The sequence below is a fragment of the Agarivorans sp. MS3-6 genome, from assembly GCF_054112545.1.
In genome coordinates, this window is record NZ_CM134202.1 from 3085344 (window position 1) to 3141903 (window position 56560).

Below are 56560 nucleotides of genomic sequence, written 5' to 3' on the forward strand. Positions count from 1 at the left end.
GTGCTGGTTAGGGTTTAACTCCATCTCTTCTGGCATAAGTGTTCCCTACTGTGATGAGTAGCAAGCTTTGCAGCGTGCTTAGTGTGCGGCTATTTATGCCTTAACTTATTCTTCGTCGAAATTGGCTTCAATCAAACCTTGAATAGCATTCATCGCGGCGGCGGCATCTTTTCCTTCCGAGATAATTGTCAAAGTATTACCCTGCGCACTGGCTAATACGAGCAAGCCCATTACGCTGGCAGCTGACGCCGTTTTCTCTCCGTCTATAATACTTACCTCAGCCTCAAACTGCTGAGCGAGTTCTACAAGCTTAGTCGCAGGGCGAGCGTGTAAGCCGAGTTTGTTTTTTACGATGACTTGTCTAGTGAGCTTCAAGCTTATGTTCCAAAGTGCGATGACGACGTTGTACTTTACGTTTACTACAAAAGTTTGCGGCAAGCTGCTCTGCTACGTAAACGCTACGATGTTGGCCACCAGTACAGCCGATGGCGATGGTTAGGTATGCTCGATTATTAGCTTCTAAGTGGGGCAACCAAGAATTTAACAGATCGGTGATCTGCTGAATGTATTCTCCGACTAAGGCTTGGCTAGACAGATAGTCCTGAACGGGTTTATCTAAACCATTTAGGGGGCGAAGCTCTTCTTGCCAGTGCGGGTTAGGCAAAAAACGCGCGTCAAACATGTAATCCGCATCACTGGGTACGCCATTTTTAAAACCAAAGGACTCAAACACTAAAATTAGTTGTTGTTGTTGATCACCCGTCACTCTCGAGCGGATCAGGCCGCTAAGTTCATGCACCGACAAGCGAGAGGTATCGATACGTAAGTCAGCATTGCGTGAAATAGGGGCTAATAGCTCTGTTTCTGCCTCAATAGCTTCGGCTAACGACAAGTTGTTTTGGCTGAGCGGGTGAACTCTGCGGGTTTCACTGTAACGACGAATTAGCGCTTCGTCTTTAGCGTCGAGAAAGAGGCTGAGGAGCTTTACGTCAGGGCCAATCGAACGAATCAATTGCCCAATCGGTGAGGGCTCATCGGGCAGGTTACGAATATCGATACTAATCGCCACTTTAGGATAACTACTTAAGTTATCTATTAAGGGTTGCCAGAGTAAAACGGGTAGATTATCTACACAGTAATAGCCTAAATCTTCTAATACCCTTAAGGCGACCGTTTTGCCAGAGCCTGAACGTCCGCTAACGATAATCAATTCCATGATAACCTCTAACTACAATTAGAGTATTAGGCTACCATGATGTCGTACAATTCGTCATCACTTTGTGCGTTACGAAGTTGTTTACATACTAATTTATCGTTGAGTTTCTCAGCCACTTGAGAAAGGGTATTAAGGTGTTGTTTACATTGGTCTTCTGGAACCAACAGCGCAAACACAAGATCAACCGGTTTATTATCAATAGCATCGAAGGAAATAGCAGGGTCACAGCGTAAAAAAACCGCTGTAGCTTGGTGCTGATTGTCGATTCTGCCGTGAGGAATAGCGATACCTTGGCCAATTCCGGTGCTGCCCATTTTTTCCCTGTTTAACAGGCTTTCAAAAATAGTTTGAGCACTGGTATCAAGTTGTTTAGCGACGAGTTCACTTATCAGTTCCAATGCGCGCTTCTTAGAGGAACATTGGACTGTACTAAGCGTACAGTCCAAATTTAGTACTTTATTTATTTGCATTACTTTGGCTAATGTCTGTTTAATTTTTCTTTGTGTTTAATAACTTGGCGGTCAAGTTTATCAATGAGGCTATCAATGGCGGCATACATATCAGAGTGCTCTGCAGTGGCAAACAGCTCTCCGCCATTAAGGTGCAAGGTAGCTTCGGCAATTTGATTGAGCTTTTCTACGTTGAGGATGACGTGAACATTGTTGATTTGTTCAAAACGTCGTTGCAGTTTGGCAAACTTAGTGTGGACATATTCTTTTAGTGATTCAGTAATTTCTACGTGGTGTCCAGTAAGATTAATTTGCATATATCTTGTCCCCTTTTGTGGCCGTTATATAAGGCTTTTACGTTGGTTAGAAGGTGGAATCGCTAAAGACTCACGATATTTTGCTATCGTGCGCCTCGCCACCTTGATCCCCTGATCTGCCAAAATGTCAGCTATCTTGCTATCACTGAGTGGTTTGTTGGTATTTTCGGCAGCAACCAGTTTCTTAATGAGTGCGCGAATCGCGGTAGATGAGCATTCCCCACCTCCGTCTGTAGCCACGTGGCTAGAGAAAAAATACTTTAATTCGAAAATTCCGCGGGGAGTATGCATAAATTTTTGGGTTGTCACCCGAGAAATGGTCGATTCATGCATTTCTACTGCTTCAGCCACATCGTTCAACACCATTGGTTTCATTGCTTCAGCACCATATTCAAAAAATGCTTGTTGGTGGTGAACGATACAGTTGGATACTTTTAATAAGGTTTCGTTACGGCTCTCAATACTTTTTATGAACCATTTTGCCTCTTGTAGGTGGCTGCGAATGAATTGAGTATCGGTAGCATTTGACGTTTTGCTCAAAGACGCATAGTGAGAATTGACACGTAGTTTAGGCATGGCATCCGGGTTTAATTCTACTACCCAGCGGCCCTGGCGTTTTATAACGGATACGTCGGGAATAACATACTGCGCTTGATTCGGTTCTACCGCATTGCCGGGGCGTGGCTCAAGGGTGTGGATTAAGCGCATTACTTCGCGTAGCTGTTCTTCTTTGAGTTTGGTTTTGCGAGCTAATAAACGAAAATCGCGGTTGGCCAATACGTCGATATGATTTGATACGACCTCTCTGGCTTCTTTCAACCAAGGTGTTTCTTCAGCAAAACGACTTAATTGAATCATTAAACACTCTTGTAAGGAGCGAGCAGCAATGCCGACGGGGTCAAAATGTTGAATACGTTTTAGCACCGCTTCTACTTCGTCTAATTCTACATCTAGTGCGTTATTATCACTGGAGCGTAAGCCTTCAAGTAGTTGGTCACAGTCTTGAGTGAGGTAACCTGAGTTATCAACCGCATCAATAATCGCTAATGCGATGGCTTGATCTACTTCACTAAAGGGAGTTAAACGCATTTGCCACAATAGATGGTCTTGTAAGGAGTCGACGGTTTCGCCTTGAAACAACATGTCGTTGTCTTCGCCGCCACTAGCAGAGCCTGAACTCGCAGGGCCTGAACTGGCGCTATATATATCATCCCATGTTGAATCAACGGGTAGGTCTTCAGCAACCGTGTCTTGGGAAATGGCATCACCGGCTTCAATTTGGCTAGAGTCAACTTCAGGCTGGCTGTTTTCCGCCTCATCACTTCTTTCATTGGCCGACTTTTCAACTGAGTCACTGTCGCTTGGCTGCGACTCATCCGCCTCAAGAAGTGGGTTACTTTCCAGTGCCTCTTGAATCTCTTGCTGTAAATCCAGCGTTGATAGCTGAAGTAAGCGTATGGCCTGTTGTAACTGAGGTGTCATGGTTAATTGCTGACCAAGACGCAACTGCAAAGATGCTTTCATTAATTACCGCTGTTCCTTCTTCTTATTATATTTTTCTAGATACACTTTAACTATAGCTTGAATTGCTCGCCGAGATAAACTCGTTTCACATGTTCATTTTCAAGTATCTCTTTGGGCTTCCCTGAGGCTATCAATTCGCCTTGGCTAACGATATAGGCATGTTCACAAACATCGAGGGTTTCTCTCACATTGTGATCGGTAATCAGTACTCCAAGGCCTCTATCGCGCAGGTGTTCGATAATTTTTTTTATATCAATCACTGAAATAGGATCTACTCCAGCGAAGGGTTCGTCAAGCAAAATAAACTTTGGTGCAGCTGCCAAGGCTCGTGCTATTTCTACTCGGCGACGTTCTCCACCCGACAAACTCATACCCAAATTTTTGCGAATATGGCCAATATGGAACTCTTCTAATAAGTCGTCAAGCGCTCCATTTTGTTGCTCTTTATCAAGGTCTTTACGTGTTTCGAGAACCGCGAGAATATTCTTTTCTACAGATAAACGACGAAAAATCGATGCTTCTTGTGGTAAGTAACCAATGCCTTTACGGGCTCGAGTATGCATCGCCGTGCTAGACAGGTCATCGTCATCAATTAGTATGCGGCCTTGGTCGCGAGGTACTAAGCCAACAACCATATAAAAAGTAGTGGTTTTACCCGCACCATTTGGGCCGAGTAAGCCGACGATTTTACCCGTTTCAACGTGTAAGCTTACATTCTTGACAACCTTGCGACCTTTATAGCTTTTCGCTAGGTTTTCAGCAATTAGGGTACTCATTCTTGCGGTTTACTCTTCGGTGAAATCTCTTCAAGTTGTTTCGGCAGAAATATGGTAGTGACACGACTATTTTCATCGCCTTGGGCTACCATTTCTTGCTTATCGATGCTGTATTTGATCATTTGCCCTTTCACTAAGCTCTCTTCTTGTTTTAACTGAGCATTTTGCGTGAGGGTCAGTGTTTGGGTTTTAAGATCATAGCGAACCTCGTTCGCTTCCGCCTCGATAGGTTTACCGCTATCTAGCAGTTGATAAAAAGTAGCCGGTTCGCCCTTGGCGATCATGACTTCGCTGCCTTTGTCTTCACTGCCGATCACGCTTAATTCTGCAGCATGCATTTTAATCGAGCCCTGAGTGACGATCACATTGCTGTAAAACGTGACTCGGTTTTCTTTAATATTGACCTGTTGGCGGTCGGCATCAACAATAATCTGCTTATTGAAGTCGTCTTCAAGTGCTTGAACTCCCCAAGACAGAAATAACAAACTGGCCAATAGGCCTAATTTACTCTTGTGGGTTATGGTAAACCGCTTCGATATCATCTAATAAAGTCACTATTTCGTTGGCTAAATCACCATCCATGCCAACACCATACAATTCGTATGAGGGGCCATAAACGGTAACAGGTTGATCGCTGCTCATGGTTTCACTTTGCAGATCGATTTCCAATCTTTCGGTAATAAGGTCGCGAACATACTCGCCACGACTCAAATTTTTGATCACTACATTGTCATTTAAGGTGACAGTTTGCTGCTGCAGTACTGTAGCGTGATCGGCTACAATTTGCCATATGGGTTGTGCTGGGTCTGGGTAAACCAAAATTTTCGGTTTAGAGAAGGTGGTATGTTTTAGTTGCTCAAAAAACTCCATCTGTTCAGCGTAGATGCGATAACGTGGCGCACCATCTTCACCAAAGCTAATGCTGTATAGCTGCTCGGCAACAAAATTAGGTTTACTGGCTTCTCGCTTGGCGGCTACTTGCTCGTCCTCTGAGGGGCTGAGTTGCCAAAGCACGATGGCAACAACAAATAGCAGTCCGAAAAACCAAGTAGGCTTGTTCATACACTCATGCCTTGGGCATTCTCTAGCTGACCTTTTGCCTGCAAAATTAGATCACAAAGCTCACGAACTGCGCCATATCCGCCCGGTGTCACGGTAATATAGTCGGCCGCTTGCTTGCACAAAGGGTGAGCATCTTGAACTGCCACGCCTAAGGCGCATGCGAGCATCACTGGAGTATCAACCACGTCGTCGCCGATATAGGCAACTTCGTTAGCACTTATCTTTAGTTGCTCAAGCATTTGCTGATAAGCCACCATCTTGTCTTGCTGGCCTTGGTAAATATGGCGAATACCTAGCGCTTGCATACGCTGCTCGACAATTTTGGATTGGCGGCCTGTGATAATGGCAATCTCAACCCCAATATTGAGTAAGGCTTTTATGCCAAAACCGTCGTGAGTATGAAAAGCTTTTAGCTCTTCACCGTCATTGCCCATATAAATTCTGCCATCTGAAAATACCCCATCAACATCGCAAATTAGCAAGGTTATGGTTTTGGCGCGGTCAAAATTTTGTTGGCTCACTGAACCGTAAGGTGTGGTTTCGCTCACTAATAAACTCCTGCCTGTAATAAAGTATGCATGTTAAATGCACCCACTACTTTTTGTTGTTTAAGCACGAACAAGCCATTAATAGAGGTTTGTTTCATTAATTTTAGTGCATCAAATGCCAACCAATCACTTTCAATGACTTTGGGGTTGTGGGTCATGACTTGACCAATTTGCGTGTCGTGAATATCAACCCGTTGATCTAAGATACGGCGCAAGTCCCCGTCGGTGAAAATACCGACTAAGTGTTGCTGTTGGTCAACCACGCCTACCATACCTAAGCCTTTCGCGGTGATCTCAAATAAGGCTTCGCGAATAGTTTGTTCGACTGTCACTGAGGGAATTTGTTCCCCTCTTAGCATTAAGTCGCTGACACTGAGCAATAATTTTTTACCAAGAGTGCCCCCTGGGTGAGACAAGGCGAAATCTTCTGCAGTAAAGCCTCTGGCTTCTAACAAGGCTACCGCCAATGCATCGCCCATTACTAAGGTTGCGGTGGAACTAGCTGTGGGGGCTAAGCCTAGCGGGCAAGCTTCACGAGGCACCGAGATACATAGGTGGAAGTTGGCAAGTTTTGCCATTGTTGACTGCGGGTTACTGGTCATGGCAATGGAGCGAACACCAATACGATTAAAGACGGGATAAAGTGCCAATATCTCTGCTGATTCGCCAGAGTTAGATAGCGCTATAACAATATCGTCAGCCGAAATCATTCCTAAGTCGCCGTGGCACGCTTCTCCAGGATGAACAAAAAAGGCTGGGGTGCCAGTAGACGCTAACGTCGCGGCTATCTTATTGGCAATATGTCCAGATTTTCCCATGCCCGTCAAAATCACTTTTCCCTTACAAGCTAAAATGAGCTCACAAGCTTGGCTAAAATCCTGTTCAAGGTACTGGTGAAGGTTTTGAATACCCAAAATTTCTATATCAAGAACTTGTTTAGCTGAAGCAATATAATCAAATGACACGCCATTCCCCTATAAGTAAGGCTTAAGTGATAAAAAAGGTAGGGTTTACCCTAAGAATAATAGCATTTGGTAGCCTATGAAGCCGCTACACAATAAGCCGCCTTCCCAGCGTGATATACGGCGACTTTTGCCAAACCCCATGGCCATGATAAATAACACTACGGTTACGCCCATCATCACGTAGAAGTCTCGGCCAGCAGCGTGAGCATCTACTTCACCAGGCGCTAGCATCGCGGGTACTGCCAACACGGCTAAAATGTTAAACAAGTTAGAACCAATGATATTGCCAAGAACGAGGTCGTCTTCTTTCTTCATGACACCTGCAATACAGGCTGCCAGTTCAGGCAGGCTAGTACCTACAGCGATAATCGTTAAGCCGATTACCAGATCGCTCATACCAAAATAACGGGCAATTTCTGAAGCCGAATTAACTAAAAGATCAGCGCTGAGCGGCAGTAATACCATACCGACAATTAACCACATTAGGGCTTTTTTGGTTGGCACGTCACTGGGCACTTCCGATTCAGCTTCCTCAATTATAGGGTCTACTTTGGCGCCTTTGCGTTGGCGCAGTGCAGAGATAATCAAAAAAGCCATCATTGCGATAAAGAAGCCCAGTAGCACGGTACCTTCTGCATAACCTAAATATAGGTCATTGAGTACCCACCCCGCGATGGCGGTAGCGGCTAATACCAGCGGCAACTCTCTGAATAAAATAGAGGACGACACCATGAGTGGTTTTAATAAGGCGGTAATTCCTAATACTAACGTAATGTTGGTAATATTAGAGCCGATAACATTACCCACCGCTGTATTCATCTTGCCTTCAAGAGCCGCTGTCGCCGACACCATTATCTCCGGCGCAGACGAGCCTAAAGCAACAATGGTAAGGCCAATGATCATTGGTGGTAGGCCAAAGTTATTGGCAATGGCTGCAGCGCCAAAAACAAAACGGTCGGCACTCCATACCAAGATAACGAGGCCAACAATCAATAATAAAAATTCAATAAGCATGTGCTTCCTTTGCGCGATAATTACGACGAAACAGACAAAACCGTGGCATTGTCGGCATTTTCCTAGCAAATTGGAAGAGTTTAACCTTGAGTGTCACCAATTATCTCAATAATATGTCCCCCTTAGCCGATCAAGATTGCTCACGGAGTGGCGGATAGTTTGATTGAAGTAAAACAACTGGCCTTTCAGCGCGGCGACAAAGTTATCTTTGATGGCTTAAACTTGCGTATCCAAGCCGGCAAAATCACCGCCATCATGGGGCCTAGTGGTATAGGTAAAACAACCCTGCTCAAGCTTATTGGCGGGCAGCTGCAACCTAGCGCAGGCGAAGTGTTAATTGACAATCAAAATGTCCATCAACTTAGTCGCGGTGGATTGTTCAAATTACGTAAACGGATCGGCATGCTATTTCAAAGTGGCGCGTTATTTAGCGATCTGACGGTGTTTGAAAATGTCGCTTTTCCGTTACGCGAGCACACTCAGTTACCAGAAGCTGTATTGCGTAATTTGGTGTTGATGAAGCTGCAAACCGTGGGTTTGCGTGGTACAGCGCAATTGATGCCTAGTGACTTATCTGGAGGCATGGCTCGACGGGTTGCTTTGGCTCGGGCGATAGCCTTAGAACCGGAAATTATCCTCTATGATGAACCCTTTGTTGGCCAAGACCCTATTTCGATGGGGGTGCTGATCAACTTAATTAAAGGCCTAAATCAAAGCTTAAACCTTACCTCAGTAATTGTATCTCATGATGTTAACGAAGTATTAAGCATCGCCGACTATGTGTTTATCGTAGATGGCCATCGTGTGCTAGCCGAGGGTAGCGTAGAGCAAATCGCAGCCAACCCTAATCCTCGTTTAGCTCAATTCTTAAAGGGACAAGCGGATGGGCCCGTGGCATTTCACTATCCCGCCGAAGACTATGCTCAAGCGCTAAGGCATCATAATGATTGAACTGATTGCTTTGTTAGGCCGAAATACTCTATTGCGCTTGTCGGCAATTGGCCGAGCTAGCTTAATGCTGTGGCATGCTTTGGTCGCTTGGCCAAGCAAACAGTTGCTGAAAGATACGATTCGTCAAACTTATGTGGTTGGCGTTCAATCATTACCGATAATTTTAGTTTCTGGTTTATTCATCGGCATGGTTTTAGCCCTGCAGGGCTATCATATACTGGTCGATTTCGGGGCTGAAACTAGCCTTGGCCCCATGGTGGCTTTGTCTCTACTCAGAGAGCTGGGACCGGTAGTTACAGCATTGTTATTTGCTGGCAGGGCTGGGTCAGCGCTAACGGCTGAAATTGGCTTGATGAAAACTACAGAACAACTGTCTAGCATGGAAATGATGGCGGTTGACCCTCTTAAAAGGGTTATTGCTCCTCGCTTATGGGCAGGGTTTATCGCTATGCCACTATTAACCTTGATGTTTAATTTAGTGGGGATATGGGGAGGCTTTCTGGTTGGGGTTGAATGGCTAGGGGTTGATAACGGTAGTTTCTGGTCGATTACCGCGGCATCCATTGAATTTGGCCAGGATATCGGCAATGGCATGATTAAGAGTGCTGTTTTTGCCATTACCGTGGTCTGGGTCGCTTTGTTTAATGGCTATGATGCGGTACCTAGCGCACAAGGCATTAGTCAAGCCACTACCCGCAGCGTAGTACATGCCTCCTTATTGGTATTGGCTTTAGATTTTATATTAACCGCATTGATGTTCGGCAATTAGGTTTAGGGATTAACATGAAAGTAAATAAAATAGAATTGTCGGTAGGGCTGTTTGTATTGTTGGGCATTGTGGCCTTATTGGTATTGTCGTTGAAAATTGCTGATAGTCAGTTTGGAAACAATACTGATAGTTATACCTTGTATGCCAAGTTCGACAATATCGGCGGTTTAAAAGCGCGTTCTCCAGTCAAAGTGGGCGGAGTAGTTGTAGGAAGGGTTGAAGCGATTAACCTTGATGTTGAGGATTACATGCCGAAGGTCACTTTAAGCATGAATCGAAAATACGGGTATTACCCAGAAACCAGTTCATTATCGATTCTTACTGCTGGCTTATTAGGAGAGCAATACATTGGGCTTACTCCTGGATTTGTCATGGAAGATATTGAAAATTTGAACGATGGTGACCTGATCGAAGATACAAAATCTGCGTTAGTACTAGAAGAGTTGATAGGACAATTTCTATTTTCAGTAACGGAGAAATGATGATGCGAGCAATAAGTGGTGTATTGGTCGGCTTACTCGGTTTATTTGTCGTGGCAGTAGCCGTGGCCGACGAAACTACTGAGATAAACCAAAATCCCTATCGCTTAATGAGCTATGTTGCTGAGCAAACATTCAGTCGCTTAGCCAAAGTAGACAGAGACGCTGAAGACGCGGCGAGCCAGATTGAAGATGTGGTTCGTCAGCAATTAATGCCACATATTGACTATCGTTATGCCGCCTTTGTTGTGCTGGGTAAACAAATCAAAAAAACCAATAAACAACAACGCGCACGATTTGTCGATGCTTTTCAAGAGTATTTAGTAAGCACTTATACTCAAGCTTTGAGTCAGTACAAACAGCAAGAAGTTACTATAGAGCCTGTAAAGTCGATTGAAGGCAGAACGAAAATTGGCGTAAAGGCGCAGTTTATTGATGGAGAACGCCCGCCCATCAAGTTGGAGTTTAAGTTTAGAAAGCTGAAAAATGAAGACCGTTGGCTGGCTTATGATCTCGTTGCCGAGGGCGTCAGTTTGCTATCGACTAAGCAATCCGAATTCGATAGTTTGATTCGCGCCAACGGAATAGATGGGGTTATTACTCTACTAGAAGAAAAAAACATTAGCCTTGCCGAGAGCAATTCATGAGTCAGACCATTCAATTTGACCAGCAAACTTTACGACTCAATGGTGATTGGACGGCGGTTCAAGTCGCCGCCAATTGGGAGCAGTTAAGTACTTGTGAAGCCGATTGCCTCGACCTAGTAAATTTAAAGCGGATTGACTCTGCAGGAATAGCCGCTATCATCACCGCCTTAAAACCTGAACCTAGCAATCCTTTAGCGATTAAGCATTGCACGGATCAAGCCAAGCAATTGTTTAAGCTCTATGAGCTTGAGCCCTTGCTGACATTTGAAGAATAAAGCACTTTGCCGGAGCGTAATCATGCAACCAGAACAAATTGAACAATTATTAATGCAAGCGCTTGAGCTAGAGCATGTGCAAGTAACGGGCGAAGGTAATCACTTTCAGGTTGTTGCTGTTGGTGCAATGTTTACGGATCTGTCGCGCGTTAAGAAACAGCAAGCGGTATATGCACCATTAAAAGAATACATTGCGAGTAATGAAATTCACGCTTTAGGGATCAAGGCTTTCACTCCTGATGAATGGCAAAAACAACAAAAATTTGGCCAACTGTAGTAGGAGTTGTTGTGGATAAGTTTAGAATTGAAGGCGGCTGTCGTCTAGAAGGCGAAGTGGTGATCTCTGGAGCGAAAAATGCGGCCCTGCCGATCTTATTCGCGACTTTGTTATGTGAAGAACAGGTCACCCTGCATAACGTGCCTCAACTAAGAGATATTGGTACTACTTGCAAAATGTTGGAGCATCTAGGCCGAGAAGTTGAAGTAAACGGTGAAACGGTGATCGTTAAAGCGGGTAAAGCCAATGACTTTGTTGCCCCTTACGAGCTAGTAAAAACCATGCGTGCGTCTATCATGGCGCTTGGTCCCTTGGTTGCTCGCTACGGCGAAGCCGACGTATCGTTACCTGGTGGTTGTGCCATTGGCGCACGACCTGTAAACCTACACATTCATGGTTTAGAGTTGATGCAAGCCAATATGAGTGTGGAAGATGGTTATGTTAAAGCCCGCGTAGACGGACGCCTTAAAGGCGCGCGTATCTTTATGGATATGGTCAGCGTAACCGGCACCGAAAACTTAATGATGGCGGCAGCCTTAGCTGAAGGTGAAACCATCATTGAAAATGCTGCCCGTGAACCTGAAGTGGTCGATTTAGCCGACTTCCTAAATACCTTGGGCGCAGATATTCAAGGAGCTGGTAGTGATACTATCGTCATCAAGGGTGTAGAAAACTTACACAGTGGCGAATATAGTGTTTTACCAGACCGCATTGAAACGGGCACTTATCTGGTCGGCGCTGCGGCAACGGGTGGTAAAGTGCGTTGTACTCATACTGACCCTAAGCTCATGGAGTCGGTATTGTCTAAACTTGAAGAAGCTGGCGCCAAGGTGAATACGGGTGTCGACTGGATTGAAGTAGACATGCAAGGTTGCCAACTAAAAGCGGTGAATGTTAAAACGGCACCGCATCCAGCTTTCCCTACTGATATGCAGGCCCAGTTCACGGTATTAAACATCGTGGCAGAAGGCACTGGGCACGTAACAGAGACGATTTTTGAAAACCGTTTTATGCATGTGCCTGAATTGATGCGTATGGGCGCAGAAATAGAACTAGAGGGCAATACAGCCATTTGTAAGCATTCAGAGCACTTAACTGGTGCACAGGTAATGGCAACGGATTTAAGAGCCTCTGCCAGCTTGGTGATTGCAGCTTTAGTCGCTGAGGGTGAAACCGTGGTAGACCGGATTTACCATATCGACCGAGGCTATCAAAACATTGAAACTAAATTTGCTCAGCTAGGCGCAAAAATCACTCGCTTTAACGACCACTCGTAGGTCGAGTGGGTAATTTTAGTTCGGTAACGGTAACGGGTAGCTGAAGTAGCTGCCCGTTTCTATATAAACTCACCATTATTTCACTGCCTGGACGCGTTTCTGCAACAATATCCATGGCTTCCTTAATCGATGAAATTTCTTCCCCTGCAATGCTTACCAATATGTCGTTAGCTTTAATCCCAGCTTTGCCGGCTGGCCCATTTGGATCCAAGCCACTGACGATCACACCATGGGTTTCGTTCAATTTAAGCCGAGAAGCCAAGATAGGGGTAATTTTTTGTCCGTCTAACCCCAAGTAACCCCGAACGATGGTTCCATCCTTGATTAAACTCAGCATAATTTTCTTGGCTAATACAAAAGGGATAGCGAAACTAATGCCATAGGTATCAGTGGCATCATTTAGATGATAGGCCGAGGTATTGATTCCGACTAACTCACCGCGAGTATTGACTAAAGCCCCCCCTGAGTTTCCGCGATTAATCGCCGCGTCGGTTTGTAGAAAATCTTGTCGCCCTGTCGAACTCATGCCACTACGCCCAGCGGCACTAATAATCCCTTGGGTAATGGTTTGGCCAACGTTATAAGGGTTACCGATAGCCAGAACCACGTCACCGACTTGAGTGCTTAGTTGGTCATTTTGTGGAATCACTGGTAGATCAGGTGAGCTATCGATTTTGAGTACCGCTAAATCAGTGATCATGTCTCCACCGACTAATTCAGCATTAAAGATACGACCATCTTGTAAAGCGATAACGATTTGGTCTGAGTTGGCAATAACGTGCAGGTTAGTCAGCACAAAGCCTTGATTGGACATGATCACCCCAGAACCCAAGCCCTGAGATTCTAATTGGGTATCTACGTTAACATAGGATTGTAGAAAGCTGCGGGTATAGATGTTTACTACGGCAGGAGCTGCCCGCCTTGACGCTTGCGCATAGCTAACCAGAGGCGTCTCAGTATAGTCGTCTAATAGTTGCTTACTGTTTTCCCTAAATTCGGGGAAAGCAAATAATATCCCAATTGCCATCGCTAAACCGAAGATAGCGGGCTTGAGTAAATACTTGATTATAGATAACAATTATTCTTCTCCAGCTAGGCTATCAGCATAACACGGGCATTCTGGAGACAAAAGAAAAGGCGACTATATAAGTCGCCTTTGTGGTTCAAAACCTCGTTTACTGAATAATGCGGTAGAGGTTTTCGTCGCCGCGTTGAATATTGACAGCTAAAACGCGGGGTTTGGTTTCTAGCAGCTCACGTAAATCGGCGATGCTAGCAATTCTCACTTTGTTGATACCAATAATGATGTCACCCTCTTCGAAACCATTATTTGCCGCTTTCGAGTTTCGTTGAACCTTGTTGACAATTACGCCGGCTAGTTCAGCGCCTTTGGCTGTTGAGCTCAAGCTTGCCCCCTCTAACGCTGGGTGCATTACCTTGGCATTAATATTTTGCTCTTCTGCTTGCTGTAAGGTCACCTTAAAGCTGATTGGTTTGCCATCTCGAATGGCGCCCAACTTAATGGTTTTACCTGCCCCCATGGTGCCTATTTTGGCGCGTAATTCAGCAAAGCTCTTCACCGGCTTATCATCAACCGAGACAATAATATCACCCGGTTTTATGCCTGCTTGATCGGCTGCCGATTTTTGCATGACTTGATTAACAAACGCGCCGTGTTGTGAGTCGGTGCCGAAGGCTTTAGCTAAATCGCTATTTAGTTCGCCACCTGTCACGCCCAATACGCCGCGGCGTACTTCACCAAACTCGATAATTTGCTCGGCTAAGTTGCGCACCATGTTGCTAGGAATCGCAAAACCAATACCAATATTACCGCCATTTGGCGCAATGATAGCGGTGTTGATGCCGATGAGTTCCCCGTTCAAATTGATCAAGGCACCGCCAGAGTTTCCGCTGTTAATCGCCGCATCAGTTTGAATGAAGTTTTCTAAGTTCTCGATATTTAAACCGCTACGGCCTAAGGCGCTGACAATGCCTGACGTCACTGTTTGGCCTAGGCCAAATGGGTTACCAATGGCAATCGCGAAGTCGCCTACACGTAAGTTATCTGAGTCTGATAGTTTGATATCAACCAAGTCTTCGGCTTCTATTTGTAATAAGGCGATGTCGGTATGGCGGTCACTTCCTAGTACTTCAGCTTCAAACGTTCGGCCATCTTTTAGAGTTACCACTATCTCATCGGCTTCATGAATCACGTGATAGTTAGTGATGACGTAGCCTTTGTTAGCGTCAACTACCACCCCAGAACCTAAACCTTGGAAAGGTCTTTCCTGAGAGGAGCCATCGGGTGCGCCTTCTTGGCCGAAAAAGTACTTAAATAATTCTGGTATTTGTTGTTGTGACACTTTGGTTCCTGCCACTGAAATATTCACCACCGCAGGAGTAGCTCGTTCAAGTACTGGTGCCAATGTAGGCAAATCTTCGCCAGCGACAGACATTGGTAGTGCGGCATGGGCCTGAAAGGTGTTAATGCCAAGGAAAAATGAAAACAACAAAATAACAAATTTGTTAGCAGAAATGCTCATTTAGATACCCTCAATAAACAAATATCAATATAAAAACAGGATCTTAAAGACCCTGTTTAGGTAAAATAGTTCAATGATTTAGCTAGCTTTACGCTGGGCTTCGGTAAATAAACCAGAAGGTTCGTTAGAGTAGTCCTTTGGCTGGGCATCTTTAGATTCAACCGTTTCGTCTAACTCTAGTTTCTCTTGGTAGTCAGCAAACAGCTGAGGCTGAGCGGTGTCATCACTGATTAGAGATTTCGATTGGCTAGCCATATGCTCATAAATACCTTGGTACTGCTTGGCCATATCTTCGAGTAATTGTGCGCTGGTGGCAAAGTGCTCTTGAACTTGTTCTTTGTAGCTATCTAATTCGGCTTTGTTTTGTTGTAACTCTTGCTTCATATTTGCATCGCTGCCAACTGGCTTTGATGCCATGCGGCTAAGAAAAAAGCCAATGGCGACACCAATAAGAAGAAAAATCATACTGCTAATTGCGCTCATATTAATCCTTTGTTGGTCTTGATGAACTTTCAATATACTTGAGAAAGCGTTCACATGGTACTATCAATTTTGGTGTTATTTTAGCGGGTTTTGGGAATAGGGAAAGGATGAATCCACAGCAACAATATCAGCAAGATCTTCAAAAAAGTGATTTTGTACACGACAGTGCCCAAGCTTTCGCTGTAAGCCAGCTACAAGTCGTGTTTGAACAACTGTCGCAAAAGCCGCTGCCTCCTGTAGCTGAAACGTCATTTTTTTCTGCATTAAAACAGCGTTTTGGCAAAACAACGCCACCTTCAACTCAGTCCGTTCAAGGCTTGTATATGTGGGGCGGAGTGGGGCGTGGAAAAACGTATCTTATGGATACGTTTTTTAGCTGTTTAACTGGTGAACGAAAAATGCGCGTGCATTTTCATCGATTTATGCAGCGAGTTCATTCAGAGTTAAAAACTCTTGATGGGCAAAGTGACCCCTTATTGATCGTTGCTGAGCGCTTGTTTGCCGAAGCCGAAGTTATTTGCTTCGATGAATTCTTTGTGTCGGACATCACCGATGCGATGTTATTAGGTAGGTTATTTGAAGCCTTGTTTGAGCGAGGGGTAACATTGGTCGCCACTTCAAATATTCCTCCTGAAGATCTTTATCGAAATGGCTTACAGCGACAACGTTTTCTACCTACCATTAAACTGATTCAACAGCATTGTCAGGTTATTAATGTTGATGGTGGTAATGATTATCGGATGCGCACCCTCAATGAGGCAGAGATTTATCATTACCCCTTAGATCAACAAGCGGAGAAAAACCTCGCTCAATATTTTTTGCAATTATCTAATGAACCCAGACAACAACTCGGTCAAATCGAAATTAATCAACGAATGATTAGTTTTGTTAATGAAGCTGATAGTGTTTTACACCTCGAGTTTGCCGAGCTCTGCGAGGGCGCGCGTAGCCAACTTGACTACATCGAACTGGCAAAGCTCTACCATACTGTGTTGCTGTCGGGGGTAGTGGCCATGGGGGCGACCAATGATGACGCAGCCCGTCGATTTATTGCATTGGTCGATGAATTCTACGAGCGTAACGTAACCTTAATTATTGCCGCAGCGGTGCCTTTATTAGACTTGTATCAAGGTGGGCGCTTAGACTTTGAATTTGAACGTTGTTTATCGCGCTTACAAGAGATGCAATCACATGAATACCTTGAAAGAGAGCATTTACCTTAAATAAAAGCAATAAAGGGTGGTTTTTTTTTGTACTTCCCCTATAATCTTGCCACCCCACGTTACATGTCACCGATTTGGTGGCACTAACAATCAAGTCTACTCCGTATTCGAAGGGATACCATGAGTGGCTATTTTCACGTTTGTGATTTTCACAAACACGTGTGTAACAGTTATTTTGGGTTATATATACAAATGAAAACTTTTGTAGCCAAGCCAGACAGCGTAAAACGCGACTGGTATGTTGTTGATGCAGATGGTAAAACTCTGGGTCGTATCGCAACTGAAATCGCTTCTCGCCTACGCGGTAAGCATAAAGCTGAATATACTCCTCACGTAGATACTGGCGATTACATCGTCGTGATCAACGCTGAGAAAGTAGCCGTAACAGGCAACAAAGCGAAAGGTAAAATTTACCACTCGCACACTGGTTACCCTGGTGGTTTGAAATCGATTAGCTTTGAAAAGTTACTCGAGAAAGCACCTGAGCGTGTTATCCAGTCTGCAGTGAAAGGTATGTTGCCAAAAGGTCCTCTAGGCCGTGCAATGTTCCGTAAACTGAAAGTATTCGCTGGACCTGAGCACACTCATGCGGCTCAGCAACCACAAGTATTAGACATTTAAGTTACGGAATTTTAATAATGGCTGAGAATCAATACTACGGCACTGGCCGTCGCAAAAGCTCTACTGCTCGCGTATTCATGAAAGCAGGTAGTGGTAACATCACTGTAAACAACCGCACTTTGGAAGTTTACTTTGGCCGTGAAACTGCTCGTATGGTAGTTCGTCAACCACTTGAACTAACAGAATTGTTAGGTAAAGTTGACTTGCTAGTTACCGTTAAAGGTGGTGGTACAACTGGTCAAGCTGGTGCTATCCGTCATGGTATCACTCGTGCGTTGATGGAATATGACGAAAGTCTACGTCCTGAACTTCGTAAAGCTGGCTTTGTTACACGTGATGCTCGTAAAGTTGAACGTAAGAAAGTTGGTCTACGTAAAGCACGTCGTAAGCCGCAATTCTCGAAACGTTAATTGCAAATACACTTACGTGTTACCAAAAAGCTCGGCTATGCCGGGCTTTTCTTCATTCTGAAAGGTTAAAATCCTTGATTTCCCTTGTCAATTTGTGTGTTTTTTATTACTATTTTGTTCGCATTTATCTGCAATTATGTAGTAGCAAGTAAACGCAACCTGTAGCAGAAAAACGCTACCTTGTGCAGCATGCCGCAAGGAAAATTACAATAATTGCGCGGATCCTTACCGGAGAGACATTGGATGAGCAACGCTCCTGTCGATGCTGGCCGCCGTCGCTTCCTTACCTGGACAACAGCTGTTGTCGGTGGTGTAGGAGCAACGTTTGCCGCAGTACCTTTTATCAGTTCATGGAACCCTAGTGCCAAAGCAAAAGCTGCCGGAGCACCAGTAGAAGTGGATATTAGCAAAATAGAACCTGAACAATTACTTCGTGTTGAATGGCGCGGAAAACCTGTTTGGGTGGTAAACCGTCCTCAAGCGGTTCTCGATAACTTAGGCACTATTGGTGACCAGTTACGAGATCCTAACTCTGAGGAGCCTCAACAACCGGAATACACCACCAACGAACATCGCTCGATTAAACCTGAGCTATTTATCGGTGTTGGTTTGTGTACTCACTTAGGGTGTTCGCCGACTTATTTACCAGGTAGTTTTGGTGAACAAGTGCAAGGCGTTGAATATGGATTCTTCTGTCCTTGTCATGGTTCAAAATTTGATATGGCTGGTCGAGTATTCCAAAGCGTACCTGCGCCTCTAAATTTGGTTGTTCCTCCGCATCACTATGTTGATGAAACCACCATTTTGGTTGGCATGGATAAGGGAGAGGCTTAAGATGAAAGCACTTATCGGTTGGATCGATGAACGGATCCCCTTAACTAAGACCTACAATAAGCATGTTGGTCAGTACCCAACACCAAAGAATTTTAACTTTTGGTATATTTTTGGCTTCATCGCCATGGTTGTTTTAGTTAACCAAATACTAACGGGTATTTGGCTAACCATGAATTACAACCCTTCAGGTGATGGTGCATTTGCCTCTGTTGAATACATCATGCGTGATGTGGAATATGGCTGGCTGTTGCGTTACATGCATTCCACTGGGGCGTCAGCCTTCTTTGTGGTGGTGTATTTGCACATGTACCGAGGCCTAATTTACGGCTCTTATCAGAAACCTCGCGAACTGCTGTGGCTGTTCGGAATGTTGATTTTCTTGGTATTGATGGCCGAAGCTTTCATGGGATATCTACTCCCTTGGGGGCAAATGTCTTACTGGGGCGCACAAGTGATTATTTCGCTGTTTGGTGCGATACCGGTAATCGGTGACGATTTAACCCTGTGGATCCGTGGTGACTACGTTATCTCTGGGGCAACACTTAATCGCTTCTTTGCTTTGCACGTCATCGCTTTACCATTAGTGTTGGTGATGTTGGTATTCTTGCATATCGTGGCCTTACACGAAGTGGGCTCTAACAACCCTGACGGTATCGAGATTAAAGCAAACAAAGATGAGAATGGTTGGCCGAAAGATGGTATTCCATTCCACCCTTACTTCACTGTTAAAGATTTGGCGGCAATTGTTGGCTTCTTATTCTTCTTCTGTTGGGTGATGTTCTTCTTCCCTGATGGTGGTGGTTACTTCCTTGAAGCGCCAAACTTTGAAGCGGCTAACCCGCTGAAGACACCTGAACATATTGCGCCAGTGTGGTATTTCACTCCGTTCTACGCCATTTTACGTGCCGTGCCGGATAAACTAATGGGTGTAGCCATGATGGGGCTTTCTATTGCAGTGCTATTTGTGCTGCCTTGGTTAGACCGCTGTAAGGTTAAGTCGATTCGTTATCGTAGTACCATTCATAAACTGAATATTGCTCAGTTTGTAATTTGTTTCATTATTTTGGGTATTTTAGGCGCTTTGCCTTCGACAACGCTGCTAACTTGGGTAGCACGTATCACAACCGTTGGGTACTTTGGTTACTTCCTCTTACTATGGATTTACAGTAAGAACGAGAAAACTAAGCCAGTTCCAGAAAGGGTGACCAAATGATGAGAACAGTATTTATTGCATTGATGCTACTGCTTCCTAGTTTGACTATGGCCGCTGGTGGTAATGTACACTTAGATAAAGCGAATTATGATCTACGCGACAAGGCTTCGTTGCAAAACGGTGCCATGTTATTCATGAACTACTGCTTTGGTTGTCATAGTACTCAGTACCAGCGTTACAACCGCGTAGCGGAAGATTTAAGTATTCCTCTGGACTTAATGGAACAAAACTTGATTTTCACCGGAGTAAAACCCGGCGAATTGATGGAAAATGCCATTCAGGAAGATGACGCCGCCAAATGGTTTGGTGCACCAGCACCAGATTTAACCTTGGTAGCGCGAGTTCGTGGAGCAGATTGGATCTATACTTATCTACGTTCATTTTATGTTGATGAAACCCGCCCATTTGGAGTGAACAATAAAGTGTTCCCAAGTGTTGGTATGCCGCATGTATTGCAAGAACTACAGGGTGTGCCAAACGCGGTTTACGAAACAAGAATGATTGATGGTGAAGAACAACACATCTACGTTGGTATCGAGTCTGATGGCAGCGGAGAGATGAGTGATGATGAATTTGACCACGCAGTTTTGGACCTTGTTAACTTCTTGGTTTATGCTGCGGAACCTATTCAGCTAGAGCGTAAACGCCTTGGTTATTGGGTAATGGGTTTCTTATTTATCTTCTTCATTATTAGTTATCTACTGAAGAAAGAATACTGGCGCGACGTACACTAAGTACTAAGCTAGTAATTGTTTATCGGCAATAGCAGTTATGCTGTTGCCGTTTGTGTTTTTATTTTTGATGGTTTTTGGAGGGTTCAATGGCTGTAGCTGCCAACAAGCGTTCGGTAATGACGTTATACTCTGGTGCTAACGACTTATATAGTCATCAGGTACGTATCGTTTTGGCTGAGAAAGGCGTCAGCGTAGAGATTAACCTCGTTGATCCGGACAATTTGCCGGAAGATTTGATTGACCTGAATCCGTATAGCTCGGTACCTACCTTAGTGGATCGCGAATTGGTGTTATACCAATCACAGATCATTATGGAGTACTTAGACGAGCGTTTCCCACACCCACCACTTATGCCTGTTTACCCGGTATCGCGTGGTTCTAGTCGTTTGATGATGCATCGAATTAAAAATGACTGGTATACACTGGTGGCGCAAATCGAGAAAGGCGACAATGCCGAAGCTGCGCGTAAGCAACTCACTGAGAGCTTGTTAAGCATTGCTCCGGTGTTTGTTGAAATGCCTTACTTTATGAGTGAAGAGTTTAGCTTAGTAGATTGTTATCTTGCTCCACTATTGTGGCGCTTGCCTACTTTAGGCATTGAGCTTGAAGGTACTGGCGCTAAAGAGATTAAATCTTACATGATTCGTGTTTTTGATCGTGAGTCTTTCCAAGCATCATTAACTGACGCTGAACGTGAAATTCGCGACGGATTTCTAGGTTAATGAGTAGCGAAATGAGCCCAAATCGGCCTTATCTTTTACGGGCCTTTTTTGACTGGTTACTCGATAACGAGCTGACTCCGCATTTGGTGGTTGATGCGACACAAGCCAACGTCACAGTACCTAGTCAATTTGTTAATGATGGGCAAATTGTGCTTAATATAGCGCCGTCGGCCGTGGTTTCATTTGATATGGACTTACACCACGTGGGCTTTAATGCGCGCTTTGGTGGTAAACCATTTCAGGTGTATGTACCCATGGCTGCTGTGATTGCGATATATGCTCGTGAGAACGGCGCTGGCACAGCATTTGAGCCAGAAGCCGCTTATGAAGCCATTGAGCCCGTTGAGAGCGACGACAAGATAGTTGAATCGCCTTCCGCCGAAGTGGCGAAGAAGCCGACGTTAACTATTGTTAAATAAAAAAAGCGCCTTAGGCGCTTTTTTTATTTCTTGTGATTGCTCGTCGGGCTAGCTGTTTTCGATCACTTCAAACACTTTTATGACCTTACTCACGCCCGTTTCATGTCTGGCTATATCAATCGCGCGCTTTTGTTCTTCTGCTGTTACTAATCCAATTAAGAACACTTCACTGTCTTCGGTAATCACCTTGATTTTTCCTGGGGGAAGGCTGCTGTCTTCATAAATCTTGAACTTTATTTTGGTGGTGATCCAAGAATCATTGCTACGAACGCCAAGCGAGACAGGCGGCTTTGCTCTTACTTCATTTAATACCTGAGTAACCCCTTCTTGTTCCCTGACTATTTGGGTGATTTTATTCACGCTACTCTTATCGGGGCTTTGACCTACCACTAATACTCGCCCATTTAAAGCCACCACTGAAAGCTTACTGTTTCGCCATAATTGTTCGTCTTTCCCCAAGGCATTTAATACTTGCAGCTCTATGGTTTGGTCATCGAATTGGGTGCCAATAGAGCGGCGATCTGTGGCAGCTCCAGCGGCAACACCTGCACCAACCACTACAGCCCCTGCACAGGCTTGTAGTATTCCCGCTATCGCAATCACTGTGATTACTCGTAACATCTATTAATCCTCTTGTTGTGGGAATAAGGTACGATCTACTAGGTCACATAAACAGTTTAAAGCCAAGAGGTGAACCTCATTGATCCTTATACTCTGTTCTGCGGGAACTCTAATTTCTACATCTTGCTCACTGAGTAAACCTGCCATTTCGCCACCGTCTTTACCCGTAAGCGCGATAATATTCATATCTCTATTTACCGCCGCCTCCATGGCTTTGATAACATTACGGCAATTACCAGAATCAGATAGCGCAACTAATACGTCACCTTGTTGCCCCAAGGCTCGAATCTGTTTGGCAAAAATTTCGTCAAAAGAGTAATCATTGGCGATAGCCGACAGTACCGAAGTATCAGTGCTTAAGGCTAAGGCGGGTAAGCTTGGGCGCTCTGTATCAAATCTATTTACCAGATTGGCCGCAAACTGCTGGGCTTGCGCTGCTGCAGCACCGTTACCGGCGATCAAGAGCTTGTTACCATTTAATAAAGTATGGGCAATAATGATGGTCGCTTTTTCAATGGTGTCTGGCAGTGCTTCTGCAGCAGCAATCTTAGTTTGAATACTTTCTCTAAATATCTCTTTTATACGTTCTTGCATTCTATTCCCCAAATGCGTTTTGAAACCACTCAAGAAATGGTGCTTTAGCTTTAATGGCGATGACATCAAAACGTATCGCTGTATCAAATTGATTTAATTTCTTGGTATGTAAATAGTGCTGAGCACTTAACAAAATACGACGAATTTTAGCTTGGTCAACCGCTGCTAGCGCGCCACCAAAATCTTGGCGGCTACGATATTTAACTTCGACAAACACCCAGGTATCACCTTGCTTAAAAATGAGGTCTATTTCCCCGCGTCGGCAATGAAAATTTCTCTCAATAAGCACTAGGCCCTGTTGAATTAAGTAATCCGCCGCTTGTTGCTCGGCTAACTGGCCACTACTCAACAATTTGGGCTTGGATTTCCAGGGGAACCAATTCACCATTCTTGTATTCTGTCCAAGTCAGTTGTCGAAGCACTAAGCCTTGTTGATTAACACTCAAGTTGCCTGATAAGCCTTGAAATTGATACTCAGCGTAGCCTTTCATTTGGGCTAGCTGGTCAATTAAATTATATGCATCATAGCCTAAGGCATAGAGACGTTTTTGCCTATCAGATGAGCTGGGCCATAAAGTTTGATAGCGAATTGAATTAACCGATTGTTGTTCTAACATCCATGGCATTTCGCTGATATACATGCCATCTAGTTCGTTTTCACTGGTACTGTCGTTTTTATCATAGCTTCTAGAGCTAGCATATAATCTAGGGCTAACGGCAAACGGGCTAACGGTAACATCGATAAAGGCTTTGATTAGCTTGGTTTCTGTGTTGCTGCCTACCAAATATAAAGATTGCGCATCACTACGCGAACGCACTTCGGCTTCTAAATCTTGGCCAAGAATTTGTTTAAATTGGTTGATTCGTTGCTGGCTTTGGTCGGTATGTAATAGCTTTTTCACTGCACGTTGTAGGTCATTACGGTTTGCGTAATAAATCACGTCCACTGGTGCACTCGAGTACATCGTCCATTCTTCAACAAACGCTTCGCTCATTCGTTTGCCTAAGCTGCTTTGTGGCGCAATGATTAGCGGGTTGGTCTCTTCGCGTTGAATCATAAACTGCGCGGCTTGTTTAGCTTCATCTTCCGGCGACAGTGGGAAAAAGTATTGCCCCTGTTGCTCTGAGGACTGAATATCATTGAGCGCAAATACCGGCATGCTGGGTGAAAGTGCCAGCAAGCTGGCTAGCTGAGATTTAAGTAAAGGGCCGACTATAAAGTCAATCTGGTCAGTAACAAGTTGCGGGTAGAGGCTCTCCATAGCTTGCGCTTGAGTGTCATAGAACACCAATTCGGTGTTGCTTTCAAATTGAGTTTGCTTATCTAAAAATGCGGCGATAAGGCCATCTTTGATGGCTAAAGCATTGCTTTTATATTTGCCCGTTAGCGGTAATAAAACGGCCACCTTATTGGGTTGGTAGGGCGTAATGCTGATTGCTTTAGCAAGATCACCGGCAACATAATCTAGCGCTGGATGCTGTGGGTACTCTGTTTTCCATTGTTGCAAGGTGGCGACAAGTTTCTCTGGTGATTGCTTTGGTTCGTTACTGATAGCAACGATCTCTAACCAACCGTTGCGTAACTCCGCGCCAGGCTGTTGAAAGCTACGCAAAGTAAATGCGGTGAGTGGTTTAAGTTTTTCCCAAATAGTGGTGTGGTTAGCTTCTCGAGCTGCATCCACCAAGTAACGGTCTAATTCAATGTAAGCCCCTGCCGCAGCGAGCGGATTATTCTGTTTAGAATAGATATCAGCGCGGCTTTGGTAATAAGCCTGCCAATAGTCATCGGGTAGTGGCCACAGAGGATCGAAGTCTAACAAGGCAAGAGCTTGGTTATAGCGCCCTTGGTTTTGCTGAGAGTAGGCCTCAACAAGTTTCACTCCAGCTTTTTGAGTCACTGATGTGGCTTGCTCTTGTAAAGACTCAATAACCGCATCACCCGCTTGGTATAAACCTTGTTGATAATAAGCTTTAGCCGCTAATAGCTCCCAATCGAAACTGTTTTCGACGGGGCTGATACTAGCTTGGTCCAAATAAAATTCAGCGTTGTGTTCAGGAGCAATGGCTAGCGAGGGCAAGGCAATCGCAACGATAGCTTGTTTAGTTGGCTCACTACTACAGGCCGATAACAATAGTATCATTGCGAAACTGACGTAACGTAGCGCCGAAATTAGGTTATATCTCAAGGTTAATACCACCAGTATCTGTTTGTTAGTGCATATATTAAGAGTCTAACGCTAAATAATCCACAAACGATGCGTTGAAAGATTGAGGGAACCTAGGCTTTTGATTAAAGTAGAGGCCGATTAAACGAGAGGTTTATTTATGTCTACCATCGGTACTCTATATATTGTGGCAACTCCTATTGGTAATTTGTCTGATATTACCTTGCGTGCACTGGAGGTACTAAAGAGTGTTTCCATGATAGCTGCAGAGGATACGCGCAATACTGGCCGCTTATTAGCGCATTACGACATTGGCACTCGTTGCGTAGCTGTGCATGATCACAATGAACAACAAAAAATAGCGTGGTTAGAGCAGTGTTTGTTAGAAGGGCAAGATATTGCACTGGTCTCTGACGCTGGCACGCCTCTCATTAATGACCCCGGTTATCATCTAGTTTCGGCATTTAGGGCTAAAGGTTACCCGGTGATTCCTTTACCCGGAGCGTGTGCCGCCATTGCAGCACTATCAGTGGCAGGGTTACCCACCGACCGCTTTCTCTATGAGGGGTTTTTACCGGCTAAAACTAATGCTAGGCAAGAACGCTTAAACCAGCTTCGCCAAGAGCCTCGCACTGTTGTTTATTATGAATCGCCTCATCGTATAGTGGATAGTTTAAAAGACATCGCGGTTTGTTTAGGTGAAGAGCGCCAGGTCGTGATGGCCCGCGAACTAACCAAAACCTTTGAAACCGTTAAATCATTGCCGGTGGGTGAGCTATTAAGCTGGGTACAAGCGGATCCTAACCAGCAAAAGGGTGAGATCGTATTGGTGGTGGCGGGCCACCAAATGAGCAGTGACCAACTACCGGTAGATGCCCTTGATACCTTGGCATTGTTGCAGCAAGAACTGCCTTTGAAGAAAGCCGCCGCCTTAACGGCCAAAATTTATGGATTAAAGAAAAACGCACTCTATGACTATGCGTTAAAACACACTAAATAAGCCATGCAAAGCGCTATTCTTAGCCCCTATAGTTTGCTATAGTCCGCCGCGGAGTTGGCTAGGCAATCGCTGCTTCGTCGTTGTGTGCTCTTTCGAGAGTGACAGACGGGCGAAGGGGAGGAAAGTCCGGGCTCTATAGGGTAGGGTGCCAGGTAACGCCTGGGGGGCGCGAGCCCACGACAAGTGCAGCAGAGAGAAGACCGCCGATGGCTCATTCGTGAGCACAGGTAAGGCTGAAAGGGTGCGGTAAGAGCGCACCGCGCAACTGGTAACAGATTGCGGCGAGGTAAACTCCACCCGGAGCAAGGCCAAATAGGCCCCCTTAAGGCGCGACCCGCGTTGGGGGCGGGTAGGCTGCTTGAGCCATTAAGCGATTAATGGCCTAGACGAATGATTGTTCACGACAAAACCCGGCTTATCGGCCAACTCCCACCTTTTTTGAAAGCCCCGTAGTGATATACGGGGCTTTTTTATTGCTTTTGTCAGTAGAAATAATGATGAAAGCGAATAATTCCTGTGAAACACCGCCAATAATTCAAAAAATTAATTTAATAAATTGAATTAATTTTTTCCGTAAATGCTCTCTGTCGCTTTGTATATCAAGTCTTTAGCCAGTAAGGCAGATGGGTTGGTGGAATTTTGTTCATTTTCTTGCTCAAGGTCGCTTGCAAAGGGGGAGACTCGTCCTTAAACTTAGTAAATTGTGGGATAAAGTGGATCTTAGTGGATCTAGCTCTCGCATCACCGAGTCAATTAGGGAAAAAGGGGAATAAATACTGATGTTACGCGGCGCTAGCTCAATTAACCTCGATGCGAAAGGACGGCTAACCATGCCGACCCGTTATCGTGAATGGTTAATGGATGAGTGCCAAGGTCAGTTGGTATGCACGATTGATATTAATCACCGTTGTTTACTGCTCTATCCATTAGCTGAATGGGAAGAGATCGAACGTAAATTACGTCGCCTGTCTAGCATGAACCCTGCAGAACGCCGTTTACAGCGTTTGCTGTTGGGGTATGCCGATGATTGCGAAATGGATAAAAATGGTCGTTTACTTATTCCCCCTCCACTGCGCCAGCACGCCAGTTTAGAGAAAAAAATAATGTTGGTCGGGCAGCTTAATAAATTTGAGCTTTGGTCTGATGAACAGTGGCAGCAACAAATTGCTGAAGATATAGCCCTAGATGAGAATGTTGATATGTTGACCGATAACTTAAGAGATTTTTCACTTTAATATGAGTACTGAATTTGCCCATACCTCGGTACTGCTGCAAGAGTGTATCGATGGTTTAGCCATTAAAGCAGATGGCATTTATGTTGACGGTACCTTTGGAAGAGGGGGGCACAGTCGCGCCATTTTGCAACAGCTCGGTCCGAATGGGCGTTTAATTGCCATCGACCGCGACCCGCGCGCTATCGAAGCAGCTAAGCAGTTTGCTAATGACCCTCGCTTTCAAATTGTGCATGGTCCTTTTTCTGGCATTGAAAAGTATGTCGACGAGTTGGGTTTGAGCAAAAAAATTGACGGGGTATTACTTGATTTAGGTGTGTCCTCTCCTCAGCTCGATGACGCTGAACGTGGTTTTAGCTTCATGCGTGAAGGGCCACTAGATATGCGCATGGATACCTCGCAAGGGCAAACTGCCGCGCAGTGGCTCACACATGCAGCAGAAGAAGATATTGCATGGGTGATTAAAACCTTTGGTGAAGAGAAGTTTGGTAAACGCATTGCTCACGGCATTGTTAATGCGCGTCAAGAGCAAGCGTTAACCAGTACTTTGCAACTGGCAAAAATTATCGATGAAGCCTGCCCGGTTAAAGATAAACATAAACATCCGGCGACACGCAGCTTTCAAGCCATTCGCATTTATATAAACAGTGAGCTGGATGAAATTGAAATCGCCCTGTTAGGGGCAATGAATAGCTTAGCAACCGATGGGCGTTTAGCGGTAATTAGTTTTCACTCTTTGGAAGACCGAATGGTTAAACGCTTCATTCGTAAGCAAGAAAAAGGTGAACAGTTTCCGAGAGGTTTTCCGCTTACTGAAGAGCAGTTAGCTCGTGGACGTTTCCTTAAAAGCATTGGCCGGGCGATTAAGCCTAGTGCCGCTGAAATTGAACAAAACCCGCGCTCGCGTAGTTCGGTGTTACGGGTTGCCCGTCGCTTGTAATGAGCGAAGCTAGCCGTCAGCCCAATTTATTAAGGGCAATATTAAAAGATGTTTGGCGTAATAAGCAGCATTTCCTGTTGTTACTTGCCACTGTTGTTTCGGCCTTCTGCGTGGTGTGGACGACTCACCATACTCGAATGTTTGTTGAGCAACGAGAAGTGTTGATGATGAATCGTGACGCCTTGAATGTGGAATGGCGACATCTGTTAATTGAGCAAAATGCATTAGCTGAACATAGTCGAATTGAGAGCATTGCTAAGAAACGTTTAGGCATGCATCGACCAAAAATAGAAGAACAAGTGGTAATCACTGAGCGATGAATAAAAAAGCAAGTAAACAAGGACTGTTCATTCACTGGCGATTTGTGCTGGTGATGGCGGTTGTTTGCTTAATATTCACCGCGTTGGTGAGCCGAGCCGCATATATTCAAGTGATTGCCCCTGACAAGTTAGTTTATGAGGGGGACTTGCGCTCTATTCGGACCAAAACAGGTTATGCAGAGCGTGGTGTTATTACCGATCGTTTCGGCAGTGAATTAGCTGTTAGTGTACCGGTACGGGCGATTTGGGCTGATCCTAAACATGTGGCAGACCAACATAGCTTTGAAAACCAAGAGGCTTGGGCGGCCTTAGCCAAAGTGCTCGATACCGATGTAATTAGCTTACAAAGCCGAGTTAACAACCCTAAGCGGCGTTTTGTATATTTACAGCGGCAGGTCAGTTCAGCGGTGGCTAACTATGTTGAGAAGTTGAAAATTAAAGGGGTTTATTTAAAGCCTGAGTCTCGTCGTTTTTACCCTGCTGGCGAAGTAAGTGCTCACTTGGTGGGTTTTACTGATATTGATGACCATGGTTTAGAAGGCATTGAACGAAGTTACGACGACTGGCTCACTGGCGAGCCGGGTAAACGTAAAGTTCGCAAAGACCGTTTAGGTCGAGTGGTTGAAGATCTGGCGGTGATTCATCAAGCTAAACAAGCGCAAAATATTGCACTAAGCATCGACCAGCGCATTCAAGCTTTGGCTTACCGTGAACTTAAAAAAGCGGTAGCCGATACGCAAGCGACCTCTGGCAGCGTTGTGGTTTTGGATATACAAACTGGCGAAGTGCTAGCAATGGCCAATAGCCCCTCGTTTAACCCCAACAATCGCAATGAATTTCAAAGCTACCGTTATCGCAATCGCGCATTAACCGATAGTTACGAACCGGGCTCGACGGTAAAACCTTTATCGGTGATCGCAGCCTTGGAAGGTAACCATATTAAAACCAATAGTGTGATTAATACTAACCCCGGTTGGATGCAAATTGGTGGTCGACGAGTCCGTGATTCTCGTAACTATGGTGAAATCAGTTTAACCAAGGTCATTCAAAAATCGAGCAATGTTGCCACTAGCCAACTTGCTCTGAAGGTTGGGGTAGAGGGTATGCTCGACACCTTTTACAACGTGGGTTTTGGTAATGATGCTGGCTTAGGTTTAGTGGGTGAGTCCGGTGGACAAATGCCGCAACGTCGTCGTTGGTCAGATTTTGAACTCGCAACCTTGTCTTTTGGCTACGGCCTAATGGTGACGCCGCTACAGTTGGCTCAAGCCTATGCCACCATTGGCTCTGGCGGCGTTTTTCGGCCCATTTCAATTATTAAATTGCAGCAAGCCTCGCCTGGCGAGCGAGTCTTTGAACAAGTTAAAGCAAATGCAGTATTAGAAATGATGGAGTCGGTTATTCAAGAGGGGGGTACCGGAAGAAAGGCCGCGGTACCCGGCTTTAGAGTGGCAGGTAAAACTGGTACCAGTCGCAAGGCTGTTCGTGGCGGTTATGGTGACGACTATGTTGCTATATTTGCAGGGGTTGCCCCTGTGAGTGACCCTAAACTGGCGATCGCTGTATTTGTCAACGAGCCGAAAAACGATCGCTATTATGGTGGTGACGTTGCTGCCCCTGTTTTTTCCAAAGTGATGCACGGTGGTTTGCAATACCTCAATGTCGCTCCAGATGACAATAGCCAGCACGTCGTTAAAGCCAAGGGAGGCAGCAACAATGAAACCTGATTTGTCTTCATTATTGGCTAAGTTTGCGATTTCTATCGCGCCAGATCTTAGTTTTAATGAGTTAACCCTGAATAGTCGTGAAGTGCTCACCGGCGATATATTTGTAGCGGTTAAAGGACATCAAGTTGATGGGCGCAATTATATTGATTCAGCCATCGATAACGGCGCGGTCGCCGTTATTCTTGATGCAGATGAAGAAAAGCACCATGGCCATATTGACTGGCAGAATAAAGTACCATGTATTCATTTTTGGCGGCTAAATAAGCAGCTTTCGCAGTTAGCCTCAGCGGCTTACTTTCCCACTGGTAACCCTTTAACTATTGTTGGGGTCACGGGCACAAACGGCAAAAGTACCGTCACCCATTATATTGCCAATTTAGCCAACTTAAGCGGTATGCGTGCTTCGGTCATGGGCACCTTAGGCAACGGAAAACCGGGTGAGTTACAAGCTACTGAGAACACTACCGCTGACGCAATAACTATTCAGCGTCAGTTAAGTGAAATGCACCAGCAGGGTTATCAATTAGTTGCGATGGAGATTTCTTCGCACGGCTTAGTGCAGCAACGGGTAGCGAGTGTGCCCTTTAAGGTGGCGATCTTCACTAACTTGAGTCGTGATCATCTCGATTACCACGGCACTATGGCTGAGTACGGGCGAGCAAAACAGGCCTTGTTCGATTGGCCAAGCTTACAATGCCGACTCATAAACGCCGATGATAGTTTTGGTAAACAGCTGTTAGAACATTACCCAACTGCTGAAGCATTGTCATTAGAAGACAGTCGAGCACAATGGCAAATTGGCGACCTTGCGTTTACTGAACAAGGTGCCAGTGGTTACATTGTTAGCCCCGAGGCCAGCCACGAAAAAGTGTTATTTACCAGTCCCTTATTAGGCCGCTTTAATGCCGAAAACCTCTTGTGTGCAGTAGCCTGCCTAAGCCACCTAGGTGTCGAGTTATCATCGTTGGTGGAGTTATTACCAAAACTGAATGCGGTACCAGGGCGCATGGAATTGTTCGCCGGTAAATGTTCGGTGGTGGTAGATTATGCACATACCCCCGATGCATTAGATAAAGCCTTGTCTGCGTTACGCCAGCATTGCCGAGGAGCGCTTATTTGTATCTTTGGTTGCGGCGGCGATCGTGACAGAGGTAAGCGACCACTGATGGCGCAGGTCGCTGAGTTACACGCCGATCGAGTTATCGTCACCGATGACAATCCCCGCTTTGAAAATGCCTTAAGCATCGTTGAAGACATACTATTAGGTTTCTCTAAGCCTGAGGCGGTAACGGTCATCCACCAACGTGCCGACGCGATTGCCCACGCTATTACGCACTGCGGGGCTAAAGATATTATTTTGGTGGCGGGCAAGGGCCATGAAGATTATCAAATAATTGGTGCCGAAAGCTTAGATTATGACGAGCGAGTCGTGGTGCGAGACTTAGTGGGGCAGCCATTATGATCCCACTCATGTTATCTGAGCTTTTGGCGCCGTTAAATGCCCAATTAATCGGCAACGATTGTTTAATTCAAAGCGTAGATACTGATTCGCGAAAAGCCATGCCAAAAGGTCTTTTTGTTGCTCTAAGTGGTGAAAACTTTGATGGCCATCAGTTTGCTGAAGCGGCAATACAACAAGGCGCATTAGCGCTAATCGTTGAGCAAAAACAAGCTTTGCAGGTTCCGCAGTTGTTGGTGGCCGATTGCCGGCTCGCCCTCGGGCACATTGCCAGTTATTTACGAGATAAATTGCAGCTGCCTTGTTGTGCGATCACGGGTAGTAACGGTAAAACCACCGTCAAAGAAATGTGCAGTAGCATCTTATCTCAAGCAAAGGATGTGTTGGCGACCCAAGGTAATTTCAATAATGACATCGGTGTCCCCTTATCGCTATTGCGAGCCACAGAACAGCACCAAGTAGGGGTGCTTGAGTTAGGGGCAAACCATATCGGCGAAATCGCTTATACGGTGAGTTTGGTTAAACCTAAAGTGGCACTGATTAATAATGTGTCGGCGGCCCATATTGAAGGTTTTGGTGACCAAGCAGGAGTGTTAAAAGCTAAATCAGAGTTGTTTCAAAATCTCAATGCTGAGCAGTTAGCTATTTGCGAAGCCGGTAGTGATTATCAGCAAACGCTGATGGATGCCGCTAAACCCGCTAAGGTGCAACTGTTTTCGCTAGATGATTGTAAGGCCGATTACTATGCCAGCGATATTGTTTCAATGGGTGTCCAAGGTAGTCAGTTTACCTTGAACACTCCTTACGGTATGCAAACCGTACAGGTCAATATGGCGGGTCAACATAACGTGAAAAATGCGGTGGCGGCGTCGGCGCTTGCGTTGGCGATGGGAGCGACCTTAAGTGAGGTTCAGCTCGGCCTCGCTCAATTGGATAATGTACCGGGAAGAGTTAACCTGCAGCCGCTTAGCCAGCAGGTAAGCCTTATCGATGATAGTTACAACGCCAATCCTGCATCCTTTAAGGCTGCCATAGATATTTTAGCCAGTTTTGAGGGGCACCGCTTTCTTGTTGCTGGTGCAATGGGAGAGATGGGGCAAGATTCTGCGCAAGCTCATAAGAGCGTCGTGCAGCAAGCGCTTGACAGTGGCATCAGCTTGTATTCTTATGGCGCGTCTTTTGAATCGGCATTGGCTGATTTAGGGCAACTAGAGCGGTTTTTTGATTCCCATGAGCAGCTTGTTGAACAGTTAACTGAAGCATTAAAACAAACCAGCCAACAGCCATGTTTGATATTGGTTAAGGGTTCTCGTTCAACGCATATGGAAAAAGTCGTCCAGCACTTACAACACAATTTTAAGAAGGGTTTCGAATGTTAGTTTGGTTAGCGGAATATCTGCAGCAATACTTTGGTGGATTTTCGCTATTTGGGTATTTGACGTTTCGTGCGATTGTTAGCGTATTAACGGCTTTGGTGTTTGGTCTTTGGATGGGGCCGAAATTGATCCGCCGTTTACAACTGTTGCAAATTGGTCAAACCGTAAGAAATGATGGGCCTGAGTCTCATCTCAGTAAATCAGGCACTCCTACTATGGGCGGTGTGTTGATCATCGCTTCGGTATTTTTGTCTACCTTGTTGTGGGCTCGATTAGATAATCATTACGTGTGGGTAATGTTATTTGTATTCGGTAGTTATGGTGCGATTGGTTTTGTTGACGATTACCGAAAAGTGATTCGTAAAGATCCAGCAGGCTTAATTGCTCGTTGGAAGTACTTTTGGCAATCGGTCGTAGCCTTAGTCGTGGCCACTTATTTATTCTTTAGTGCCGATTCTGCCGCACAGACGCAATTGGTACTGCCATTCATCAAAGATATTATGCCGCAGTTAGGGTGGTTATTTATCCCCTTAACCTACTTAGTGATTGTTGGCAGTAGTAATGCAGTGAATCTGACCGATGGTCTTGATGGGCTGGCGATTATGCCCAGTGTGATGGTGGCCTCGGCATTTGCGTTAATTGCCTACCTTACGGGCCATGCTAATTTCTCCAGCTATTTATTTATTCCTTATATTCCAGAGGCCTCTGAGCTGGTCGTGGTGTGCACCGCGATGGTGGGCGCAGGTTTGGCCTTCCTTTGGTTCAATACTTACCCTGCACAAGTTTTTATGGGCGATGTGGGTTCGTTGGCTCTAGGTGCTGCGCTGGGCGCGGTGGCGGTATTAGTTCGCCAAGAGTTACTGTTGGTGATTATGGGCGGAGTTTTTGTGATGGAAACGGTGTCGGTTATTTTGCAGGTGGGCTCGTATAAGTTGCGCGGGCAACGAATATTCCGCATGGCGCCGATTCATCATCACTACGAATTAAAAGGTTGGCCTGAGCCACGCGTTATTGTGCGCTTTTGGATCATTTCCTTGATTTTAGTACTGATTGGTTTAGCTACCTTAAAAGTAAGGTAAACAGAAGGTTGAGTTGTTATTGTGAGTAAATTGCAGCAACAAAAACGTTACGCAGTCGTTGGTCTTGGAGCCAGCGGGATGAGTAGTGTGCGCTTTTTACTTAGCCAAGGCGTCTCTCCTTTAATTTGTGATACCCGTATTTCCCCTCCAGGCTTGACACAACTAGCAGACAATTTGACGGTGGTTTGTGGTGAGCTGCCTTTACTTCAATTACTCGACTGTGATGTGGTGATTGTTAGTCCAGGGGTAGCGCTGGCTCACCCTGTATTGCAAAAACTTGCCGAGGCCGGCGTATCGTTGATTGGTGACGTAGAGTTATTTTGTCACTATGCGCTGGCTCCGATAGTCGCGATTACCGGTTCTAATGGTAAAAGCACCGTCACCAGTTTAGTGGGAGACATGGCCAAGCAAGCCGGCATTAACGTGGCGGTTGGCGGTAATATTGGGGTACCCGTACTCGATTTATTGGCTGAAGATGTACAACTGTATGTCCTCGAGTTATCCAGCTTTCAACTGGAAACGACGGATTCTCTCGCAGCTTGTGCAGCAACGGTGCTAAATATTAGCGAAGACCATATGGATCGCTATCAAGGTTTAGCAGACTACATCGCCGCTAAACAGAAAATATACCAGCACGCTACAACCGCCATTGTCAATTTGGATGATGCCGACTCGCAACCTCATGTTAATGCCAAGCAAGTCATCAGCTTCTCGTTGACCTCTGCGGGAGATTACAGCCTAAGTGATAATCAGCAGCAATTGATGAAGGGCGAGCGAGTGTTACTTGCTACCGAAGAGCTTCCTTTAGTGGGTACGCACAACTATGCAAACATTTTGGCAGCCTTAGCGCTAGCAGACGCAGCGGGCATTGCACTTGAGGCCTGCTTAATCGCTATCAAACAATTTGTTGGTTTAGCGCATCGTTGCCAACTGGTCTCGCGTAAGCGAGGCATTAGTTGGATTAACGATTCTAAAGCGACCAACGTAGGGGCTACCATTGCCGCGCTTATAGGCCTAGTTCAAGCTCGGCAGCAGTTATGGTTGATTGTAGGCGGTGACAGTAAAGATGGCGATTTAAGCGAGTTAGCAGGGCCGCTGGCAGCTGTCGCTGGCGTGGTGGCCTTTGGTAAAGACAAACAACGCTTTAAAGATATTGCGGCCAATACTCTGTTGGTCGACAACCTTGAACAAGCGCTTGCTTGGTGTAAGCAACAGGCTAAAAGCGGAGATACGGTGTTGCTGTCACCCGCTTGCGCTAGCTTAGATATGTACCGTAACTTTGAAGCTCGTGGGCAGCATTTTTGTCAGTTGGTGGAGGCGCTATGAAAATAATGGCTAAACCACTATGGTTCACTCATCTACTTGCCCTCGTGAATCCAGAGGCTAAAGATGTCAAAGAACCTTTACTGTTTGACCGACAGTTACTGTGGCTAGCGTTAAGCTTGATGGTAGTAGGCTTGGTGATGGTGTCTTCAGCATCTATCCCTGAAGGCATTGCCTTAAGTGATGACCCATTTCGTTTTACTAAACGCCATGGTATCTACTTGTTGTTATGTTTGTGCACCATGGCTGCGGTGGTTCAAATTCCGATGTCATGGTGGCAATCGCATAACGCAAAATTACTTTTATTGGCGGGCTTGGCCTTAGTCTTAGTCTTGCTGGTGGGGCGTAATATTAATGGCAGTAGTCGCTGGATAGGCCTAGGCCCAATCAATATTCAGCCAGCAGAATTCTCTAAGTTGGCCTTGTTTACCTATCTTGCCGGTTATTTAGTTCGGCGGCATGAACAAGTTCGTGAAAACCTAAAAGGCTTTTTAAAGCCTTTAGTGGTGTTTTTCATGCTGGCGGTATTGCTATTAGCACAGCCCGATTTAGGCAGCGTCATCGTGATGTTTGTTACCACAGTAGGCATGCTGTTTTTAGCGGGCGCGAAGCTCATTCAATTCTTTGGCTTAATGTTTACCGGCATTGTGGCGGTAGTGACCTTGATTATCGCAGAACCTTACCGAATGCGCCGCGTATCTTCATTCCTAGACCCTTGGCAAGACCCCTTTGGTAGCGGTTACCAATTAACCCAGTCGTTAATGGCGTTTGGCCGAGGCGATTGGCTAGGAGAAGGGCTCGGTAATTCTATACAAAAATTGGAATACTTGCCTGAGGCACATACCGACTTTGTGGTGGCGGTATTAGCCGAGGAGCTTGGCTTTATTGGCGTCTGCGGCGTATTGCTTCTGCTGATTTTACTGGTGATTAGAGCGATGAAAATTGGCCAAAAAGCCTTGTTGGCCGAGCAAGCATTTGCTGGCTATTTAGCTTGTGGTATCGGCATTTGGTTTAGTTTTCAAACGATGGTGAATGTGGGGGCCGCATCCGGCTTAATGCCCACCAAAGGGTTAACGCTTCCGCTAATTAGTTATGGCGGCTCGAGTTTATTGGCAATGTCGATAGCCATTGCCATGTTGTTGCGAATTGATCATGAACTTCGATTGGCGAAATGCCAAGCCTACACGAGGGAAGCCCATGGTTAAGCAAGATAAAGCAAAATTATTAGTCATGGCAGGCGGTACTGGTGGGCACGTATTTCCTGGCTTAGCGGTGGCCGATTATCTTAAGCTGCAGGGCTGGGATATTTCTTGGTTAGGCACCGCCGAGAGAATGGAAGCCCAGTTAGTGCCCAAACACGGCTACCCCATCGATTTCATTAGTATTCAAGGGGTACGCGGCAATGGTTTACGCCGTAAATTGGCGGCACCTTTCAAATTGTTGAATGCGGTGCGCCAAGCGATCCGTGTAATTAAGCGTTATCAACCTGATGTGGTGTTAGGCATGGGCGGTTTTGCCAGTGGCCCTGGTGGGATTGCTGCTTGGTTGATGCGCAAGCCTTTGGTATTGCACGAACAAAATGCCGCCGCTGGCTTAACCAATAGAATGTTAGCAAAAATTGCCTCGCGGAGTTTGATGGCATTTCCTGGCGCCTTGCCGTGTTCTGCCAAAGCGCAAGTGGTTGGCAATCCAGTGCGTGAAACCGTGTTAGCCCTACCGCTAAAAACGCTCAGTGAACAGCGTGATTTCAGACTGTTAGTGATTGGCGGAAGTTTGGGCGCTCAGGTGTTTAATCAACAGCTGGCAGCCGGTATAAAACAAAGCGGATTAAACCTCAATATTTGGCATCAAGCGGGCAAAGATAAGCAGCAAAGTGCCATTGATGCCTATGCGGCAGCGTCACTTGCTGAAAGTTTGAGCGAACAGCCCAAGATAGTAGAGTTTATTGATGATATGGCTGCAGCTTATCAGTGGGCTGATGTGATACTCTGTCGCGCTGGTGCGCTAACTGTCTCTGAAGTCGCTGCGGCAGGTATTCCGGCTATTTTTGTGCCCTTACCTTATGCGGTTGACGATCATCAGACAAAAAACGCCCAATTTTTGGTGGCAGCCGATGCTGCTCGATTATTAAAACAGAGTGAATTTTCAGCGCAAAATATTGCGAGCCTACTTAATGAATTTGCCGATCCTGCATTGCGTTTAGCCTGTGCTCGCAATGCGCGACAGCAGGCTACTGTAGATGCAACTGAAAAAGTGGCTGCAGTATGCCAAGCGTTAAATAAGAGTAATAGTTAGATGAGTAAAGTTGAGTTAGCCAAGTTACGAACCATGATCCCAGAGATGCGAAAAGTGAAACGTATTCATTTCGTAGGGATCGGTGGTGCCGGTATGGGCGGTATAGCAGAAGTGTTGGCTAATGAAGGCTATCAGATTTCAGGTTCCGACCAAGCAGAAAGTGCAATGACAGAGCGCTTGCAAGCGGTGGGCGCCGAAGTGTTTTTCTCACATGACGCTAGCAATATAGACGGCGCTAACGTGGTGGTGGTTTCTACCGCCATTCGCGAGGACAACCCAGAAGTGCAAGCGGCTAGAGCTGCACGTATTCCGGTGGTTCGCCGTGCTGAAATGTTGGCTGAGTTAATGCGTTATCGGCATGGTGTTGCGGTTGCTGGTACGCACGGTAAAACTACCACCACCAGTTTAATCGCCAGTATTTATGCTCAGGCCGAGCGCGATCCTACTTTTGTTATTGGTGGCCTACTAAATAGTGCCGGTACCAATGCTCGCCTAGGTAAAAGCCGCTATTTGATTGCTGAAGCCGATGAAAGTGATGCCTCATTTTTGCACCTTCAGCCTATGGTTGCAGTCGTTACCAACGTTGAACCCGACCATATGGAAACCTATGGTGGCGACGAAGCCCAATTACATGCAACCTTCATTGAATTTTTACATAACCTGCCATTTTATGGTGTCGCGGTGATGTGTATCGATGACCAAGGTGTACAAACTTTACTGCCACAAATTGGCCGCCAAATTATTACCTACGGATTCTCTGACAGCGCCGATGTGCAAATACAACAGTTCGCACAAAATGGTGACCGTTGTTCATTCAGCGTATTAAGAGAAGGCCGAGCAGAACTGGCGATTACCTTAAACATGCCGGGTGAGCATAACGCGCTTAATGCTGCGGCGGCTATTGCTGTGGCCACTGAAGATGGCATTGAAGATGCCGCGATAGTTGAAGCGCTAAATAGCTTCGCAGGAATTGGGCGTCGTTTTCAACAATATGGCGAATTTGCCACCGGTAATGGTAATGCACTACTGGTCGACGATTATGGTCATCACCCTACTGAAGTTCTCGCTACCTTAAAAGCGGCCCGCGCTGCTTGGCCAGAGCGCCGCTTGGTCATGGCTTTTCAGCCACATCGTTATACCCGTACTCGCGACCTGTACGAAGACTTTGTTGATGTATTGGCGCAAGTTGACAGCCTATTGCTGCTAGAGGTGTATTCAGCCGGAGAAGACCCAATAGCCGGTGCCGATAGCCGCGCTTTATGTCGTAGTCTTCGCCAGCGTGGTTTAGAGCCTATCTATGTTAAACAACCCAGTGAATTGAGTGGCTTATTAGCCGATGTGATTCAAGATGGTGACGTCGTGCTTACTCAAGGTGCAGGAAATATTGGCGTGTTAGCTCGCCAGTTGGGTGCAATGCAATTACAAATTGAACAACTTAGAGGTAGTAAGTCTTAATGGCTAGCTTAGTGGTTAACAAAGTCGCAGTATTATTCGGTGGTGATTCTGCCGAACGCGAGGTATCGCTAAAATCCGGTAATGCCGTGTTATCTGGCTTGCTTCGCGCGGGTATCAATGCCCAAGGGATTGATACTAAAGGCTTTGATTTAAACCTCTTAAAACAAAGAAAATATAGCCATGTATTTATTGCTCTGCACGGCAGAGGCGGAGAAGACGGCACCTTACAAGGGGCCTTAGAGTATTTAGCTTTGCCCTATACCGGCAGCCGAGTATTAGGTTCAGCCTTAGCCATGGACAAAATACGCTGTAAGCAAATCTGGCAAAATATGGGTTTGCCAACAGCGTCTTACAAAGTGGTCGAGAAAGGTCATTACCGGGCCGGTGAGGCTGCCGATATTTTGGCTGAGTTATCTGGTAGCGTGATTGTTAAGCCGGCCCTAGAAGGCTCAAGTATCGGCATGGCCAAAGCGGATACCGCAGAAGAGTTAGAGGAAGCCATCACTAATGCGTTTGAGTATGACTCTCGAGTGCTTATTGAACAATGGATTAGCGGCGCGGAATATACGGTGGCAATCGTTGGTGAGCGGGTATTACCGTCTATTAGAATGAGAACGCCGCATACTTTTTACGATTATAACGCCAAGTATCAAAGCTCTTCGACAGAGTATTTTTGCCCCAGTGGTTTAAGTGATGCAGCCGAACAGCAGTTGGCTGATATTGCGATGAAGGCATTTAAAGCGGCAGACTGTGAAGGCTGGGGGCGGGTTGATTTTATGGCCGACCAACAAGGCAACTGGTACTTGCTTGAAGTGAACACATCGCCAGGCATGACCGAAAAAAGCCTAGTGCCAATGGCCGCTAAACAAGCAGGCATGAGTTTCGACCAGTTAGTGGTCAGTATTTTAGATTTGGCCCATTAATTATGGACATGACTCCACTGCAAAAGCAGACATTAGCCTACTGGGCTGGAGTCGCCTTTTTTGTGCTGGTGCTATTGGCTTTAAGTTGGGGGCTGCATTCAGTTTACCTGAGTATCAGTGATAAACAGCTCAGCCCGATGAATCGTTTATTGGTATCGGGCAAGCGTGAGTTTGTGTTGGACCAAGAGTTGCAACAAGCGCTGGCAGGTTTACCAGAAGCGGGGAATTTCTTTAGCCTTGACGTTTCTAAAGTCAAAGCTGAGTTAGAGCAGTTACCTTGGGTAGAACATGTAACAGTCCGCAAGCAATGGCCGGATAAGTTGTCGGTAAACTTGCAAGAGCAACAAGTGGTCGCTCGTTGGAATAATGCGGCCTTATTGAATCAGCAAGGGCATATCTTTGATGCGCCTCAGCAAAGAGTCAGTGAGGTGTTGGTCAATTTAAGTGGGCCAGACGAACAGGCGGCAGTGGTATTAGCCACTTTTAAACAGCTACAGCAAGTGTTGCAGAGTGATGGTTTAAGCATTGCCAGCTTAGCGCTAAATGAACGGCATGCTTGGCAAGTTAGTTTGGCAAACGGAATAGTATTGCAGTTAGGCAAAGAAGATAAGCTCAATCGTATTGCGCGCTTTGTCTCAGTTTACCCACAGCTAAAACCAGAGGCTGTGGCTTATGTGGATTTACGGTATGACACGGGTTTTGCAGTGGGATGGAAGAAACAGGAAGGCTTGGCGATAAATGACCAAAGTAACGGATAGAAAACTGATAGTTGGCCTCGATATTGGCAGCGCTAAAATCACCGCGTTAATCGGTGAGGTACTGCCTAGCAATGAGATGAGCATTATCGGTGTGGGCAGTCATCCGGCAAAAGGCATGGACAAAGGTGGCGTAAACGACCTTGACTCAGTCGTTAAGACGGTTCAGCGTGCCTTGCAAGAAGCTGAGTTAATGGCGGATTGTAAAATTAGCTCTGTCTACCTTGGTGTTTCTGGCCGCCATATTCGCTGCTTGAACGAAAAAGGCATGGTGCCAATCAGCGACGAAGAAGTCACCCAAGACGATGTGGATAATGCTATTCATACGGCTAAGTCGGTCAAACTGCCTGACGAGCACCGTATTTTGCATGTACTGCCACAAGAGTTTGCCATCGATTTTCAAGAGGGAATTAAAAACCCAATTGGTTTATCGGGGGTGCGAATGGAAGCCAAAGTACATCTGATTGCTTGCCATAACGATATGGTGAAAAACATTGTTAAGTGTGTTGAACGCTGTGATTTGAAAGTCGATCAGCTCATTTTTTCAGCCTTGGCTTCCAGTTACGCGGTGCTTACAGAAGATGAAAAAGAGCTCGGTGTATGTGTGGTTGATATTGGTTCTGGCACCATGGATATCGCCGTTTACACCAGTGGTGCTTTACGCCACACCTCGGTGGTTCCTTTTGCGGGCACCTCAGTGACTCGCGATATTGCCACCGTATTTGGCACACCGCTAAACGATGCCGAAGCGGTAAAAGTTCGCTACGGCTGCGCGTTAGGCAGTATGGTCAGTCGCGACGATACGATTGAAGTACCTAGTGTGGGGGGAAGACCTTCACGTAGCTTGCAAAGACAGACTCTGGCCGAGGTGATTGAGCCGCGTTATACCGAGCTGTTTGGTATGATCAAAAGCAAACTCGATGAGCTGGCCGACGATCTGCAGGCGCAGGGCACAAAATTACAACTAGGCGCTGGTGTAGTGTTAACCGGTGGTGCCGCTCAAATTGAAGGTGTAGTAGAATGCGCCGAGAAAATTTTACAGTGTCAGGTACGGGTTGGTTCTGCCAACAATGTTGCTGGCCTAACAGAATACGTACAAGCACCTACTTACTCTACAGCAGTAGGTTTGTTGCATTACGGAATGGAAAATCAGACTGAAAAACCAATTGAAGTGAAAAACATCAGTAGCGTTGGCAATATTGCGAAGCGATTGCACAGTTGGTTTAAAGGTGAATTTTAGTTTTTGCTAATTGGCAAAAATAAAGCGGAGAGAGAACTATGTTTGAGATTATGGATAGTCATACCGATGAAGCGGTAATTAAAGTTGTGGGTGTTGGTGGCGGCGGTGGTAATGCCGTTGAGCACATGGTTGCCCAATCAATTGAAGGTGTAGAGTTCATCACCATCAATACGGATGCGCAGGCACTACGTAATTCTGGGGCTGACAATACTTTGCAAATTGGTGGGGCCATCACCAAAGGGCTAGGTGCTGGCGCAAACCCAGAAGTAGGGCGCGAAGCTGCTATGGAAGATCGTGATGCGATCATGAGCCAGTTGCAAGGTGCCGATATGGTGTTTATTGCTGCTGGTATGGGTGGCGGTACCGGTACGGGTGCAGCGCCAGTGGTTGCCGAAGTGGCTAAAGAGCTGGGTATTCTTACCGTAGCGGTAGTCACTAAGCCGTTTGGATTTGAAGGCAAAAAGCGTACTAGCTATGCCCAACAAGGTATTGAGCAACTGAGTAAAGATGTTGATTCATTGATCACCATCCCGAACGACAAATTGCTAAAAGTATTAGGCCGTGGCGTATCTTTACTCGATGCATTTAAAGCTGCCAATAATGTATTACTGGGTGCGGTACAAGGTATTGCCGAGCTAATTACTCGTCCAGGTTTAATTAACGTGGATTTCGCCGATGTTCGCACGGTTATGCGCGAGATGGGCACCGCGATGATGGGAACCGGTATCGCCTCTGGTGAAGACCGCGCTGAAGAAGCGGCCGAGTTAGCGATTTCAAGCCCATTGCTTGAAGATGTTGATTTAGCGGGGGCTCGCGGTATTTTGGTTAACATTACTGCTGGTTTCGACATGAGTATTGAAGAGTTTGAAACGGTAGGTAATGCGGTTAAAGGTTTCGCCTCTGAGAACGCAACTGTCGTTGTTGGTGCCGTTATTGACCCAGAAATGAGCGATGAGTTGCGGGTAACGGTCGTCGCCACCGGTATTGGTGCTGAACGTCGTCCTGATATTTCAATTGTTAAGCCGCAGGCAGCAGTTAATGCTGAGCCCGTAGCGCGTACTATGCCAGCAGATTCAGCTCCAATGATGGATGAGCCTGCAGCGGTAGTAAATGCTGAGCCTCGCAGTATCGGCGGTGATGGCGATTATTTAGACATCCCAGCATTTCTGCGTCGCCAAGCAGATTAATCTGTTGGCGGTTGGTGAAGTTTTGGTCAAAAGTTTGTGACTTACCTCAAACTTGTGGTAACATGTCAGACCATTAACGTTTAATTGGTCGTAGAGCAGAGGAATTTTTATGCTTAAACAACGGACTCTTGAAAAATCTGTACAGGCAACAGGGATCGGTTTGCACTCTGGGCACAAGGTCACAATAGTATTGCGTCCTGCTCCAGCGAACACCGGTATCTTGTTTAACCGTACTGATTTGGATCCAGTTGTAACGATCCCAGCCAAAGCCGAGCTCGTGCGCGACACCATGCTTTGTACTTGTCTTATCGATGATGCGGGCAACCGTATTTCAACGGTAGAACATTTAATGGCTGCGCTTTCAGCCTTAGGTTTGGATAATGTAATTATCGATGTTGATGCGCCAGAACTACCGGTGATGGATGGTAGCTCAAGCCCATTTATATTCTTATTACAATCGGCCGGTATTGCTGAGCAATCTGCCGCTAAGAAATTTATCCGTATCAAGCAAGCGATTCGTGTTGAACATGAAGACAAGTGGGCTGAACTATTACCAAATAGTGAAGGCTTTAAAATTGACTTCTCTATTGATTTTGACCACCCAGCAATGGAAGGTCGCAATCAAGAAATTTCAATGTTGTTTTCTGCCGATAAGTTTGTAAAAGATATTAGTCGTGCCAGAACCTTTGGTTTCATGCGCGATATTGAGTATTTGCAATCTAAAAACCTAGCATTAGGTGGCGGATTGGAAAATGCTATTGTGTTAGACGACTATCGCATTCTTAACGAAGATGGCCTTCGTTATGACGACGAGTTTGTAAAACACAAGTTGTTAGACGCCGTCGGTGATTTATATATGGCAGGTTTGCCTATTCTTGGACACCTACGCGCTCACAAGTCAGGACATGCACTAAATAATAATTTGGTTCGTGCTTTGCTTGAACAGCAACATGCTTGGGAAATTGTCACATTTGAAGACAAAGCCGAAGCTCCAGCTGCATTCCAACAACCGGTTTACAGCTTCTAGTAAAATTTTGGTCGGCGCTGGCTAACTCTCTCCGCTCAGCGCCGCTAATTTTTCCAACTTTTCCCGTAGTTCATCAGGTACGTGTTTTGCTAATTCTGTGATATGTTTAGCTGCTTGGGTGCTTAGCTGGCGTTTTCCAGTGCTTTTTACTTCTGCTTCTGGTTTAATGCTCTTCAATTCGGGATTGATTTTTAGCTCCAAACTGACAACGCTTGGTATGGCTTTACGCAACTCAGACAGTAGTTCAAATCTGAACTGCTTTAATCTGGTTAACCAGGCTGCACTTGGGGCCTCAACAATAGCAACTCCTTGGCGCATATTGACGATACGGCATTGCTGTAGTTTGTAACGTGACAAAATATCGTTACCTAACTGTTGCAACTGCAAACGTTGCTGCAGCGGTTGTTCGATTTGAGCAAACTGCTTTTGCAGAAATATCCGCTCTATCGAAATCGGTTGGTGTTGCCGTTTGGACATTATAATTAGCATTTATCTATGAAATTAAGTTTAGTATACGCCCATAAAGGTGAGACCAGAACTGTTCGTTTAAATCCATTGCGCTTATTTTGGCTGGGTTTTCTCGTGGTCGCACTGATCTGTAGCATTGGCTTGTGGGGCGTTCAGCAATATCAAAATTTGGCTCGACAACAAATTGGCTTGTTAAGTCAGTTAGAGCGTTCGCAGGCAGAGCCGAAACTAGCCCAGTTTGAGCAATCACTGCGTCACCAATACAGCCAACTGGCAGTGCGGGTTGGCCAAATGCAAGTGGAAATGACCCGCTTAAACGCTTTGGGTGCCCGTCTGATTGAAGATACCGACTTAGCCGCTGAGTTTGACTTTTCTGCTACGCCACCGATTGGTGGGCCAATGTTAGATATTGATAACTCAAATCACGCCAATAGCAGTGTATTCTATGACTTGTCGCAACTTGAGCGACAAGTGGATTCGAAGAAAAAGTCTCTGGCCCTGCTTGAATCTTGGCAACAGAGTCACCATCTAGTAACTAACAGCTTTATTTCTGGTTGGCCAGCTAAAGGCCCAGGAATTTGGATATCTTCGCCATTTGGTACGCGAGTCGACCCTTTCACTAAAAGAAAGGCCCGTCATAAAGGCGTAGATATAGCAGGTAAAGAAGGTACAAAAATTCGCTCCGTAGGAGCAGGCGTGGTGGTGTGGGCAGGCAGTCGCTTTGGTTACGGTAACCTCGTCGAAATTGAGCATGGTAACGGGATGGTAACCCGCTACGCGCATGCTAAAGATGTATTAGTAAAAGAAGGTGATGTGATAAATAAAGGGGATGAGATTGCACTCATGGGCAGCACTGGCCGCTCTACGGGGTCTCATGTCCATTTTGAAGTTCTCAAAAATGGACAAGCTCTTAACCCAAGTAAATTTATTTATCGCAAAACCAAGACCTAGAAAATTGGATTTCGTCTTAGCAAAAGTAGTGTTTCATGATTAGTAAATTAGTAACGAAAATCGTTGGTACTCGAAATGACCGTACCATCAAAAAAATGCGCAAAGTGGTCACTAGCATTAATGCCTTTGAACCTGAATTTGAAAAACTGTCTGCTGAAGAAATTAAAGCCAAGGCGGGCGAGTTTAAATTACGCGTAGAACAAGGCGAGAGTCTTGAAGCTATTCTCCCAGAAGCTTTTGCTGTGGTGCGTGAAGCCTCTAAGCGGGTTTTTGGTATGCGTCACTTCGATGTGCAAATGATGGGGGGCATGGTTCTCAATGATAACCAGATTGCTGAGATGCGTACCGGTGAAGGTAAAACCTTAACGGCGACGCTTCCTGCCTATCTAAACGGGATTACCGGTAAAGGCGTCCACGTGATTACCGTGAACGATTACTTAGCCCAGCGTGATGCCGAGTGGAACCGACCTTTATTTGAATATTTAGGTTTAAGTGTTGCGGTTAATATTAGCGGTATGGACCATCAGGTTAAGAAAGAGGCTTACGCCGCTGACATTACCTACGGAACCAACAATGAATTTGGTTTCGACTACCTACGTGACAACATGGCTTTTGCGCCCGAACAACGCGTGCAACGACCATTAAACTACGCGGTAGTGGATGAAGTGGATTCGATTCTTATCGATGAGGCCCGTACGCCGTTAATTATCTCTGGCCCTGCTGAAGACAGCTCAGAGTTATACAAAAAAATTAATGACGTTATCCCCCTATTGGTGCGCCAAGAAGAAGAAGACACTGAAGAGTTGATTGGTGACGGTCACTTCACGCTTGACGAGAAAAACAAGCAAGTACACCTTACCGAGAATGGTCAGATCTTCGTTGAAGAAACGCTGCAGCAACGTGGCATGTTAGAAGAGGGTGACTCTTTATACAACGCCGCCAACATCAGCTTATTACATCACGTTAATGCAGGCTTACGCGCACACACCTTGTTTGAGCGCAACGTAGACTACATTGTTAGTGAAACGGGCGAAATTGTTATCGTTGACGAGCATACTGGCCGTACTATGCCTGGTCGTCGTTGGTCTGAAGGTTTGCATCAAGCTGTAGAGGCGAAAGAAGGGGTTAACATTCAAAATGAAAACCAAACCTTAGCCTCGATTACTTTCCAGAATTACTTCCGTTTGTATGAAAAGTTATCGGGCATGACCGGTACCGCGGATACTGAAGCTTTCGAATTCCAGTCAATCTATGGCTTGAACACGGTGGTTATTCCTACCAATAAACCGATGGTGCGTGATGACCAAGGTGATCTGGTTTATTTAACGGCAGAAGAAAAATATAACGCGATTATTGAAGACATCCGCCAGTGTGTTAAGGCCGAGCGCCCGGTACTAGTGGGTACCGTGTCTATCGAAAATTCTGAGTTATTATCCAATATTCTTAACAAAGAAAAAATTAAGCACAACGTACTCAACGCTAAATTCCATGAGAAAGAAGCTGAGATCGTGGCTTGTGCGGGTATGGCTGGCTCAGTCACTATCGCCACAAACATGGCTGGCCGTGGTACCGATATTGTATTAGGTGGCAGCCTGCAAGCTGACTTAGCGGCGCTAGGCGAAGATGCTAGCGAACAACAAATTGCCGACGTTAAAGCCCAATGGCAAGTGCGTCACGATGCGGTGTTAGCTTCGGGTGGTTTGCATATTATTGGTACTGAGCGTCATGAATCTCGCCGGATTGATAATCAGCTACGTGGTCGTTCTGGTCGTCAAGGTGATGCTGGTTCAACCCGTTTCTACTTGTCGATGGAAGACAGCTTGATGCGTATTTTTGCCTCAGACCGGGTAACCGGAATGATGAAAAAATTGGGTATGGAAGAAGGTGAAGCCATTGAGCACCCATGGGTGACTCGTGCCATTGAAAATGCTCAACGTAAAGTAGAAGGGCGCAACTTCGACGTGCGTAAATCCTTGCTTGAATTTGATGATGTGGCCAACGACCAACGTAAAGTAGTCTACGAGCAACGTAATGACTTGATGGACAGTGACAGCATTACCGAGACCATCGATGTGATCCGTGAAGATGTTTATTCAGCGGTGATCGACGAGTACATTCAGCCTCAATCTCTTGAAGAAATGTGGCAAGTGAGTGAGCTTGAGCAACGCTTGAAGAGTGATTTTGGCTTAGATTTACCGATTCAGAAATGGCTAGACGAAGATGATAAACTGCATGAAGAGAAACTTCGTGAAAAAATCCTCGAAGCGGCAGTGGCTGAGTACCAGCTTAAAATAGATAAAGTGGGTGCTGATCCGATCAAACAATTTGAAAAATCGGTGATGTTACAAACCCTTGATCAGCTGTGGAAAGAACACTTAGCGGCCATGGACCATTTGCGTCAGGGTATCCATCTACGTGGTTACGCACAGAAAAACCCTAAGCAAGAGTACAAGCGCGAATCCTATGAGCTGTTCACGCAGATGCTAGAAGTGCTTAAATTAGACGTGATCGGCATTTTAAGCCGGGTTCAGGTACAAGATCCTGAAGAAGTCACCGCCATGGAAGAAAAACGTCGTGAAACTGAACGACGTGCCATGGAGATGCGTAATCAGCAAGCTCAAGAGCAGTTGCAACAAGAGCAGCAAGCAGGGCCAAGCGGGAAACCGGTCACTCGTGAAGGCCAAAAAGTGGGCCGTAATGACCCTTGTCCTTGTGGTTCGGGTAAAAAATTCAAACAATGTCATGGTAAATTGTCATAGTTTGAAGGCCTAAGTGAAAACAACAAGGAGAGCATCAGCTCTCCTTTTTACTGTCTCAATTAAATAAGCAAACCAGGAGGGTAGCCTTGAAAACGGTCAATGTGGCGGTGGGAGTCATCGTTAAAGGTGAGAAAATACTATTAAGCTTGCGCCATCAGCAGCAACATCAAGGCGGCAAGTGGGAGTTTCCCGGCGGTAAAATTGAAGCGCAAGAAAGTGTTGTCGAGGCGCTGGCCCGCGAGTTGCAAGAAGAACTGCTCATTAATATCGCCCACGACAGCTGCGAGCCTCTAATTCGCATTGAGCACGACTATGGCGATAAACGAGTATGTTTACATGTTTATACCGTTAAACGCTTCTCAGGGGAGCCTAAAGGGGCAGAGCAGCAGGAGATACGTTGGGTCGATAAAGCCAAACTGGCAGACTACCAATTTCCGGCCGCTAATCAGGCCATTTTACAGGCCATCCAACAACGCGAGCTGTAGCAAGCTCAAGTTAAACATGCCTATAGCATTGAATGCTTACAACCGGCATGCTCGAAGTTGAGAAACAACACCGCTAAGGCTATTAGAAAACTAAACAGAGGGGGCGCCTGGTCAAGCAAGGCTCAAGCTTAAAACTGCCAGCTGTCGGGTTTGTCTTCGTCTTCAACCAGTTCTTGTCCAGCGATAAACTTCGCTTCACTGGCCCATTCGCCAAGATCGATCAGTTTACAACGCTCACTGCAAAAGGGGCGAAACTCACTGCTGCTATTCCACACAACATGGGTATCACAAGTGGGGCATTTAACTATTGGGTCTGATTTTTTCATTAGGCAATCTTACAGCAAAATAGGCGACAGCTAATATCTTCAACTTCTAGATTAGCGGCGCTGATAAATTTAATCGCAAAGCGGTGTTTATGACCGCTCACCGTGGGGTAGGCTTGGTATTTATTGTCTACTTCAATCCGCAGTAACCCACAATCTTGAGCCATCCCTTGGTAAAAGCCCTTGGTTGCCACTACCGCGATAGCTTGGTGCTGCTCTCTCAGTAGCTGCAGTAATTGGCTTATCGCCGCTGCGACTGGCTGCAAGGGCTTTAACCAGAGCGCGACTTGGCTGTCGATCTGTTCGGGTTGTTGATTAAGCCAATAGTGCAAATAGGGTAAATCGAAGCTGCTATTGCCACCAGGCAAACATAGTCGCTGACGAATATTAGCCAATAGCCTATCGTCTTTTAAATGATCTGATACCCGTGCGTGTTTGGCGATGGTACTGATTAAGCTTTTCACTTGCAGCAGTAACTGCTCAATTTTACTGGTATCAACATTTGGCAAGGCTGCCCATTGGGCTAACTTTTCGGCCTGTTTTCTTAAGTCTTTTTGTAGGTCACTGCGCCATTCGCTGCGCTCTAATATTTCTGATACCTCAAACAGTACTCTGAAAAATTGTTGCTGCTGCAAGGGATGCTGCAAGGCCTTAGCCAGCATCAGTTGCTCAAACAATTGCTCTAAGCGTAAGTAATTTCTTACTTTCTCATTTAAGGGGTGTTCAAATATCAATGTTGCCATGTCTATTTAATAACGCTGGGTTGAAGATGACTTATCTAAACTAGTGTAACCATTGGTGTTTCAACTGTCATGGCTTTTGGCAAGATTAAGGTAAAAGCGGTGTAACTCGGCGACCTTATTGGTTAAATTCACTAGGCTGCTGTCGTTTACAATCACATCGTTGGCCGCGGCCAGCTTATCTTGGCGGCTCATTTGCGAATTGACAATTTGTTGCGCTTGTTGTTCGCTCACTTTGTCCCGTTCAATAGTACGGTTAAGCTGAGTGGCTAGCGGCACATCAATCACTAATACTCGGTCTACCAAGGTTTCTAGTTGGTTTTCTAATAACAGCGGCGCAACTAACAATTTATAAGGGCCGTTTACAGTGGCTAATTGCTGTTGCATCTGTTGGCGAATCAAGGGGTGTAGCAGCTGATTTAACCACTGTTTTTGGCTGGGGTGTTGAAAGATAATCTGCCTCAGTGCTGGGCGATTAAGGCGGCCATCGTCTAATAATACCGGTTTGCCAAAATGCTCGGCAATTTTAGCTAGCGCCGCTTGCCCTGGCTCTACGACCTGGCGGGCGACTACATCGGCGTCCACCACGGGCACACCTAGCCGTTCAAACTCGGCCGACACTTGGCTTTTACCGCTGGCGATACCGCCGGTTAGTCCTACGATCATGGTGGCCTCCACCTTAATTTTTGGCTTGAGTTTTCGCTTGAGTTCAGGTTTTAGATAACACTTAGCGCGCTTCAAGCTCAAGCCAGAGGCTCAAGCTCAACACTGCGAAGGCTTAGTGTACCAAGCCAATATAGCTAAAATACCAGTGTTGTATGGCGTCGCCAAAGAATAAGTAACACACTGCGCCAATGGCTAAATAAGGGCCGAAGGGGATCGCTTGGTTTTGTTTGTGTTTAGCCAACACCATTAAGCCTATGCCAACGCTGGCACCAATCAGTGAAGACAGCAATATGGTTAAAGGCAGGGCTTGCCAGCCAAACCACGCGCCGATCATCGCTAATAGCTTAAAGTCGCCGTAACCCATGCCTTCTTTACCGGTGAGTAGCTTAAATAGCCAAAACAAGCTCCATAAAAAACCATAACCAATGGCTGCGCCGAGTACTGCATCTTGCAGGTTAACAAAGTTTGCATCCAGATTAATCAGCAAACCTAACCACAGGGTGGGTAGGGTGATTTGATCGGGCAAAAACATGGTATCTAAATCAATCAAGGCCAAGCACAGTAAAATAATGCAAAAGATACTGGCCAGTACAAACTGAATGCTAAAGTCAAATTGCCACCAACACGCCAAGGCAAAGCCAGCGCTAGCAAGCTCTACCAGCGGGTAGCGGGCGCTAATGGGGTTTTTACAATTGGCACACTTGCCACGTAATACTAGCCAGCTCACAACCGGGATATTTTGCCAAGCGGTGATCATGCTTTTACAGTTGGGGCAGCAAGAGCGTGGCACCATTAGGTTGTAGGGCGCGTTGGTTTGTGGGTCTGGGATTTCCGCTGGCTGAGCATCATCAGCCAAAAAACTTTGGCACTCGGCTTTCCACTGGCGCTGCAGCATAATCGGCAGGCGATGAATCACCACATTAAGGAATGAACCTATACATAGGGCGAATAATAAGCAGAAACCCAGCGCGGTGGCTGGGTAGAGTTCAATAAAAGTATCCATGTTTAACCGACAACTGATCCAAGTTTAAAGATGGGCAAATACATGGCCACTACCATACCACCAACCAATACCCCTAATATTGCCATAATTAAGGGCTCAATTAGGCTAGTTAAACCATCTACCGCATCATCCACTTGCTGTTCATAAATATTAGCTACCTTATCTAACATGCTATCTAGCGAGCCTGCTTCTTCACCAATCATCACCATTTGCGTCACCATATCGGGGAAGATATTGACGGTGCGCATCGCGATATTCATTTGCATACCGCTGGTGACCTCAATGCGCACTGCATCAATGGCATTACGATAAACTACATTGCCCGAGGCACCAGAGGCCGAGCGCAGCGCGTCAATCAACGGGATACCGGCAGCAAAAGTGGTTGATAGGGTGCGGGCAAATCGGGCCATGGCCGCTTTATGTAAAATCGGGTTGATTACAGGTATTCGTAATACAAATCGGTCGGTGGCATCTTTCACCGCTTGTGAGCGGCGATGGGCTTGCACATAGCCGACTATTATTGCGGCTATACCACCAAAAATAACTGGCCAATAGTCTTGTAAAAAGCGCGAAATACCAATCACAAATTGGGTAAAGGCCGGAAGTTCGGCGCCAAAGCTAGCAAAAATCTCTTCAAATTGAGGTATCACAAACAATAATAAAATCGTGGTGACAATGATTGCCACAAGAATTACAGCTGTCGGGTAAAACATCGCTTTTTTAATTTTAGATTTAAGCGCCTCGGCCTTCTCTTTATAAATCGCCACCCGATCGTAAATAGTTTCTAAGGCGCCACTTTGCTCGCCAGCTTCAATTAAATCACAATATAAACCGTCAAAATAACGTGGGTGTTTACCTAGGGTCTCTGATAAGGCGGTACCTGACTCTACTTCGGCACTAATTTCACTGATTAGCTCACGCATCGCCGGTTTTTCAACACTTTTTGCAATAATGCTAAAGCTTTGTACTAAAGGCACCCCGGCCGATAACATGGTAGCGATTTGCCGTGACACAATTGCTATGTCCATCGGGTTAATTTTGTTGCCCAGTTGGCTAAGAAAGCCTTCGCTTTTCTTTTTGACCTTGGTAACGGTGATGCCTTGGCGGCGCAGTTCAGCTTTTACTTGGCTAATGGTTTCTGCTTGATATTCACCACCTACCTTGCCGCCTTTGCGGTTGATGCCACTCCAAGTATAGGCATTGATTTTTTTAGCGACAATTTTTCGTTTAGTGGGGGTTGCAGTAGCCATAACATCCTTGCTAACAAAGTGGAGCAAAACTATAAAATGAATTCGTTAAATTTATCAGATAATTACTAAGAGAAAACCGTCAATTTATACATTTGTGACTCGCTCCACTTCTGACAAGCTAGTTACCCCAAGGCGGGCCTTTTCTAAGGCGGACATGCGCAGTGAGTACATGCCCTCACTAACCGCTTGTTCAGAAATTTGAATCGAGTTGCCCTCGGCCATTATAAGCTTGGCAATGGCCGAGCTCATGGGCATCACTTCATAAATGCCCACTCGGCCCTTAAAACCGCCGGTGCATTTTTCACAGCCTACCGGGTCAAACAATTTTATGCCCGCTTCTACTTGGCTTTGAGTAAAACCCACTTTAGGTAGTAAGTTGGCCTCTATCATCTTGGGTTTTTTGCAATGCTCACATAGGCGGCGTGCCAGCCGCTGAGCAATAATTAAACTGACCGAAGAGGCGATGTTAAAGGCCGGCACCCCCATATTTAACATGCGGGTGAGGGTTTCCGCGGCTGAGTTAGTATGCAGGGTGGATAATACCAAGTGACCTGTTTGCGCCGCTTTAATCGAAATTTCAGCGGTTTCTAAATCACGAATTTCACCCACCATCACTACATCGGGATCTTGGCGCAAAAATGCCCGTAATGCACTGGCAAAGGTTAAACCGGCGCGATTATTAATTTGTACTTGGTTCACCCCTGGCAGGTTTATCTCTACCGGGTCTTCGGCGGTTGAGATGTTGATCTCGGTGGTATTAAGAATGTTTAAACCGGTATACAAAGAGACGGTTTTACCCGAGCCGGTCGGGCCGGTGACCAGTATCATGCCCTGTGGTCGGGCCAAGGCATCTAAATAAAGCTTTTTCTGCGCGTCATCGTAACCGAGTATATCAATATTCAGGTTAGCCGCCGAGGAGTCGAGAATACGAATCACGATTTTTTCGCCCCACATGGTGGGCAGCGAGTTAACCCGCATATCAATGGCTTTATTACGGCCAGTTTTCAGCTTGATGCGGCCATCTTGTGGCAGGCGGCGTTCAGCAATGTCCATTCGGGCCATTACTTTTAAGCGGGCCGAGAAGCGGTTGGCCAAGTTGATTGGTGGGCTGGCTATTTCATGCAAAATGCCATCGATACGAAAGCGAATCCGGTATTTCTTTTCGTAGGGTTCAAAATGTAAATCAGAGGCGCCACGGCGAATCGAGTCCATTAATATCTTATTAATGTAAACAACGATCGGCGCATCATCTTGTTTGTTATCTTGTTTTTCATCTAGCCGAGAGTCTTCATCACTGACTTCTAAGCCACTGATGTCGTCATCAGAGATGTCGCCTAAATCAAGGTTGGCGCTATCATCCACTAGAGACTGAATCGCCTTAAGTAATTTAGTTTCTTCAACTAATAGCGCTTCAACATGTAGCCCAAAATTAAAACCAAAATCTTCAAGCGCGGCAACGTTGCTAGGGTCTGCCATGGCCACATAAAGGGTTTGGTTTTGACTATAGACCGGTAATACGTGGTGTTTAAATATCAGCTTATTATTGAGGAAGTTTTGCGGGATCTCGCTTAACTCAATGGCATCTAAGTCCAATAAGGGAATACCAAACTGGCTTTCGCAAAAATCGGCCAACTCACGACTCGAGATCAGTTCGTTTTCAACCAATATACTAGTAAATGCACGTTGCTCTGACTTACTGCGTTTATAAAGCTCAGTGAGTTGCTCAACTTTTTCAGGAAAAGAAACGGCCAAGCTAGAAGCTAGGCCGTTTAGGTTATCTACAGTCATGAATTAACACATAGTTGTTACAGAGCAAGTTCCCACCCACGTAATTTGTGCGCCGTTACCGCCTCCCGTTGGTGTTAAGGTATAGTTACCTAAACTTGCATCTGTAGATGTCACTAAAATAACACCAGCAGCAACACCAATAGAGGCTACTTTACCGTAAGCTGTTGTAGCTGGAATTCCTTTAGTGCCTAAAGCGCAATCAGCCATTGCATTGCTTAGTGAGCACACTTCGACAGCTTGCTTGTAGGGTGCTGCTGCAGATATGACCTCAGCGAATTGAGCTTTCTTCGAGTAGGTGTTGTAGGCGGGCAGGGCCACAGCAGCCAAAATAGCGATAATCGCAACTACGATCATCAATTCAATTAGGGTAAAACCAGCTTGCTTGTTAGCAGCTTTGGCTTGGAGGTTTTGTAGTGTTTTCATTGCGTCTTTCCTTTACACAAGTTTTAGAAGTTGTTTTCTTTACCGTTTTTTCTATCAGGGCTGATTTGAAATTATAATTATTTCAGTATCTTCCTTGATATTACGATGCTATAAACTAGATGCTTATTAGAGCATACGTACTATATTAGTATAGTTTTTTTTAAAAAAACGCAATCAAATCGTGATCTTAGCAACACTGTTGCAGACTTAGCTGTACATAAAGCTATACAGCTAAATGTGCTTATCCACAAAAATTATGCGACAAATCTCATACTTAGGTCTAGCGCCTTGACATGTTTGGTTAACGCACCCACTGAAATGAAGTCGACCCCAGTTTCAGCATATTGGCGAATCGTGGCTAAGGTCATGTTACCTGATGCCTCTAACTTTGCTCGGCCCTTGTTAATCGCCACTGCTTGCTGCATTAGTGCCACGCTGAAGTTATCTAACATTACAACGTCACTGCCTGCTTCTAGTGCTTGCTCAAGCTCAGCTAAGTTTTCAACTTCTACCTCAACCTTTTTACCCGGTGACAGTTGGCGGGCCTTATCGATGGCCGCTTTAATACCACCACAGGCCATAATGTGGTTTTCTTTAATTAAGAAGGCATCGTTTAAGCCAAAACGGTGATTGGTACCCCCACCACAGGTGACCGCGTACTTAGAAGCATAGCGCAAACCGGGCAAGGTTTTACGGGTATCGAGTAATTTGCAGCGAGTACCTTGCAATAAATCCATGTATTCGGCCACTTGGCTGGCAATGCCAGACAAGGTTTGAATAAAGTTAAGTGCTGAACGCTCGCCGGTTAACAAGATGCGCGCCGGCCCGGTTAAATAACAAAGGGCCTGGTTTTCTATTACCCTATCGCCGTCGGCGACCAGCCACTCAATTTCGACTTGCTCACCTAACTGGCGAAACACTTCATCGGCAAAGGCTTTACCGGCAAATACGGCGGGCTCACGGCTGATAATTTTGGCTTTGCTGATTTGGCTGTCGGGGATCAAAGCGGCGCTAATATCTAATTGTGGGTTTAGGCTACCCAAGTCTTCGATTAAAGCGGCGGTGACGTTGTCCCGTAATTGTTCGGCATTCATGCATCGGTACTCGGCGGTTAAGAAGAAGTTAATATATAGCCTATTAGGCTAATTGCGCGGCATTTTAACTCAGAAACTTGCCACTTGCATGGTCAAATCTTAGCTTTATTATAAACTGCTTAAAGCGATAAGTGATCAGCGGCA

63 protein-coding genes and 1 other RNA gene (1 of these 64 running past the window's edge) are annotated in these 56560 nt (G+C 45.7%); 36 read left to right on the plus strand and 28 right to left on the minus strand.

The features are described 5' to 3' along the window. The 12 genes from mgtE to ACVFI8_RS14165 form a co-directional block, all read right to left on the minus strand. Positions 1-36 carry the start of a magnesium transporter gene (gene mgtE / locus ACVFI8_RS14110; RefSeq protein ID WP_248712931.1) on the minus strand. Its footprint begins 1326 nt before the window's first position, so only the first 36 of its 1362 coding nucleotides appear in the window; its start codon is at positions 34-36; its stop codon lies beyond the left edge, outside the window. Positions 37-105: 69 nt separating this feature from the next. After that, complete coding sequence (locus tag ACVFI8_RS14115; RefSeq protein WP_248712930.1) at positions 106-375, minus strand: HPr family phosphocarrier protein; 270 nt, start codon at positions 373-375, stop codon at positions 106-108. Then, positions 362-1216, minus strand: a complete 855-nt coding sequence (gene rapZ / locus ACVFI8_RS14120) for an RNase adapter RapZ (RefSeq protein ID WP_248712929.1) — start codon at positions 1214-1216, stop codon at positions 362-364. The genes ACVFI8_RS14115 and rapZ overlap by 14 nt, the downstream gene beginning before the upstream one ends. Positions 1217-1242: 26 nt before the next feature. Next, complete coding sequence (ptsN, locus tag ACVFI8_RS14125; protein ID WP_248712928.1) at positions 1243-1686, minus strand: PTS IIA-like nitrogen regulatory protein PtsN; 444 nt, start codon at positions 1684-1686, stop codon at positions 1243-1245. 8 nt (positions 1687-1694) lie between these two features. After that, positions 1695-1982: a ribosome hibernation promoting factor gene (gene hpf / locus ACVFI8_RS14130; RefSeq protein WP_248712927.1), complete on the minus strand. Its 288-nt coding sequence runs from the start codon at positions 1980-1982 to the stop codon at positions 1695-1697. Positions 1983-2006: 24 nt separating this feature from the next. Continuing rightward, positions 2007-3506, minus strand: coding sequence for an RNA polymerase factor sigma-54 (locus ACVFI8_RS14135; protein ID WP_248712926.1), 1500 nt, complete (start codon positions 3504-3506; stop codon positions 2007-2009). A gap of 50 nt (positions 3507-3556) precedes the next feature. Then, positions 3557-4282, minus strand: a complete 726-nt coding sequence (lptB, locus tag ACVFI8_RS14140) for an LPS export ABC transporter ATP-binding protein (RefSeq protein WP_248712925.1) — start codon at positions 4280-4282, stop codon at positions 3557-3559. After that, positions 4279-4776 carry a lipopolysaccharide transport periplasmic protein LptA gene (gene lptA, locus ACVFI8_RS14145; RefSeq protein ID WP_248712924.1) on the minus strand — a complete coding sequence of 166 codons (498 nt, stop codon included), beginning with the start codon at positions 4774-4776 and terminating at the stop codon, positions 4279-4281. Before lptA ends, lptB begins: the two co-directional genes overlap by 4 nt. A 10-nt stretch (positions 4777-4786) precedes the next feature. Beyond that, the gene (gene lptC, locus ACVFI8_RS14150; RefSeq protein ID WP_248712923.1) at positions 4787-5344 is read right to left on the minus strand and encodes an LPS export ABC transporter periplasmic protein LptC; all 558 of its coding nucleotides are present in this window, start codon (positions 5342-5344) and stop codon (positions 4787-4789) included. Continuing rightward, complete coding sequence (gene kdsC / locus ACVFI8_RS14155; protein WP_248712922.1) at positions 5341-5892, minus strand: 3-deoxy-manno-octulosonate-8-phosphatase KdsC; 552 nt, start codon at positions 5890-5892, stop codon at positions 5341-5343. Before kdsC ends, lptC begins: the two co-directional genes overlap by 4 nt. Then, complete coding sequence (locus tag ACVFI8_RS14160) at positions 5892-6857, minus strand: KpsF/GutQ family sugar-phosphate isomerase (protein ID WP_248712921.1); 966 nt, start codon at positions 6855-6857, stop codon at positions 5892-5894. Before ACVFI8_RS14160 ends, kdsC begins: the two co-directional genes overlap by 1 nt. A 45-nt stretch (positions 6858-6902) precedes the next feature. Further along, complete coding sequence (locus ACVFI8_RS14165; RefSeq protein WP_248712920.1) at positions 6903-7871, minus strand: calcium/sodium antiporter; 969 nt, start codon at positions 7869-7871, stop codon at positions 6903-6905. A 147-nt stretch (positions 7872-8018) separates the two neighbouring features. Here ACVFI8_RS14165 and ACVFI8_RS14170 point away from each other — a divergent pair, with 147 nt between their 5' ends. Genes ACVFI8_RS14170 through murA form a run of 7 tightly spaced genes read left to right on the plus strand, consistent with a single transcriptional unit; the run spans position 8019 to position 12546 of the window. Further along, positions 8019-8822, plus strand: coding sequence for an ATP-binding cassette domain-containing protein (locus ACVFI8_RS14170; protein WP_457871690.1), 804 nt, complete (start codon positions 8019-8021; stop codon positions 8820-8822). Then, entirely contained in the window at positions 8815-9591 is a 777-nt protein-coding gene (gene mlaE / locus ACVFI8_RS14175) for a lipid asymmetry maintenance ABC transporter permease subunit MlaE (RefSeq protein WP_457871691.1), read from the plus strand. Before ACVFI8_RS14170 ends, mlaE begins: the two co-directional genes overlap by 8 nt. A gap of 14 nt (positions 9592-9605) precedes the next feature. Further along, on the plus strand, positions 9606-10073 hold the full coding sequence (gene mlaD, locus ACVFI8_RS14180; protein WP_457871692.1) for an outer membrane lipid asymmetry maintenance protein MlaD: 468 nt from the start codon (positions 9606-9608) through the stop codon (positions 10071-10073). Beyond that, the gene (locus tag ACVFI8_RS14185) at positions 10070-10717 is read left to right on the plus strand and encodes an MlaC/ttg2D family ABC transporter substrate-binding protein (RefSeq protein WP_248712916.1); all 648 of its coding nucleotides are present in this window, start codon (positions 10070-10072) and stop codon (positions 10715-10717) included. Before mlaD ends, ACVFI8_RS14185 begins: the two co-directional genes overlap by 4 nt. After that, entirely contained in the window at positions 10714-10992 is a 279-nt protein-coding gene (locus ACVFI8_RS14190) for an STAS domain-containing protein (RefSeq protein WP_457871693.1), read from the plus strand. The genes ACVFI8_RS14185 and ACVFI8_RS14190 overlap by 4 nt, the downstream gene beginning before the upstream one ends. 22 nt (positions 10993-11014) lie before the next feature. After that, positions 11015-11269, plus strand: a complete 255-nt coding sequence (locus tag ACVFI8_RS14195; protein WP_248712914.1) for a BolA family protein — start codon at positions 11015-11017, stop codon at positions 11267-11269. Positions 11270-11280: 11 nt separating this feature from the next. Next, complete coding sequence (murA, locus tag ACVFI8_RS14200) at positions 11281-12546, plus strand: UDP-N-acetylglucosamine 1-carboxyvinyltransferase (protein ID WP_457871694.1); 1266 nt, start codon at positions 11281-11283, stop codon at positions 12544-12546. Here the strand turns inward: murA and degS are convergent. The 3 genes from degS to ACVFI8_RS14215 form a co-directional block, all read right to left on the minus strand. Beyond that, positions 12530-13624 (minus strand): outer membrane-stress sensor serine endopeptidase DegS, encoded by a 1095-nt coding sequence (gene degS, locus ACVFI8_RS14205; protein ID WP_457871695.1) that lies wholly within the window; start codon positions 13622-13624, stop codon positions 12530-12532. The genes murA and degS overlap by 17 nt on opposite strands. 97 nt (positions 13625-13721) lie before the next feature. Continuing rightward, on the minus strand, positions 13722-15089 hold the full coding sequence (locus ACVFI8_RS14210; RefSeq protein ID WP_248712911.1) for a Do family serine endopeptidase: 1368 nt from the start codon (positions 15087-15089) through the stop codon (positions 13722-13724). A 78-nt stretch (positions 15090-15167) separates the two neighbouring features. Beyond that, a complete protein-coding gene (locus ACVFI8_RS14215) occupies positions 15168-15572 on the minus strand; it encodes a Z-ring associated ZapG family protein (RefSeq protein WP_248712910.1) in 405 nt (134 codons plus the stop codon). 107 nt (positions 15573-15679) lie between these two features. Here ACVFI8_RS14215 and zapE point away from each other — a divergent pair, with 107 nt between their 5' ends. From zapE to ACVFI8_RS14255, 8 genes are all read left to right on the plus strand, one after another. After that, complete coding sequence (gene zapE / locus ACVFI8_RS14220; protein ID WP_248712909.1) at positions 15680-16795, plus strand: cell division protein ZapE; 1116 nt, start codon at positions 15680-15682, stop codon at positions 16793-16795. 192 nt (positions 16796-16987) lie between these two features. Then, a complete protein-coding gene (rplM, locus tag ACVFI8_RS14225; RefSeq protein WP_248712908.1) occupies positions 16988-17416 on the plus strand; it encodes a 50S ribosomal protein L13 in 429 nt (142 codons plus the stop codon). A gap of 17 nt (positions 17417-17433) precedes the next feature. Next, positions 17434-17826, plus strand: a complete 393-nt coding sequence (gene rpsI, locus ACVFI8_RS14230; protein ID WP_248712907.1) for a 30S ribosomal protein S9 — start codon at positions 17434-17436, stop codon at positions 17824-17826. A 243-nt stretch (positions 17827-18069) separates the two neighbouring features. After that, positions 18070-18660 (plus strand): ubiquinol-cytochrome c reductase iron-sulfur subunit, encoded by a 591-nt coding sequence (gene petA, locus ACVFI8_RS14235; protein WP_457871696.1) that lies wholly within the window; start codon positions 18070-18072, stop codon positions 18658-18660. Between the two features lies 1 nt (position 18661). Continuing rightward, positions 18662-19873 (plus strand): cytochrome b, encoded by a 1212-nt coding sequence (locus ACVFI8_RS14240; RefSeq protein WP_248712905.1) that lies wholly within the window; start codon positions 18662-18664, stop codon positions 19871-19873. Then, positions 19873-20607, plus strand: a complete 735-nt coding sequence (locus tag ACVFI8_RS14245) for a cytochrome c1 (protein WP_457873830.1) — start codon at positions 19873-19875, stop codon at positions 20605-20607. Before ACVFI8_RS14240 ends, ACVFI8_RS14245 begins: the two co-directional genes overlap by 1 nt. Before the next feature lie 86 nt (positions 20608-20693). Further along, positions 20694-21329, plus strand: a complete 636-nt coding sequence (gene sspA / locus ACVFI8_RS14250; RefSeq protein ID WP_248712904.1) for a stringent starvation protein SspA — start codon at positions 20694-20696, stop codon at positions 21327-21329. An 11-nt stretch (positions 21330-21340) separates the two neighbouring features. Beyond that, positions 21341-21748, plus strand: coding sequence for a ClpXP protease specificity-enhancing factor (locus ACVFI8_RS14255; protein ID WP_248712903.1), 408 nt, complete (start codon positions 21341-21343; stop codon positions 21746-21748). Between the two features lie 48 nt (positions 21749-21796). Here ACVFI8_RS14255 and dolP read toward each other — a convergent pair whose 3' ends face one another. From dolP to ACVFI8_RS14275, 4 genes are read right to left on the minus strand one after another with little or no spacing between them, the layout of a single operon-like run. After that, entirely contained in the window at positions 21797-22369 is a 573-nt protein-coding gene (gene dolP / locus ACVFI8_RS14260; protein WP_457871697.1) for a division/outer membrane stress-associated lipid-binding lipoprotein, read from the minus strand. A 3-nt stretch (positions 22370-22372) separates the two neighbouring features. Beyond that, positions 22373-22963: a phosphoheptose isomerase gene (locus ACVFI8_RS14265; RefSeq protein ID WP_248712901.1), complete on the minus strand. Its 591-nt coding sequence runs from the start codon at positions 22961-22963 to the stop codon at positions 22373-22375. Position 22964: 1 nt separating this feature from the next. Further along, on the minus strand, positions 22965-23312 hold the full coding sequence (locus ACVFI8_RS14270; RefSeq protein WP_457871698.1) for a YraN family protein: 348 nt from the start codon (positions 23310-23312) through the stop codon (positions 22965-22967). Beyond that, positions 23305-25149, minus strand: a complete 1845-nt coding sequence (locus ACVFI8_RS14275; protein ID WP_248712900.1) for a penicillin-binding protein activator — start codon at positions 25147-25149, stop codon at positions 23305-23307. The genes ACVFI8_RS14270 and ACVFI8_RS14275 overlap by 8 nt, the downstream gene beginning before the upstream one ends. A gap of 139 nt (positions 25150-25288) precedes the next feature. On the opposite strand from ACVFI8_RS14275, the gene rsmI reads away from it, so the two are divergent. The 18 genes from rsmI to lpxC all read left to right on the plus strand — a co-directional run bounded on the left by rsmI (position 25289) and on the right by lpxC (position 44466). Further along, on the plus strand, positions 25289-26128 hold the full coding sequence (rsmI, locus tag ACVFI8_RS14280) for a 16S rRNA (cytidine(1402)-2'-O)-methyltransferase (RefSeq protein ID WP_457871699.1): 840 nt from the start codon (positions 25289-25291) through the stop codon (positions 26126-26128). Between the two features lie 50 nt (positions 26129-26178). Continuing rightward, positions 26179-26562, plus strand: an RNA gene (gene rnpB / locus ACVFI8_RS14285) — RNase P RNA component class A. Positions 26563-26907: 345 nt separating this feature from the next. Continuing rightward, positions 26908-27363, plus strand: coding sequence for a division/cell wall cluster transcriptional repressor MraZ (gene mraZ / locus ACVFI8_RS14290; RefSeq protein WP_248712898.1), 456 nt, complete (start codon positions 26908-26910; stop codon positions 27361-27363). 1 nt (position 27364) lies between these two features. Continuing rightward, positions 27365-28300 carry a 16S rRNA (cytosine(1402)-N(4))-methyltransferase RsmH gene (gene rsmH / locus ACVFI8_RS14295; protein ID WP_248712897.1) on the plus strand — a complete coding sequence of 312 codons (936 nt, stop codon included), beginning with the start codon at positions 27365-27367 and terminating at the stop codon, positions 28298-28300. Continuing rightward, positions 28300-28620, plus strand: a complete 321-nt coding sequence (gene ftsL / locus ACVFI8_RS14300) for a cell division protein FtsL (protein ID WP_248712896.1) — start codon at positions 28300-28302, stop codon at positions 28618-28620. Before rsmH ends, ftsL begins: the two co-directional genes overlap by 1 nt. Further along, the gene (locus tag ACVFI8_RS14305) at positions 28617-30347 is read left to right on the plus strand and encodes a penicillin-binding transpeptidase domain-containing protein (RefSeq protein ID WP_457871700.1); all 1731 of its coding nucleotides are present in this window, start codon (positions 28617-28619) and stop codon (positions 30345-30347) included. The genes ftsL and ACVFI8_RS14305 overlap by 4 nt, the downstream gene beginning before the upstream one ends. Next, entirely contained in the window at positions 30337-31809 is a 1473-nt protein-coding gene (murE, locus tag ACVFI8_RS14310; RefSeq protein WP_248712894.1) for a UDP-N-acetylmuramoyl-L-alanyl-D-glutamate--2,6-diaminopimelate ligase, read from the plus strand. The genes ACVFI8_RS14305 and murE overlap by 11 nt, the downstream gene beginning before the upstream one ends. Beyond that, a complete protein-coding gene (locus ACVFI8_RS14315; RefSeq protein WP_457871701.1) occupies positions 31806-33185 on the plus strand; it encodes a UDP-N-acetylmuramoyl-tripeptide--D-alanyl-D-alanine ligase in 1380 nt (459 codons plus the stop codon). Before murE ends, ACVFI8_RS14315 begins: the two co-directional genes overlap by 4 nt. Beyond that, on the plus strand, positions 33179-34261 hold the full coding sequence (mraY, locus tag ACVFI8_RS14320; RefSeq protein ID WP_248712892.1) for a phospho-N-acetylmuramoyl-pentapeptide-transferase: 1083 nt from the start codon (positions 33179-33181) through the stop codon (positions 34259-34261). Before ACVFI8_RS14315 ends, mraY begins: the two co-directional genes overlap by 7 nt. Positions 34262-34282: 21 nt before the next feature. Next, entirely contained in the window at positions 34283-35587 is a 1305-nt protein-coding gene (murD, locus tag ACVFI8_RS14325; RefSeq protein WP_457871702.1) for a UDP-N-acetylmuramoyl-L-alanine--D-glutamate ligase, read from the plus strand. Next, entirely contained in the window at positions 35584-36789 is a 1206-nt protein-coding gene (gene ftsW, locus ACVFI8_RS14330) for a cell division protein FtsW (RefSeq protein ID WP_256469283.1), read from the plus strand. The genes murD and ftsW overlap by 4 nt, the downstream gene beginning before the upstream one ends. Next, on the plus strand, positions 36782-37879 hold the full coding sequence (murG, locus tag ACVFI8_RS14335; protein ID WP_457871703.1) for an undecaprenyldiphospho-muramoylpentapeptide beta-N-acetylglucosaminyltransferase: 1098 nt from the start codon (positions 36782-36784) through the stop codon (positions 37877-37879). The genes ftsW and murG overlap by 8 nt, the downstream gene beginning before the upstream one ends. After that, positions 37880-39334 (plus strand): UDP-N-acetylmuramate--L-alanine ligase, encoded by a 1455-nt coding sequence (gene murC, locus ACVFI8_RS14340; RefSeq protein ID WP_457871704.1) that lies wholly within the window; start codon positions 37880-37882, stop codon positions 39332-39334. It abuts the gene before it with no gap. Further along, positions 39334-40257, plus strand: coding sequence for a D-alanine--D-alanine ligase (locus ACVFI8_RS14345; RefSeq protein WP_457871705.1), 924 nt, complete (start codon positions 39334-39336; stop codon positions 40255-40257). The genes murC and ACVFI8_RS14345 overlap by 1 nt, the downstream gene beginning before the upstream one ends. Positions 40258-40259: 2 nt before the next feature. Next, entirely contained in the window at positions 40260-41015 is a 756-nt protein-coding gene (locus tag ACVFI8_RS14350; protein WP_457871706.1) for a cell division protein FtsQ/DivIB, read from the plus strand. Next, on the plus strand, positions 40996-42252 hold the full coding sequence (gene ftsA / locus ACVFI8_RS14355) for a cell division protein FtsA (RefSeq protein WP_248712887.1): 1257 nt from the start codon (positions 40996-40998) through the stop codon (positions 42250-42252). Before ACVFI8_RS14350 ends, ftsA begins: the two co-directional genes overlap by 20 nt. Before the next feature lie 38 nt (positions 42253-42290). Next, the gene (ftsZ, locus tag ACVFI8_RS14360) at positions 42291-43439 is read left to right on the plus strand and encodes a cell division protein FtsZ (protein WP_248712886.1); all 1149 of its coding nucleotides are present in this window, start codon (positions 42291-42293) and stop codon (positions 43437-43439) included. 109 nt (positions 43440-43548) lie between these two features. Then, positions 43549-44466, plus strand: coding sequence for a UDP-3-O-acyl-N-acetylglucosamine deacetylase (gene lpxC, locus ACVFI8_RS14365; protein WP_248712885.1), 918 nt, complete (start codon positions 43549-43551; stop codon positions 44464-44466). A 21-nt stretch (positions 44467-44487) separates the two neighbouring features. Here lpxC and ACVFI8_RS14370 read toward each other — a convergent pair whose 3' ends face one another. Further along, complete coding sequence (locus ACVFI8_RS14370) at positions 44488-44943, minus strand: DUF721 domain-containing protein (RefSeq protein ID WP_457871707.1); 456 nt, start codon at positions 44941-44943, stop codon at positions 44488-44490. 18 nt (positions 44944-44961) lie between these two features. Between ACVFI8_RS14370 and ACVFI8_RS14375 the strand changes: the two genes are divergently transcribed. The 3 genes from ACVFI8_RS14375 (at position 44962) to mutT (ending at position 49129) form a co-directional block, all read left to right on the plus strand. Continuing rightward, positions 44962-45885 (plus strand): M23 family metallopeptidase, encoded by a 924-nt coding sequence (locus ACVFI8_RS14375; RefSeq protein WP_457871708.1) that lies wholly within the window; start codon positions 44962-44964, stop codon positions 45883-45885. A 35-nt stretch (positions 45886-45920) separates the two neighbouring features. Continuing rightward, positions 45921-48644 (plus strand): preprotein translocase subunit SecA, encoded by a 2724-nt coding sequence (secA, locus tag ACVFI8_RS14380; RefSeq protein WP_457871709.1) that lies wholly within the window; start codon positions 45921-45923, stop codon positions 48642-48644. An 86-nt stretch (positions 48645-48730) separates the two neighbouring features. After that, positions 48731-49129 (plus strand): 8-oxo-dGTP diphosphatase MutT, encoded by a 399-nt coding sequence (gene mutT / locus ACVFI8_RS14385; protein WP_457871710.1) that lies wholly within the window; start codon positions 48731-48733, stop codon positions 49127-49129. Positions 49130-49257: 128 nt separating this feature from the next. Here the strand turns inward: mutT and yacG are convergent, their stop codons facing one another. From yacG to nadC, 8 genes are all read right to left on the minus strand, one after another. Next, on the minus strand, positions 49258-49455 hold the full coding sequence (yacG, locus tag ACVFI8_RS14390) for a DNA gyrase inhibitor YacG (RefSeq protein WP_248712880.1): 198 nt from the start codon (positions 49453-49455) through the stop codon (positions 49258-49260). After that, complete coding sequence (zapD, locus tag ACVFI8_RS14395) at positions 49455-50195, minus strand: cell division protein ZapD (protein ID WP_457871711.1); 741 nt, start codon at positions 50193-50195, stop codon at positions 49455-49457. The genes yacG and zapD overlap by 1 nt, the downstream gene beginning before the upstream one ends. Positions 50196-50255: 60 nt before the next feature. After that, complete coding sequence (gene coaE, locus ACVFI8_RS14400; protein WP_457871712.1) at positions 50256-50858, minus strand: dephospho-CoA kinase; 603 nt, start codon at positions 50856-50858, stop codon at positions 50256-50258. Between the two features lie 112 nt (positions 50859-50970). Continuing rightward, positions 50971-51861, minus strand: a complete 891-nt coding sequence (locus ACVFI8_RS14405; RefSeq protein WP_457871713.1) for a prepilin peptidase — start codon at positions 51859-51861, stop codon at positions 50971-50973. A gap of 2 nt (positions 51862-51863) precedes the next feature. Continuing rightward, positions 51864-53111 (minus strand): type II secretion system F family protein, encoded by a 1248-nt coding sequence (locus tag ACVFI8_RS14410; protein ID WP_457871714.1) that lies wholly within the window; start codon positions 53109-53111, stop codon positions 51864-51866. 84 nt (positions 53112-53195) lie between these two features. Further along, positions 53196-54899, minus strand: a complete 1704-nt coding sequence (gene pilB, locus ACVFI8_RS14415) for a type IV-A pilus assembly ATPase PilB (protein WP_457871715.1) — start codon at positions 54897-54899, stop codon at positions 53196-53198. Positions 54900-54902: 3 nt separating this feature from the next. Next, complete coding sequence (locus ACVFI8_RS14420; protein ID WP_457871716.1) at positions 54903-55322, minus strand: pilin; 420 nt, start codon at positions 55320-55322, stop codon at positions 54903-54905. Positions 55323-55576: 254 nt separating this feature from the next. After that, a complete protein-coding gene (nadC, locus tag ACVFI8_RS14425; protein WP_457871717.1) occupies positions 55577-56416 on the minus strand; it encodes a carboxylating nicotinate-nucleotide diphosphorylase in 840 nt (279 codons plus the stop codon). Between the last annotated feature and the right edge of the window lie 144 nt (positions 56417-56560).

Bases quoted from the DNA above. Each gene is read 5' to 3' on its own strand.
- rapZ (WP_248712929.1), bottom strand. From the start codon at position 1,216: ATGGAATTGATTATCGTTAGCGGACGTTCAGGCTCTGGCAAAACGGTC.
- ptsN (WP_248712928.1), bottom strand. From the start codon at position 1,686: ATGCAAATAAATAAAGTACTAAATTTGGACTGTACGCTTAGTACAGTC.
- hpf (WP_248712927.1), bottom strand. From the start codon at position 1,982: ATGCAAATTAATCTTACTGGACACCACGTAGAAATTACTGAATCACTA.
- ACVFI8_RS14135 (WP_248712926.1), bottom strand. From the start codon at position 3,506: ATGAAAGCATCTTTGCAGTTGCGTCTTGGTCAGCAATTAACCATGACA.
- lptB (WP_248712925.1), bottom strand. From the start codon at position 4,282: ATGAGTACCCTAATTGCTGAAAACCTAGCGAAAAGCTATAAAGGTCGC.
- lptC (WP_248712923.1), bottom strand. From the start codon at position 5,344: ATGAACAAGCCTACTTGGTTTTTCGGACTGCTATTTGTTGTTGCCATC.
- ACVFI8_RS14165 (WP_248712920.1), bottom strand. From the start codon at position 7,871: ATGCTTATTGAATTTTTATTATTGATTGTTGGCCTCGTTATCTTGGTA.
- mlaE (WP_457871691.1), top strand. From the start codon at position 8,815: ATGATTGAACTGATTGCTTTGTTAGGCCGAAATACTCTATTGCGCTTG.
- mlaD (WP_457871692.1), top strand. From the start codon at position 9,606: ATGAAAGTAAATAAAATAGAATTGTCGGTAGGGCTGTTTGTATTGTTG.
- ACVFI8_RS14185 (WP_248712916.1), top strand. From the start codon at position 10,070: ATGATGATGCGAGCAATAAGTGGTGTATTGGTCGGCTTACTCGGTTTA.
- ACVFI8_RS14190 (WP_457871693.1), top strand. From the start codon at position 10,714: ATGAGTCAGACCATTCAATTTGACCAGCAAACTTTACGACTCAATGGT.
- ACVFI8_RS14195 (WP_248712914.1), top strand. From the start codon at position 11,015: ATGCAACCAGAACAAATTGAACAATTATTAATGCAAGCGCTTGAGCTA.
- ACVFI8_RS14210 (WP_248712911.1), bottom strand. From the start codon at position 15,089: ATGAGCATTTCTGCTAACAAATTTGTTATTTTGTTGTTTTCATTTTTC.
- ACVFI8_RS14215 (WP_248712910.1), bottom strand. From the start codon at position 15,572: ATGAGCGCAATTAGCAGTATGATTTTTCTTCTTATTGGTGTCGCCATT.
- zapE (WP_248712909.1), top strand. From the start codon at position 15,680: ATGAATCCACAGCAACAATATCAGCAAGATCTTCAAAAAAGTGATTTT.
- rplM (WP_248712908.1), top strand. From the start codon at position 16,988: ATGAAAACTTTTGTAGCCAAGCCAGACAGCGTAAAACGCGACTGGTAT.
- rpsI (WP_248712907.1), top strand. From the start codon at position 17,434: ATGGCTGAGAATCAATACTACGGCACTGGCCGTCGCAAAAGCTCTACT.
- petA (WP_457871696.1), top strand. From the start codon at position 18,070: ATGAGCAACGCTCCTGTCGATGCTGGCCGCCGTCGCTTCCTTACCTGG.
- ACVFI8_RS14240 (WP_248712905.1), top strand. From the start codon at position 18,662: ATGAAAGCACTTATCGGTTGGATCGATGAACGGATCCCCTTAACTAAG.
- ACVFI8_RS14245 (WP_457873830.1), top strand. From the start codon at position 19,873: ATGAGAACAGTATTTATTGCATTGATGCTACTGCTTCCTAGTTTGACT.
- sspA (WP_248712904.1), top strand. From the start codon at position 20,694: ATGGCTGTAGCTGCCAACAAGCGTTCGGTAATGACGTTATACTCTGGT.
- ACVFI8_RS14255 (WP_248712903.1), top strand. From the start codon at position 21,341: ATGAGCCCAAATCGGCCTTATCTTTTACGGGCCTTTTTTGACTGGTTA.
- dolP (WP_457871697.1), bottom strand. From the start codon at position 22,369: ATGTTACGAGTAATCACAGTGATTGCGATAGCGGGAATACTACAAGCC.
- ACVFI8_RS14265 (WP_248712901.1), bottom strand. From the start codon at position 22,963: ATGCAAGAACGTATAAAAGAGATATTTAGAGAAAGTATTCAAACTAAG.
- rsmI (WP_457871699.1), top strand. From the start codon at position 25,289: ATGTCTACCATCGGTACTCTATATATTGTGGCAACTCCTATTGGTAAT.
- mraZ (WP_248712898.1), top strand. From the start codon at position 26,908: ATGTTACGCGGCGCTAGCTCAATTAACCTCGATGCGAAAGGACGGCTA.
- rsmH (WP_248712897.1), top strand. From the start codon at position 27,365: ATGAGTACTGAATTTGCCCATACCTCGGTACTGCTGCAAGAGTGTATC.
- ftsL (WP_248712896.1), top strand. From the start codon at position 28,300: ATGAGCGAAGCTAGCCGTCAGCCCAATTTATTAAGGGCAATATTAAAA.
- ACVFI8_RS14305 (WP_457871700.1), top strand. From the start codon at position 28,617: ATGAATAAAAAAGCAAGTAAACAAGGACTGTTCATTCACTGGCGATTT.
- murE (WP_248712894.1), top strand. From the start codon at position 30,337: ATGAAACCTGATTTGTCTTCATTATTGGCTAAGTTTGCGATTTCTATC.
- ACVFI8_RS14315 (WP_457871701.1), top strand. From the start codon at position 31,806: ATGATCCCACTCATGTTATCTGAGCTTTTGGCGCCGTTAAATGCCCAA.
- mraY (WP_248712892.1), top strand. From the start codon at position 33,179: ATGTTAGTTTGGTTAGCGGAATATCTGCAGCAATACTTTGGTGGATTT.
- ftsW (WP_256469283.1), top strand. From the start codon at position 35,584: ATGAAAATAATGGCTAAACCACTATGGTTCACTCATCTACTTGCCCTC.
- murG (WP_457871703.1), top strand. From the start codon at position 36,782: ATGGTTAAGCAAGATAAAGCAAAATTATTAGTCATGGCAGGCGGTACT.
- murC (WP_457871704.1), top strand. From the start codon at position 37,880: ATGAGTAAAGTTGAGTTAGCCAAGTTACGAACCATGATCCCAGAGATG.
- ACVFI8_RS14345 (WP_457871705.1), top strand. From the start codon at position 39,334: ATGGCTAGCTTAGTGGTTAACAAAGTCGCAGTATTATTCGGTGGTGAT.
- ACVFI8_RS14350 (WP_457871706.1), top strand. From the start codon at position 40,260: ATGGACATGACTCCACTGCAAAAGCAGACATTAGCCTACTGGGCTGGA.
- ftsA (WP_248712887.1), top strand. From the start codon at position 40,996: ATGACCAAAGTAACGGATAGAAAACTGATAGTTGGCCTCGATATTGGC.
- ftsZ (WP_248712886.1), top strand. From the start codon at position 42,291: ATGTTTGAGATTATGGATAGTCATACCGATGAAGCGGTAATTAAAGTT.
- lpxC (WP_248712885.1), top strand. From the start codon at position 43,549: ATGCTTAAACAACGGACTCTTGAAAAATCTGTACAGGCAACAGGGATC.
- ACVFI8_RS14370 (WP_457871707.1), bottom strand. From the start codon at position 44,943: ATGTCCAAACGGCAACACCAACCGATTTCGATAGAGCGGATATTTCTG.
- ACVFI8_RS14375 (WP_457871708.1), top strand. From the start codon at position 44,962: ATGAAATTAAGTTTAGTATACGCCCATAAAGGTGAGACCAGAACTGTT.
- secA (WP_457871709.1), top strand. From the start codon at position 45,921: ATGATTAGTAAATTAGTAACGAAAATCGTTGGTACTCGAAATGACCGT.
- yacG (WP_248712880.1), bottom strand. From the start codon at position 49,455: ATGAAAAAATCAGACCCAATAGTTAAATGCCCCACTTGTGATACCCAT.
- zapD (WP_457871711.1), bottom strand. From the start codon at position 50,195: ATGGCAACATTGATATTTGAACACCCCTTAAATGAGAAAGTAAGAAAT.
- coaE (WP_457871712.1), bottom strand. From the start codon at position 50,858: ATGATCGTAGGACTAACCGGCGGTATCGCCAGCGGTAAAAGCCAAGTG.
- ACVFI8_RS14405 (WP_457871713.1), bottom strand. From the start codon at position 51,861: ATGGATACTTTTATTGAACTCTACCCAGCCACCGCGCTGGGTTTCTGC.
- ACVFI8_RS14410 (WP_457871714.1), bottom strand. From the start codon at position 53,111: ATGGCTACTGCAACCCCCACTAAACGAAAAATTGTCGCTAAAAAAATC.
- pilB (WP_457871715.1), bottom strand. From the start codon at position 54,899: ATGACTGTAGATAACCTAAACGGCCTAGCTTCTAGCTTGGCCGTTTCT.
- ACVFI8_RS14420 (WP_457871716.1), bottom strand. From the start codon at position 55,322: ATGAAAACACTACAAAACCTCCAAGCCAAAGCTGCTAACAAGCAAGCT.
- nadC (WP_457871717.1), bottom strand. From the start codon at position 56,416: ATGAATGCCGAACAATTACGGGACAACGTCACCGCCGCTTTAATCGAA.